We start from the raw sequence: 54,366 nt of genomic DNA, 5'->3' as shown, positions 1-54,366 counted from the left end.
GTGGTGTGGATCCACGGGGGCGCCTGGATCTCGGGCGAGAAGGAGAACGTCGACCCGTACCTCCGGATCCTCGCGGCCGAGGGCTACACGACCGTCGGGGTGAACTACACGATCGGGCCCGAGGGCGTGTACCCGCTCGCCGTGCGGCAGCTCGACCAGGCCCTCGCCTACATCGACGAGCACGCCGCGGAACTCGGCATCGACCCCGACCAGATCGTGCTCGCGGGCGACTCCGCCGGCAGCCAGCTCGCCAGCCAGATGGCCACGCTCATCACCAACCCCGACTACGCCGAGATCGTCGGCATCGACCCGTCGCTGAAGGCCGACCAGCTCGCCGCCACGATCCTCAACTGCGGCGTGTACGACCTCGCAGCCCTGGCCGAGCTCGACGGCATCGCCGGCTGGGGCCTCAAGACCGCGATGTGGGCGTACTCGGGCACCAAGACCTGGGCGGAGGACTCCACCGGGTCGACGATGTCGACGCTCGACTGGGTCACGGCGGACTTCCCCGCCACCTACATCTCCGGCGGCAACGGCGACGGTCTCACCTGGCTCCAGTCGATCCCGATGGCGAAGCGCCTCGAGTCCCTGGGTGTGGAGGTCACGACGCTGTTCTGGCCGATGGATCACGAGCCCGCCCTGCCGCACGAGTACCAGTTCCACCTCGACCTGCCGGATGCACGGACCGCTCTGGACGAGACGATCGCGTTCCTGGGGAAGCACACCACCCGCTGAGAACATTTCACTCCTGTGACGGTCGCCACAGAAGTGATATGTTTTCCGCATGCACCCGGAGAACCAGCGCGCCCTGGAAGACGGCATCGTCACCGACCTCACCGGACGGATGACCTACGGCTCGTACCTCGCCCTGGATCAGCTGCTCACCGCACAGCACCCCGTGAGCCAGCCGGAGCACCACGACGAGATGCTGTTCATCATCCAGCACCAGACCACCGAGCTGTGGCTCAAGCAGGTGCTGCACGAGCTGTCCTCCGCGCGCACGCTGCTGGCCGCCGACGACCTGCGTGAAGCCCTCAAGCGCATCGCCAGGGTCAAGAAGATCCAAGACGTGATGACGCAGCAGTGGTCCGTGCTCGCCACCCTCACCCCGACCGAATACGCGCAGTTCCGCGGCTCACTCGGCACCTCGTCCGGCTTCCAGTCGGTGCAGTACCGCGCCGTGGAGTTCGCGCTGGGCAACAAGAACGAGAAGATGCTCGGCGTCTTCCGCGACCATCCCGCGAACCTGGCGCTGCTCACCGCCGAGTGGGAGAAGCCCACGCTGTACGACGAGTTCCTGCGCTACGCCTCCCGCCGCGGACTGCCCGTTCCGGCCGAGATCCTCGACCGCGACGTGCGCGAGCCCTACCGCGAGACCCCGGCGCTGGTCCCCGCGATCCGCGCCATCTACCAGGACCCCGGCACGCACTGGGACCTGTACGAGGCGTGCGAAGACCTGGTCGACCTCGAGGACAACTTCCAGTTCTGGCGGTTCCGGCACCTCAAGACCGTGTCGCGCACGATCGGCATGAAGGTCGGCACGGGCGGCTCCAGCGGCGTCGGATTCCTGCAGCGCGCCCTCGACCTCACGTTCTTCCCCGAGCTCTACACCGTCCGCACCGAGATCGGCGGCTGAGATGCACGCCGCGACGTACTTCGACGGCACCCGGTGGCGCGACGGCGTCGTCGAGGCGACCGCGGAACACGTGCGGCTCCGCGCCGAGACTCCGGCCCCCGGCCTCCCCCGCGTCCCCGGCGGGGTCGTCGGCGGCTTCACCGACCACCACGTGCACCTGCAGCTCGTCGACCACGCCCTGCTGCGCACCTCGCGCCTCGCCCGGGTCGACGACCTGGGCGGGAACACCGCGGTGCTGCGTGAGCTCGCGGTGCACACCTCGGCCACCCCCGATCACGCCGTCGAGGTCCGGTACGCCGGAGCGTTCCTCACCCCGCCCGGCGGCTACCCGTCCGACCGCGACTGGGCCCCCGCGGGATCGGTGCGGGAGGTCGCGGACGAGGCTGCCGCGGTCGCCGCGGTCGATGAGCTCGCGGCCGCCGGGGTCGCCCTCCTCAAGGTCGCCGGCAACAGCACGGCCGGTCCGGTGTTCGCCGACGCGCTCGTCCACGCGATCGTCGAGCGCGCGGACGCGCACGGCCTGCCGGTGGTCGTGCACGCCGAGGGCCCCGGCGAGGCGCAGCGGGCCGCACGCCTCGGAGCCACCCGCCTCGCGCACGCGCCGTTCACCGAGCGCCTCGACGACGCCGAGGTCGCCCGCCACGCGGCCTCGGTGTCCTGGATCTCGACCCTCGCGATCCACGACCCCGCCGCCCTGCGCATCGCCGTCGACAACGTGCGACGGTTCCACGCCGCCGGGGGCACCGTGCTCTACGGCACCGACATGGGCAACGGCCCCACCCCGGTCGACCTCCACCCCGCCGAGCTCGACGCCCTCCGCCGCGCGGGGCTCGACGACGCCGCCCTGCTGCGCGCCCTCGCCCCCGTGGACCCGCGGCAGCCCGGCGCGCTGCTGCTCCTGCTCCCGGACGGCTCGACCGATCCGTTCGACGCCCGCCCGCTGACCGCCGCCGACCTGAAGGTGTGACATGACCGACCGTTCCTCCGACGCCGCCCTGCTCGACGCCGCCCGCGCCCTCGACGCGGCCGACCCGCTCGCCGCGCACCTCGACGCGTTCGCCGAGGCGCCGGGGGTCACGGCCTACCTCGACGGGAACTCCCTCGGCCGCCCCCTGCGGGACATGCCGGAGAAGCTCGCCGCGTTCGTGCGCGAGGACTGGGGCACCCGGCTCATCCGCTCGTGGGACGAGCAGTGGATGGAACTGCCGATGCGCCTGGGCGACCGCATCGGCGAGGTCGCGCTCGGAGCCGCCACCGGGCAGACCGTCGTGGCCGACTCGACCAGCGTGCTCATCTACAAGCTCATGCGCGCCGCGGCCGCCGCCGACCCCGCCCGCACGGAGCTCGTGATCGAGACGGGCAACTTCCCCACCGACCGGTTCCTCGCCGAGGGCGTCGCCGCCGAGACCGGGCTGACCATCCGCTGGCTGGAACCCGACCCGGTGCACGGCGTGACGGTGGACGACGTGACGGCCGCGGTGTCCGACCGCACCGCGCTCGTGTCGCTCAGCCACGTGGACTACCGCTCGGGCGCGCTGGCGGACATGCCGGGCATCACGGCGGCGGCGCACGAGGCGGGGGCGCTCATGATGTGGGACCTGTGCCACTCGGCCGGCGTCGTGCCGATGCAGCTGGACGCGTGGGGCGTCGACCTCGCGGTCGGCTGCACCTACAAGTACCTGAACGGCGGCCCGGGCTCCCCCGCGTTCGCCTACCTCCGCCACGGGCTGCAGGGCGTGCTCCGGCAGCCGATCCAGGGGTGGTGGAGCGCGGAGGACATCTTCGCGATGGGGCCGGAGTACGTGCCGAGCGGCGACATCCGGCAGCTGCTCAGCGGCACGCCGCCCGTCACCTCGATGCTCGCGATGCAGGGGATGCTCGACCTGATCGAGCAGTCGACGATCGCGGGGGTGCGGGCCAAGTCGCAGTCGCTGACCGATCTCGCGGTGCGCGCGTACGACGAGGTGCTCGCCCCGCTCGGCGTGCGGCTGCTGAGCCCCCGCGACTCCGCGCGACGCGGCGGGCATGTGACGATCGGCCACCCCGACTTCCGCGACGTCACCCGCCGGCTCTGGGCGGACGGCATCATCCCCGACTTCCGCTTCCCCGACGGCATCCGCCTCGGACTCTCCCCGCTCAGCACCTCGCACGTCGAGACGATCACGGGCGTGCTGGCCGTGCGCGACGCCCTGGAGTCCGATGACGACTGAAGCGGCGGCGACCGCCGTGCGCGACGACATCGATGCCCGCCCCGGCAGCACGGCGTCGCTGCTGCGGACGCTGATCGGGCTGTATCTGCGGCCCCTCGGCGGCTGGATCTCCGCCGCGCATCTCGTGCACCTCGCGGGCGAGCTGGGGATCCCGGCCGCCCAGGCCCGCACGGGCGTGACGCGCCTGAAGCAGAAGGGGCTGCTGCTGGCCGAGCGCGGCGAGACCGCGGGATACCGCCTGAACCCGGAGGCGCTGCCCATGCTGGAGCGCGGCGACCGGCGCATCTTCACCATGCGGCAGATGGGCGACACCGACCCGTGGTGCCTGGTGTCGTTCTCGATCCCGGAGAGCGCCCGCAGCGTGCGGCATCAGCTGCGTCGCCGGCTGCAGTGGATCGGCGCAGGCGTGGTGTCGCCCGCCCTGTGGATCTGCCCCGGTCACCTGCGCGAGGAGGCGACGCAGATCCTGGAAGAGCTCGGCGCGCGGCAGTGGGCGACGCTGTTCGACGCCGTGGCCCCCGCTCCCGCCGGCACCCTCGTGGAGGCGGCAGCGCAGTGGTGGGACCTGGGTGCGCTGCGGACGGAGCACCTCGCCTTCCAGGCGTCGCTCAGCACGCTGCCACCCGAGCCGTTCGCCGCGTATGTGCACCTGCTCGACCGGTGGCGCGTGCTGCCCTACACCGACCCCGGGCTGCCCGCGTCGATGCTGCCGGCGGACTGGCCCGGCGCCCGCAGCGTGGAGCGCTTCACGGCGCTGTCGGCCGAGCTGTCCGCGCCGGCGCTGGCGCACGTGCGCGCCGTCACGGCGGCCGGGGTGGATCGGGCGGACACCCCGGATCCGGCGGTGGCGGACCGGCGCTGAGGACGCACCGGCCCGCCGCCCACGGCCTCAGGCGGTCCCGGCCACCTCGGCCAGGAAGCCGGTGACGTGCTCCTGCAGCCGGACGATCCGCAGGTCGCGCGCGAGCTCCCGGTCGTAGCCCTGGTACGCGAGGGGCGGCAGCATCCGCACCGAGCGGTTGCACTCGAACCCGGCGCAGGCCAGCACGCCGACCGAGTCGCCCTTGCGTCCGGCCGGACCGGCCTTGCGGGCGACGAACAGCTGCACGTCGTTGCGGAGGGTCACGTCTTCGCACCACGAGCACTGGGCGCGGGCGAGCACCCGCTGTTCGGCGCGCTGCAGCAGCACGCCCACCGGGGCATCGTCGACCCAGGTCACGACGTAGGCGCGACGGGGCTGCTTGGGGTCGGTCCAGCCGAGGAAATCAAGCCGATCGAAGTCGATGTCGGCGAAACCGGCGGGCAGGGTGAGGTCGGAGACCTCCTTGCGGGAGGCGTTGAGGAAGGAGGCGCGGATGTCGCGCTCGTCGAGGGGACGCATGGGAGTGTGCTTTCGGACGGTCGCCGTGCGGCGAGTCGGGTCAGATGGAGGACCCCGGACAGGAGCCGGGTACGGTGCAGCACCGGGGACGGGGGTTCCGCCTCCGGCCGGTCCTCAGCCTCTGCCCGCGGCGCTGAACGCGCCTGCGGCTCCGCTCCGCGCCCCGAGGGCGCTCATCGACGACAGCACCCGGCGAGCCTACACCCGATTGTTTCGCCCGATGTCGCCCGCCCTCGCGTCCCGCCGCCCGCGCCGCCTACTGTGGCCGGAACGCCGAACCGAAGGAGACCACCGTGTCCACGTCGCCCCACCGCCTGTCACCCCTCGAGGTGAGCGAGCGTGCGACGTGCATGTGCCGCGCGGGTGGCCGCTGCTCCTCGATCGCACCGGGACACGCGCTGCACCTGATCCAGGCACGCCTGGCCGCCGCCACGCCCGCCGACTGGGCAGACGCGCTGGTCGAGTCCGCCGATCCGGTGACCGGCGACCTGGTCGTGCGCACCCTCGACGGCACCGCGCACGCGCTGTGGAACGGCTCCGGTGCCGCGCTCGAAGCGGCCGTCGGCACCCCCGTCGCCCTCCACCTCCCCTACGGCGTGCTGGCCGTGGGAGACGCGCGCTTCAACGTCGCCACCGTCTGACGGCGACCGTCCTGCCGGGTCAGGCGCTCGCCATCATCATGTCGCGCACGGCCATGCACGCGTTCATGCACGCCTGGCACGCCTGCGCGCAGAGGCGGCAGACGTCGCTGTGATCGGCGTGCTGCATGCACTCGTCCATGCACATCTGGCACATGGCGATGCACGCGTCGAGCATCGCCATCATCGTCGCGGGGGTCATGCCCTGCATCCGCAGCATCGACCGCATCATCGTGTGGCACATGTCGGCGCAGTTCATGCACGCGGGCGCGCAGTCCATCAGCTGCGTCGAGCACACGGTGCACGCCTGCTCGCACGCGGCGCACGCGTCCATGCAGGCCTGCAGCACCGCCAGGTCCATCATCGCCATGTCGGGCATCGACTCCATGCTCTTCGACATCGCGCCCATCATCGTCGCGTCCATCGGGCTCCGCTCCCTTCGTCGAGGACAGCGGGCAGGACCACCCGCCTGGCGCCAGGCTAGCCGCTGCGGGGGCTCGCGTCGATGGGGGCGGAACGCTGACACGGCAGGGAGCGATTGTCAATCCCGTGGACCCTCGTCACGGCCGATGCGAGGCTCGGAGAGCAATCGATCCGCCGAGGAGAGGAGCCCCACATGAGTGGCGCAGACGACATGAAGAACTCCGCCGAGAAGCTGGGCGGGAAGGTCAAGGAGGGCGTGGGCAAGCTCACCGACAACGAGAAGCTCGAGGCCGAGGGCCAGGCGGATCAGGTGAAGGCCGACGCCAAGCAGGCCGGCGAGAACGTGAAGGACGCCGCAGGCAAGGCCGGCGACAGCGTCCGGGACGCGTTCGACCGCTGATCCCGCCCCGCTGATCCCATGAAGAGGGGGAGGCTCGCCGGACCGGCGAGCCTCCCCCTCCGCACACGGGTCAGACCTTGCGGCTGCCGCTGATCGCTCGGATCAGCCAGGCGATCACGGCGATAGCCAGGAGCACCAGACCGACCCACAGCAGGAACTGGAGCGACTGCACCAGTCCTCCGGTGATCGCGAGGATCACGGCGATGACGATGACGATGATCAGGAGGATGTTCATCGGTCTTTCCCTTCTCTGGGGGCGCGGGCGCCCGACTGCGGTGCCCTCACGCTAGACCGCACGGACACCCTCGTTCGAGGGGGTTGACTTCCACCCTCCGAGTGCGCGAAGGAGCAGAGCAATGCCAGGAGCACGTAACAACTCCCTGAAGGACCCGGAGCTGTACGAAGAGCTCCGCGACGACGGAGCCTCGAAGGAGAAGGCCGCACGCATCTCCAACGCCGCTGCCAGGGACGGCCGCAGCACGGTCGGCCGCCGGGGCGGGAAGCACGGCGACTACGAGGACTGGACGGTCGCCGAACTGCGCAAGCGGGCCAAGGAGATCGGACTGACCGGCTACAGCGGGAAGCGCAAGGCGGAGCTCATCTCCGCTCTGCGCAACCACTGAGGCGGGATGGCGCGCTTCGGGATCGAGGAGGAGTTCCTCCTGCTCGATGAGAACTCGCTGCTGCCCGTCGGCCTCTCCGGCGACATCCTGGAGCGCATCGGCGACCGCCCGCTGACCGGGCGGGTGACCACGGAGTACCTGGCGTCGCAGCTCGAGTGCCTCACCGAGCCGGTGTCGACCCCGGAGGCGGCGCGACGCCAGTTGCGCGGCCTGCGCAGCCTGCTGGGCGAGCACGCACGCGCCCTCCACGCGGTGGCCGCCCCGACCGGGAGCCCGTTCACCACCGCGCGCTCACCCCGGCTCTCCCCGTCACCGCACTACGACGACGTGGCCCGGCGGCTCGCGCACCTGACCCGCGAGCACGAGGTGAACGGCCTGCACGTGCACGTCGAGGTGCTCGACGAGGAGGAACGGGTGCGCGCGCTCAACCGCCTGCGCGGCTGGCTCCCGCTGCTGCTCGCGCTGAGCGCCAACAGCCCGTTCGCCCACGGCCTCGACGCGGGCTTCGCGAGCTGGCGGAGCATGCTCATCCGGCGACTGCCCTCATCCTGGTGCCCGCCGCGGTTCCACGACCTCGACGACTACCGCGCCCGGGTCGGGCAACTGCTCGCCCTGGGCACGATCGGCGAGGCCAGCTCGTTGTCGTGGGCGGTGCGGCTGTCCGAGCGATACCCCACCGTCGAGGCACGGATCGCCGACGCGCAGCTCACCGCCGACGATGCCGTGCTGTCGGCGCTGCTGTGCCGGGCGATCGCGCTGAGCACCGAGCAGCGGCTGGCCGAGGAACGCATCGACGCCCTGGACGCGTCGGTGTGGACGGCGGCGCGGGCCGGGATGGGCGCGCGCATCGTCGACCCGCTGTCGGGCGAGGTCGCCGACGCGTGGGCGGTCGCGGAGGGCCTGCTCGCCGAGATCCGCCCGGTGCTGCAGCAGCTCGGTGACGAGGCCGCGGTCGACGAGGCCCTGGGACGCCTGCGCGCGGAGGGAACCGGCGCCGAGAGGCAGCGGACCGCCTACCGCGACGGCGGTCGCGAGGGGCTCACGGAACTGCTCCGCGCGGGGACGGAGACCGCGTCGGCCTGACCCGCCCCGGCGTCCGCGGCCGGGAGTAGGGTCGGCTCGTGGCCTCCTTCGCCCCCCTCCAGCGGCTCGTCATCGCGATCGCGGTGCTCGCGTCCTTCGTGACCTTCCTCGACGGCACGGTGGTGAACGTCGCGCTGCCCGCCATCAGCCGTGAGCTCGGCGGCGGCATCACCACGCAGCAGTGGGTGGTCGACGCCTACCTCATCACCCTGAGCGCGCTGATCCTGCTGGCGGGGTCGCTGTCCGACGCGTATGGCCGGGTGGTGGTCATGCGCATCGGCCTGATCGCGTTCGGCATCGCGTCGATCGCGGTCGCCGCGGCGGTCGACCCGCTCATGCTGATCGTCGCCCGCGCGGCCCAGGGCGCGGCGGGTGCCCTGCTCGTGCCGAGCTCCCTGGCGCTGATCACGGCCACGATGCGCGGCGACGTGCAGGCGAGGGCCATCGGCGTCTGGACGGCCTTCACGACCGCGGCACAGCTCGTCGGGCCGCTGCTGGGCGGCCTGTTCGTCGACTTCCTGTCGTGGCGGTTCGTGTTCCTCATCAACGTGCTGCCCATCGGCGTCACGCTGCTGCTGCTCGCTCGGCTCCAGCTGCCCGAGCGGCCCCGCGGCGTCGGGGTGGACTGGTGGAGCGGTGCGCTGTGCGCCGTGGGACTCGGCGCGGTCGTGTTCGCCCTGATCGAGCAGCCCAACCTCGGATGGGGCTCGCCCGCGATCTCGATCCCCGCGGTCGCGGGCGCCGCCCTGTTCGCCGCGTTCCTGCTGCGCCAGCGCCGCTCGGCCGCCCCGCTCATGCCGCTGTGGCTGTTCCGCGTGCGCGACTTCGGCTGGGGCAACCTCGCGACGCTGTTCGTGTACGCCGCGCTCTCGCTCAACGGCTTCGTGGTCGGGGTGTACCTGCAGCAGGGCGCCGGGCTCAGTGCCACCGCCGCGGGTCTCGCGAGCCTGCCGATGACGATCCTCATGATCCTGGTGAGCTCGCGCGCGGGAGGGTGGGCGGGGCGCTGGGGTCCGCGCATCTTCATGACGATCGGTCCGCTGATCATGGCGGCCGGTGCGCTGATGCTGCTGACCGTGTCCGCCGAGTTCGACTACTGGTGGCAGGTGCTTCCCGCCATGGTCGTGATGGGGCTGGGCCTCTCGCTCACGGTCGCTCCGCTGACGGCCGCGATCCTCGGCGCGATCGACGAGAACCACTCGGGCATCGCCTCGGCCGTGAACAACGCGGTCTCGCGCGTGGCCGGGCTCCTGGTGGTGGCGATGCTGTCGACGATCGTCGGCGGCGCCCTCGACCTCGACGGTTTCCACAGCGCCGCCTGGGTCACGGCCGCGCTCCTGGTGCTGGGCGGCGTGGTGTCGTGGATCGGCATCCGTCGCAACCCGTCCGAAGACCCGACGGCCTCCGCGGAGGGCGCCCCGGCTCCGGCCCCGCCCGTGCCCGGTCGCGGCTGAGGCGCGACGCGTCCGCGCACGGGAGCGCGGACGCGGCTTGCCTGCCCGACGGCTCGGCGTCAAGTCCCTGGCTCCGTTCGCGCGCTCGCGCGATGATGCCGGTGATCGATCCGATGGGAGCCCCTCCACATGACCGTCTCCACCCTCGACACCGACACCGCCGTCGCATTCTCCCCGCGCGGCCCGCTGTCGGCCGCCGTGCTGTCCTGCCTCGTCCACGGCGACGACAGCGTCGACCTGCCGGAGCTCGCGGCGACCGCCGTGTCCGAGACCACCGACATCGTGCGCGACGACGACATCCAGCTCGCGCTGTTCGTGCTGTATGCGTCGTCGTACGGCTCGCTTCCCGCGCTCGACGCGTCGCGGGAGTGGGATGCGGGCGTCGTCACCGCCCGGCGCCTCCTGGAGGACGCGTTCGAGGCGGCCCTCCGGGAGACCGTGCCGGTGCCGGAGCTGCCGGAGCCGACCGTCGACGCGGTGGGCCGGGCCCTGTTCGCGCTCGCCGCCGCCGACGCCGGACCGAGCGTGGCGCGCTACATCGCCAAGAAGGCCACGCGGGAGCAGGCGGAGGAGTCGCTGATCCTCCGCTCGATCTACACGCTGCGCGAAGCCGACCCGCACTCGTGGGCGATCCCGCGTCTGACCGGCCGGGCGAAGGCGGCCCTCGTCGAGATCCAGTCGGACGAGTACGGCGGCGGCCGGCCGCAGCGCGTGCACGCGGAGCTGTACGCCAGGGCCATGCGGGCCGCCGACCTCGACGACACGTACGGCGCCTACGTCGACGACGCCCCCGCGATCACGCTCGCCTCGCACAATCTGATGACCCTGTTCGGGCTCAACCGCCGGCTGGTCGGCGCCATCGTCGGGCACCTCGCCGCGTACGAGATGACGTCGTCGATCCCGTGCCGCTTCTACGCGGACGGGCTGCGGCGCCTCGGCTTCACCGACGAGGTGGCCGCCTACTTCGACGAGCACGTGGAGGCCGACGCGGTGCACGAGCAGATCGCCGCGCGCGACCTCGCCGGCAGCCTGGCGGAGGATCGCCCCGAGGTGCTCGGCGACATCGTGTTCGGGGCCGCCGCGTGCCTCACCGTGGACGGCTGGGCGGGACAGCACATGCTCGACGCCTGGGCGGCCGGCGCCTCGGCGCTGCGCGGACGGGAGTCGTCATGAGCGGTCGCGACGAGCCGGTCACCGTCACGCCCTACCCGGACGGGCCCCTGCTCGTCCGCGGCGACATCGAGCTGCGGTCCGCGGACGGCGCGCTGATCGACCCCGGCCGCCGCACGGTCGCGCTGTGCCGCTGCGGCCTGTCCGCCGTGAAGCCGTTCTGCGACGGCACTCACAAGGCGGCCGGCTTCCGGACCGACGACGAGGGGCCGCGTCAGCCCTCCGGCCAGTAGTAGCTGTCGGGCAGGGCGCGCGCGCCGAAGATCGCCTGCCCGACCCGCACGCACGTCGCCCCCTCCTCGACCGCGATCTCGTAGTCGCCCGACATCCCCATCGACAGCTCCCCGTCGCCGATCAGGTCGGGATCGTCCGCCCTGGCGCGGTCGCGGAGCTCGCGCAGCACGCGGAAGCACGCGCGCACCCTGGTCTCGTCCGGGGTGAGGATCGCGAGCGTCATGAGCCCGCGCACCCGCAGCGACGAGTACACCGGCAGTGCCTTCAGGAACCCGGACAGCTCCGCGGGCGGCATGCCGAACTTCGAGTCCTCCGCGGAGGTGTTCACCTGCACGAACACGTCGAGACCGCGACCGGCCGCCTGCAGCCTTCGGTCCAGCGCCTCGGCGACCCGGAGCCGGTCGAGTGCCTGGAACTCGTGCGCGAACGCGGCGACATCGCGCGCCTTGTTGGTCTGCAGGTGTCCGATGATCGCCCACGAGACGTCGAGGTCTTCCGTCTCACGGTGCTTGCGCACGGCCTCCTGCACCTTGTTCTCGCCGAGGAGCCGCAGCCCGGAGTCGATCGCGATGCGCACCCGCTCGGTCGGCACGGTCTTGCTGACCGGCAGCAGCCGCACGCTCGCGGCATCGCGCCCGGCGCGGTCGGCGGCGGCGTCGATGCGCGCGCGGACGGCGGCGACGTTGGCTCGGAAGTCGGCGACGGTGGTGGCCGTGGGGTAGCGGGCGGAGGCGTTCTCCTCGTCGACTGACTTTGACATAGGCCAAAATCTAACATAGCTTCGAGTCACGCCGCGCGCCCGCCGGCCGTCGCCCTCTCTCCGAAGGAGTCCGCCCATGACCGTGCCCGGCCTGTTCTCCGACACCGCCCTGATCACCCCGCGCCTGCGCACCGAGGTGCCCGGCCCCCGCAGTCGCGCGCTGCACGAGAGGCGCCTGCGCGTCGTGCCCCGCGGCGTCGGCAGCGTGCTGCCGGTCTACATCGAGCACGCCGACGGCCCCTGGGTCACCGACGTCGACGGCAACCGCTTCCTCGACCTGGGCAGCGGCATCGGCGTGACCACGATCGGGCACACCAACCGCGCGGCGGTCACCGCGGCGGCGGATCAGCTCGACCGCGTCACCCACACCCTCTTCACGGTCACCCCCTACGAGGGCTACGTGCACCTCGCGGAGCTGCTCGCCGCGCACACCCCCGGCGACCACGAGAAGCGCACGATGCTCGCGAACTCCGGCGCCGAGGCCGTCGAGAACGCCGTGAAGATCGCCCGCAGGCACACCGGCCGCCGCGCCGTCGCCGCCCTCGATCACGCGTTCCACGGCCGCACGAACCTGGCGCTCGCGATGAACCACCGGGCCGTGCCGTACGGGGCGGGCTTCGGCCCGTTCGCGCCCGACGTGCACCGCGTCCCCAACTCCTACCCGTACCGCGACGGCCTGAGCGGCGCCGAGGCGGCGGCCCGCACGATCGGCTACCTCGAGCAGCGGATCGGCGCGGGCGACCTCGCCGCCGTCATCGCCGAACCCATCCAGGGCGAGGGCGGCTTCGTCGTGCCCGCCGACGGCTACCTGCCCGCGCTGCAGGAGTGGTGCACGCGCCACGGCGTGGTCTTCATCGCCGACGAGATCCAGACCGGCCTGGGCCGCACGGGCACCTGGTTCGCGAGCGAGCACTTCGGCCTCGTGCCCGACCTCGTGCTCACCGCGAAGGGCATCGCGGCCGGACTGCCGCTCGCGGGAGTGACCGGCCGCGCCGAGATCATGGACGCACCGGACCCCGGCGGACTCGGCGGCACGTTCGGCGGCAACCCCGTGTCGATCGCCGCGGCCGTCGCGGTGTTCGACGAGCTCGCGGAGGGCGAGTTCTTCGACGACGCGGCCCGCATCGGCGCGCACCTGCGGGCACGGCTGACCGAGCTGGCGTCGCGCCACCGGATCATCGGCGACGTCCGCGGGATCGGGGCGATGCAGGCGTTCGAGCTGAGCGAGCCCGGCACCACGCGGCCCCTCGCGGGTGCCGCGACGGCCATCGCGGAGTTCGCCGCGCAGCGAGGCATCCTGCTCCTCACCGCGGGCAGCGACGGCAACGTCATCCGTTTCCTCCCCACGCTCACCACGACCGACGCGCAGCTCGACACGGCGGTGAGCGTGATCGACGACGCCCTCGCCGCACTCGGCTGACCGCGACTCCCACCCGACCAGGAGACCCATGAGCGCATCGACCCCCACGCGCACCGCCCTCGCTCTGCGCCATGTCGCGTTCGAAGACCTCGGCATCCTCGCGCCGCTGCTGGAGGAGCGCGGCTACCGCGTCCGGTATCACGACGCCGGCGTCGACGAACTCGACCGGGCCGAGGTCGCCTCGGCTGATCTGGTGGTGGTGCTCGGCGGCCCCATCGGCGTGTACGACGACGACCGCTACCCGTTCCTCGCCCCCACGAAGGACGCCCTGTCGGCACGACTCGCGGCGGACCGTCCCACGCTCGGGATCTGCCTCGGCGCCCAGATGCTCGCCGAGGCGCTGGGGGCTCGGGTCGCCCCGACGGGCGGCGTCGAGATCGGGTACGCGCCGGTGGACCTCACGCCGGACGGGCGCACCTCACCGCTGTCGGCGCTGGACGGCGAGCCCGTGCTGCACTGGCACGGCGACGCCTTCGAGATCCCCCCGGGCGCGCGCCACCTCGCCCGCACGCCCGGCTTCCCGCACCAGGCGTTCTCGCGGGGTCGTGCACTCGGGCTGCAGTTCCACGTCGAGGCCGACCACCGCACGATCGAGCGCTGGCTGATCGGCCATGCGCACGAGCTGCACCACCGCGGCATCGACCCCCGCTCGATCCGGAGACAGGCGGCCGCGCACGGCCCCCGACTCGAGCACCGCGCGCGTACGGCGATCGCAACCTGGCTCGACGAGGTCGAGCCCGCGCACTGAGAAGGGGCCGGATCCCCCGCGGATCCGGCCCCTTCCCGTGTCGTCACGCGGCGCGACGCAGCGGCACCGTCGGGAAGTCGATCGGCACGTCGAGCGCGAGGTTCACGTAGTTCGTGAACAGGTTGAGCGCCACCTGGCCGATCGTCTCGACGATCTCCTCGTCGCTCCAGCCCTGGGCGCGCACGGCGTCGACCTCGGCGGAGCTCACCTGCCCGCGCTGCTCGACCACCGCGAGCGCGAAGGTCAGCAGGGCCGCGGTGCGCGGGTCCTCCGAGGTGCCCTCCTGCGCCGCGGCGAGCGCGTCGGCGGAGAGCCCGGCCTTCTTGCCCAGCGCGGTGTGCGCCGCGAGGCAGTAGCCGCAGGAGTTGCGGTTGGCGACGGCCACCGCGATCTGCTCGCTGAGCGCGGCTCCGAGCGAACCGCCCCCGTAGGCGCCGAACGCGCTCCACATGCTGGTCAGCGCGGCCGGGGAGTTCGCCACGGCCCGGAACATGGCGGGGACGGCGCCGAACGCGGCACCGATCTGGTCAAGCTGGTCCTTGACGGGTCCGGTGGCGGCGTCACGGTCGATGAGAGGGACGTTGGGCACGGGATGCTCCTTTGTTCGATCGGGCCGGGTGTCGACCCGCCCTCAGTCTTCTCGAATCCCCCGGACGATACGCATCATCCGGTCTTGCATTCACCGCAGATCGTCCAGAGAATGGAGAGGTGCCACCCCTCGACCGCCTCACACCCCTGCTCGATCGGTTCCGCGTGCGCACGCGGCTCTTCCACACCGGGCCCCTGTGCGGCACCACGGAGTTCGCGGCGAGCCGAGGACAGGGGTTCCTGCACGTGCTGCGCCGCGGCGAACTGGAGCTGACGTATCCGCGCGTCGACGGCGGCCGTGCGCGCGAGCGCATCACCCGCCCGAGCCTGCTGTTCTTCCCCCGCCCGCTCGACCACACGTTCCTCAACGCCCCGACCGCGGAATCCGACTTCGCGTGCGCCACGATCGACGTCGACGGCGGTGCCACCCACCCCCTCGTCCGCACGCTGCCGCCCGTGATCGTGCTGCCCCTCGACGAGGTCGCCACCCTCTCCCCCGCGCTCGACCTGCTGTTCGCCGAGGTCGACAACGTCCGCTGCGGTCGCCCGCTGCTCGCCGACCGCCTCTTCGAGGTCGTGCTGATCCAACTGCTGCGGTGGATGCTCGACCACCCCGACGGCCTCGCCCTGCCGCCCGGGCTGCTGCCGGGCCTCGCCGACGAGCGGCTCGCCCCCGCCCTGGTCGCGATGCACGAGGCCCCCGGAGAGGCCTGGACGCTGGAGGCCCTCGCCCGCCGCGCCGCCCTGTCGCGCAGCGCCTTCGCGGCCCGCTTCAAAGAGGTCGTCGGCCGGGCGCCGGGCGACTACCTCACCGAGTGGCGGCTCACGATCGCGCAGGAACAGCTCCGCGCGGGCATGACGGTCAGCGCGGTCGCCGCGGAGCTCGGCTACGCGAGCGCCTCCGCGTTCTCCCGGGTGTTCACGCAGCGTCTCGGCCACTCGCCGCGTGCGTGGCTGGGTCTCGCCGCGTAGCCTCAGCCGCCCGCCGACATCGTGGCGGTGAGCCCGGAGACGACGCGGTCGAGCTCGCCCTCCGTGAGCGAGGGATGCACGGGGATCGACAGCACCTCGGCCGCGGCCCGCTCGGTCTCCGGCAGCTCCACGCCCTGCGCGTAGCGCGTGAGAGACGGCAGTCGGTGGTTCGGGATCGGGTAGTACACGCCCGTGCCCACGCCGTGCTCCTCGCGCAGCGCCTCCCGCACGCGGTCGCGCTCCCCGTCCGCGATGCGCACGGTGTACTGGTGGTACACGTGCTCCGCCCCCTCCGCGACCCGCGGCACGGTGAGCCCGTCGATGCCGTCGAGCGCGGCATCGAGCACGGCCGCGTTGCGCTGCCGCTGCGCCGTCCACGCCGCGACATTGCGCAGCTGCACCCGGCCCACCGCCGCGTGCACCTCGCTCATGCGGTTGTTGTAGCCGACGATCTCGTTGGCGTACTGCGTCTCCATGCCCTGATTGCGCAAAAGCCGCACACGGCGGGCGATGCCCTCGTCCGCACAGGCGACCATGCCGCCCTCGATCGCCGTCATGTTCTTCGTGGGGTACAGGCTGAACATCGCGAACGACCCGATCGTGCCGGCAGGGCGACCCCGCCACGACGCGCCGTGCGCCTGCGCGGCGTCTTCGAAGATCGCGAGGCCGTGCGCCGCGGCGACCTCTTCGATCCCATCGACCAGGAACGGGTGGCCGTACAGATGCACCGGCATGACGCCCTTCGTGCGCGGAGTGACGAGTGCGCGCACGTGCTCCGGGTCGAGGGTGAAGTGCACGGGCTCGATGTCGGCGAACACCGGGGTGGCGCCGGCGAGCACGACCGAGTTCGCGACGGCGGCGAACGTGAACGACGGCACGATCACCTCATCCCCCGGCCCGACGCCCGCCGCGATCAGTCCCAGCAGCTGCCCGCTCGTCCCGGAGTTCACGGCCACGGTCGTGCGCCCGCGGAGGAAGTGGGCGGCGAACTCCTCCTCGAACGCTGCGACCTCGGCGCCCTGCGCGAGCATGCCGCTGCGCAGCACCCGCTCGACCGCAGCCACCTCCTCATCGCCGATCAGGGGTTTCGCGGCGGGGATGAGCTGGTCGTGCATGGCGGTGTCCTTCGTCGTCTGGGTCGGCTCGGGCGAGCCGGTCTGGAGGTGGAGGCAGGAATCGAACCTGCGTACACGGTCTTGCGGACCGCAACCTGGCCACTCGGTCACTCCACCGGGTCTCTACGGCGTCAGCTCCCCGGCGGAGAGTAGCCCTGGAGGAACCCGCCGAAGCGCCGCAGTGCAGCCACCAGCACCGGCGCCTCCGGCAGGAACGCGATCCGCAGGTGGTCGGGCCGCGGCCAGTGGAACCCGCGGCCGTGCGCCAGGAGGATCCCTTCCGCGTCGAGCAGGTCGAGCACCAGACGCTCGTCGTCGAGCACCGGGTAGCGCGCGGGGTCCAGCCGCGGGAAGAGGTAGAGCCCGCCGCCCGCCTCCGTCACCTCGACACCGGGGATCGCCCGCAACGCGGCGGTGGCGGCGTCGCGCTGCACCGTGAGCCTGCCGTCGGCGGCGACCAGGGCGTCGAGCGAGGTGTCGTGCTCCAGCGCCGCGGTGATCGCGTGCTGCGCCGGCACGGAGGCGCACATGCGCAGCGAGGCCAGCAGCCGCAGTCCGGACAGGAACGGGTCGTCGGGCGCGAAGCCGCAGGTCACCGCCCACGCTGCGCGGTACCCGGCGACGCGATGGGTCTTGGACAGTCCCGCGAACGTCACGCACGGCTGATCCGACGCGACCGCCGCCATGGACAGGTGCGCGTGCCCGGGATAGACGACCCGGTCGTAGATCTCGTCGGACAGCAGCAGGAGCCCGTGCCGTCGCGCCAGCTCGGCGATGCCCTCCAGCGTGCGCCGGTCGTACACCGCGCCCGTGGGGTTGTTCGGGGTGATGACCACGATGGCCACCGTGCGCGGGCCGATCAGCGCGGCCATCGCGTCGAGGTCGGGCAGCCAGCCCTCCTCCTCGACGCAGGGGTAGTGCACCGCGGTGCCACCGGCGAGCACCGTGGACGCCGTCCACAGCGGGTAGTCCGGACTCGGCACGAGCACCTCGTCACCGGGTTCGAGCAGCGCCTGCAGCACGAGGCCGACCAGCTCGGAGACGCCGTTGCCCACCGTGACGTCGTCGAGGTCCACCCGCGGGAAGCCCGTGCGCCGGGCGTAGTGCGCCGCGATCGCCTCCCTGGTCTCGACCAGGCCGAGCGACTCGGAGTATCCGTGCGCGTGCGGCAGGGCGGCCTGCAGCGCCTCCACGATCACCGTCGGCACCTCAAACCCGAAGGGCGCGGGGTTGCCGATGTTGAGCCGCAGGATCTCCTCGCCGCGGGCCTCGAGCTCCGCGGCCCGCGCGGCCACCGTGCCGCGCAGGTCGTACTGCACGCCGTCGAGCCGCGACGAGCGCCCGACGCGCAGCACCCCGGTCATCCCGCGGACTCCCGCCCCGCGACCGTGACGACCGCCGCGACATCGTCGGCCAGGCGCTGCAGGTCGTCGTCGTCGAGGTCGTGCACCGTGAGGCGGAGGTGGCGGGCGCCCGGCCCCCCGTGCTCGAGCGCGAAGTCTGCTCCCGAGCGCACGAGCCAGCCGCGCGCGGCGAGACGTTCGGCCGCGCGCGCGGCATCGTCGTGCGCGTCGAGCCACACGTTGAGCCCGGCCCCGTCGTCGGCCGCGATCCCGCGCTCGCGCAGCAGTGCGACGAAGTCGGCGTGGCGGGCGGCGTAGTGCGCGCCGGCCCTGGCGATCTGCTCCCGCACATCGGCATCGCGCAGCATGCCGGCGGCGAGACGCTGCATCACGTGACTGACCCACATCGTGCCGGGACTCAGTCGCAGGGCCAGGCGTCCGGCCGTGACCGGGTCGGACGCCGTGACAGCGAGACGCAGGTCGGGCCCGAGGAACTTCGACACCGAACGGACCAGGGCCCAGCGCTCATGGGTGGGGGCGATGATGCTGGCGTAGGGCGTGGGGGCGAGCAGCGAGAAGTGGTCGTCCTCGATCAGCAGCACGTGCGGGTAGGGGGCGAGCACGGCGCGCAGTTCGGCCGCGCGCGCGGGGGTGATGCTCGCGCCCGTCGGGTTGTGGGCGCGGGGCGTGCAGACGATCGCGCGCACCCCGCTGTCGAGGGCCGCGCGCACGCCGTCGACCGTCATCCCCTCGGCATCGACCGGGATGGCGACGGGGGCGTACCCCGCGAGCCGCGCGGTCTGGATGCTGGAGAGGAAGCACGGGTCCTCCAGCCCGACGCGGTCACCCTGCACGAGAGTCTGGGCGAGGAGCCGCTCGACCGCGTCGACCGCCCCCGCCGTGACCGAGAGCCGGAACGGGCGCGGGTGGTCTTCGGCGATCCACGTGGTCGCCCATTCGGCGAGCTCGGGGTCGATGACGGACTCGCCGTACAGCACGTGCTCCGGGCGCACGGTCGCGAACGCCGCGGCGAGGTCGGGCAGCAGCGCCGCCTGCGGGTTGCCGCTGCCGATGTCGCGCAGCACGGTGCCCGGCGTGAAACCCTCGTCGGGACCGGTCCCCGGGCCGAGCACGGTGGTGCCGGTGCGCCCGCCGGTGGCCGCGATGCGCGCGACGACGAGGGCCCGGTAGGCCGCCAGCACCGTGTTGCGGTTGACGCCGAGGCGCTCGGCGAGGGTGCGCACGGGAGGCAGCTGGTCGCCGGCGGCGAGGGCGCCGCGCTCGACGAGGTCGCGGATGCTGTCGGAGATCTCAGCGGCGGTCGACCCGGCGATCCGGTCGTGGAGGGGATCGCGCGAGTCTTCCGAGGCCATGCCTCGACCGTAGGCCAGATATTGACCTATGTCAAAGTCGGGCTAAGGGCGGTCGTCCACCTCCACGCCGTCCTCCCGCTCCTCCTCACCGAGGTCGGTGATGTCGACCTCCGGGGCGTCGCCCTCGCCGTTGTTCGCCGTCGGCGGTTCACCGTGGAACCCGGTCGTCTCGTCGCGTCGCTGATCGGACATGTCTCCTCCTCGGGGTCGCATGTCCCAGCATCGGCCGACCGGACCTGCGCGCACCAGCACCTTGACAGGAGGCGCGAGCGTGCGGCACCCGCGCAGGTGGAGTCCAGGGAGGGGCGATACCGTGCAGGGGACCCCCGCACGATCACCGCGATCCCCCGACAGAGGACACGATGACCCACGGCACCCTCGCCCTCGCCGCCCCCCAGTCCGGATACGAGGGCTTCATCGGCTGGGTCCTCAGCCTGATCGAGTCGCTCGGCGAGATCGGCGTCGGGCTGGCCGTGCTCATCGAGACCTTCGTGCCGCCGATCCCCTCGGAGGCGATCCTCCCCGCCGCCGGCTTCCTCGCGTACGACGGACGCATGAGCGCGTGGGGCGCCTGGGCGGCCGCCACGATCGGCGGTCTCGTCGGGGCCTGGATCTGGTACGCGATCGGTGCCGCGATCGGCCGGGACCGCACACGACGTCTCGTCGGTCGCATCCCCCTGCTCGACCACGACGACTTCGACAAGGCGGAGGCGTTCTTCCAGCGGTGGGGTGGCCGCGCGGTGCTGCTCGGCCGGTGCGTGCCGCTGGTGCGCTCCTTCATCTCCATCCCGGCCGGCATCGAGCGCATGGCCCTGTGGCGCTTCACGCTCTACACCATGGTCGGGTCGGCGGTGTGGAACGGCATCTGGATCGGCCTGGGCTTCGCGTTCGGCCCCGCGATCCGCCCGATCCTGGAGCAGTGGAGCGGCCTGCTCTCCGACATCGCGGTCGGCGCCATCGTTCTGCTGCTCGTGGTCTTCATCGCGCTGCGCATCCGGCGGCGGATGCGCGAGGCGGCCGCGCGGCGCGAGCAGGAGGAGGGGCCGGCCTGACGCCGACCCCTCCCGCCATCAGTTCCCGGAGCGCACGCCCTCGAGCGACGGGTAGTCCACGTACCCCTCGGCCGTGGAGCCGTAGAAGAGCTCGGGACGCGGCTCGTTCAGCTCCGCGCGGGTGCGCCAGCGCTCCACCAGGTCGGGGTTCGCGATCACCGGGCGGCCCGCCGCGACCGCGTCGGCCCACCCCTCCGCCACCAGCTCCTCCGCGGACTCCCGCGTGGTGGGCACGCCGAAGCCCGTGTTGACGATCAGCGGCGCGCCCGCCACCCGGCGGAGGTGCTGCACGAGGTCGCCCGACGGCTCGGCGTGGAGCACGTCGAGGAACGCGAGGCCGAGCGGCGCGAGCCCCTCGGCGACCGCGGTGTAGGTGGCCCGCACGTCATCCGCGTCGTCTTCCAGAACACCCTGGATGCCGTGCTGCGGCGACAGGCGGATACCCGTGCGGTCCGCGCCGACCGCGGCCGCGACGGCCGCCGTGACCTCGATCGCGAAGCGCGCGCGGTTCTCGGGCGACCCGCCGTAGCGGTCGTCGCGCACGTTCGACACCGGCGACAGGAACTCGTGCACCAGGTAGCCGTTCGCGCCGTGCACCTCGACCCCGTCGAAGCCCGCGGCGATCGCGTTGCGCGCGGCCTGTGCGAACTGCTCCACGACCACAGGGATCTCGTCGAGCGTGAGCGCGTGCGCGACGGGAAGGTCGCGCTTCCCCTCCGGCGTCCGGGTCTGGCCGGGGGCGGCAAGGGCGCTCGGCCCCATGACGCGCGGCTCACCCGAGATGGCGGGGTGCCCGACGCGTCCGCCGTGCATGAGCTGCATCACGATCGTGCCGCCGGCCGCGTGGACGGCGTCGGTGATGCGACGCCACCCCTCGATCTGGGCGGGGGTGACGATGCCCGGCTGACCCGGGTAGGACATGCCCTCACGGGCGGGCCAGGTGCCCTCGGAGACGATGAGGCCCTGCCCGGCCCGCTGGCGGTAGTACTCCTCCATGACCGGCGTCGGCACGCCGTCGGCGCCGGCGCGGGTGCGCGTGAGGGGCGCCATGACGACGCGGTTGGACAGCGGCAGGGCGCCGAGGACGGCGGGGTCGTAAAGAGTCACAGTGGGGACCAATCCCCGCAGCGCCCGCGGTATTCCCGCTCAGCCGCCGCCGAGGTCGGCCAGCAGGGTCGCGAAGTGGTCGAGGTCGGCGGTCGACCACTTCCGCAGTCGTTCGCCGATCCGCCCCTCGTAGCGGGAACGCGCGAGTGCCACCCGCTCCTGCGCGAGGGGCGTCGCCACGAGCCGACGCGCACGACCGTCCTCCGGGTCGGGGATGCTCTCGACGAGTCCGAGCTGTTCGAGCTGCCGCACCTGCCGGCTGACGGCGGACTTGTCGGTCTGGAGCCGCTCGATGAGGGCACCGGCCGTCGCCGCCTTGCCCGACAGGATCGAGGTGAGCACCTGATAGCCGAGCGGCTGCAGCTCGGGGTGCACCGTCACCGCGGCCTCGCGCCAGGCGACGCGGATGCGGGCGATCAGTCGCCCGAGCTCGTGCTCGACGCGCACCACGGCGGCGTGATCGACGTCGATCTCCGACGACGCGGAGGTGTCGACGGCGCCCTCGCCGGGGGCGGGGTCGGACGGGGCACTCATGCCGCCAGTGTACGGCGAAGCCCCGCCACCTCCGGGGTGGCGGGGCTTCGGGCGGGCGGCGTCACACCTCCGACAGCAGCCGGAAGGCCTTGGACGCGGCCTCGATCTCGCGCGGCGTGAGCTGGTCGATCACGGCCCGCAGCCGGGTGCCGTACTCGCGACGGACCTCGGCGAGCGCGGTGCACGCCCCCGGGGTCGCGGTGAGCACCCGCAGCCGGCCGTCACGCTCGTCGGGGTGGGAGTCCAGCAGCCCCAGCTCCTCGAGCATCCGCACCTGGCGGCTGACGACCGACTTGTCCATGTCGAAGCGCTCGGCGAGCTCGTGCGCATTGGCCGACCCGGCCCTGTCGATGAACGTGAGCAGCTTGTACCCCGCCACCGGGAGCTCCGGGTGGACCCGGGCTGCGGATTCCTTCCACAGCGACCGGGTCCGCGCGAAGATCAGGTTGAGGTGCGCCTGCAGGTCGCTGAGCGCCGTGTCGACGTCGGCAGTGCCGACCGCGTCGGGGGCGATCATCTCAGCGCTCCCGCGTCCGATCCTCGCGCTCGAGCACGCCCACCGTTCCCGTGGTGGTCGCCGGCTCGGCCCGCGTGGTACGGATCGTGCCCGTGGAGAGCGAGGCGCCCACCTCGGCCTCCGACACCTCGATGACCGACTCCTCGGCCTGCTCGCGCAGCTGCTCCGCGGCGTTCTTGGTGGACAGCGGCTTGTTCTTGATGAACGCGATCGCGATGATCGAGATCACGGCGAGCGGGATGGCGATGATGAACGCGTCGGCGATGCCGTGGCCGTAGGCGCTCTCGACGATGGAGCGGATGGCGTCGGGCAGCTGGCCCACCTTCGGCACGTCGCCCGAGGCGAGGTGCTTCAGCGCGTCGACCTCCGCCTGACTCGACGGGGTGAAGCCCTCGAGCCCGTCCTTGACGTACGTCGCGACGCTCGAGGAGAGCAGCGATCCCATCACGGTCACGCCGATGGTGCCGGCGATCGTGCGGAAGAAGTTGACGTTCGACGACGCGGCGCCGAGCTGACGCGGATCGGTGTCGTTCTGCACGATGAGGGTGAGGTTCTGCATGACCATGCCGAGGCCGGCCCCGAGCACGAACATGTAGACGGCGACCAGGATGAACGGGGTGTCGTAGCGCAGCGTGGACATGAGGCTCACGCCGACCGTGGCGAGCACGGAGCCCGTGAGCATCCAGCCCTTCCACTTGCCGAAGCGGCTGACCAGCTGGCCGATGATGATCGACGCACCCATCTGCCCGATGATCATCGGGATGGTCATGAGGCCGGACTCGGTGGGCGTGGCGCCGCGGGCGAGCTGGAAGTACTGCGCGAGGAACACCGAGGTGGCGAACATCGAGACGCCGATCGCGATGGAGGCGATGACCGACAGCGTGAACGTGCGGTTGCGGAACAGCGACATCGGCACGATCGGCTCCTTCACGAAGAACTCGACCGCCACGAACCCGGCGATGGCGACGCCGGCAATCACGGCGAGCACGATGCTCGTCGAGGAGTCCCAGTCGAACTGGTTGCCACCCATCGACACCCAGATGAGGAGGCTGGACACGCCCACGGCCAGGAGCACGATGCCGAAGTAGTCGATCGACACCTTCGTGTCGCGCTGCGGCTTGGGCAGGTGCAGCGTGAACTGCAGCAGCACGAGCGCGACGATCGCGAACGGGACGCCGACGAAGAAGTTGGCGCGCCAGCCCCACGCGTCGGTGATGACGCCGCCGAGCAGCGGGCCGCCGATGGTGCCGAGGGCCATGATCCCGCCGACGACACCCATGTACTTGCCGCGCTCGCGCGGCGAGATGATGAGGGCGACCGCGATCATGACCAGCGACATGAGCCCGCCGACGCCGATGCCCTGGATCACCCGCACGGCGATGAGCATGTTCGTGTCGGTGGAGAACCCGGCGATCACGGTGCCGACCGTGAAGAGGATCAGCGAGATCTGGATGAGCACCTTGCGGTCGACGAGGTCGGCGAGCTTGCCCCAGATCGGGGTGGAGACGGCGGTGGCCAGCAGGCTCGCGGTGATGACCCAGGTGTACTGGGACTGCGTGCCGCCGAGGTCGGCGATGATGACCGGCATCGAGGTCGACACCACGGTGCCCGAGAGCACGGCGACGAACATGCCGACGATGAGGCCGGAGATCGCGGTGAAGACCTCGCGGGCCGAGCGCGTGGCGTCGGCCGGAGAAGAAGAGGTGTGTGACAAGGGGGAACGCTCCTGCGTAGAAAGTTGATCGAGATCAACCATACGCCGATGGTTGCGAAAACGCAACTATCCCGGGAGCCCCGTCCGCGTCAGCCGCAGAACGCCCCCAGCGACTCGTGCAACTGCTCCACGGCCTGGATCGTCTCCGGAGACTGGAGGTCTCCCAGTCCATCGATCTGATCGGCACCCGAGGCGATCACGTCCCCCAGGTGGCCGTCGATCCCGGCCGCCAGATCGTCGAGCGTCGCCACCAGCCGATCGCGCGCGGCATCCGCCTGTTCCGCGGTCGCCCCACCCTGGTCGAGCAGACCCTGGTACTGCGCGTAGGCGTCGTCGATCGTGGCGCACGCGCCCTGAACATCGACCCCGAGGGCGTCGCCGGCGGCCTGGGTGACCTGCGAGCAGCCCGCGAGGAGCCCGGCGGCGAGGAGGAGGGGGACGACGGCGAATCGGCGCATGACCCGAGGGTAACCCGGGCCACCTGGACCGATCCTGACCCGCCGCCCCCGCGGGGTCAGCCGCCCGACGGGTTGTCGAGCGGGCGCCCCTGGTCGTCGGTGGTCTCGCGCTCCAGCACCTCGTCCGTCGTGTCGCCGCCCTCGTCGGGAGCGCCACCCGAGGCGGTGTCGGCCTCTTCGTCGGCCCCCGGCGTGCCCTGCGTGTTCTGCGGATCACTCATGTCGTGCCTCCTCTGTCTGGTGCCCCGACGCTACGCGCGCGACCACGGCCGAGCGCAGGGGCTTGACCGCCGTCACGCCAGGCCCCACACTCCCGCGAGCACGATCCCGCCCGTCGAGCACCCAGGGGTCAGTCGGCCCAGAGCCGCTCGATCGGGACGGCCGCGCCCAGGATGCGCTCGGCGGCGCGGTGACCGGACAGCATCGCGGCCGGCACGGTCGCGGGGTCATCGGTCCAGGTGGCCTCCCCGGCGAGGTGCAGCACGCCCCCGATCGGCGTCGCGAGGTCGTCGTGGTCGGCGGTCGTGGAGCCGAGCGTCATGTACGCGTACGAGCCGTGCGCGAACGGGTCGTCCTGCCACGCGGTGCGGTGCACGGCCACGGGCTCCACGGCCCGGTCGCCGTACAGCCGCCGCAGCTGCGCCATGACCGAGGCCACGACCTGCTCGTCTGCCCAGTCCCTCGTCGCGGTCGCCGCCGGCCCCGCCGCGAAGGTCAGCAGCGTCGGACGCCCGTGCGCCGCGGTGAGGTCGTACCAGGAATGCCACCAGCGGCCCTCCGGGCCCTGCTGCCGGATGGCGTAGACGCCCTCGTCCCAGAACCGCTCGGGAAAGCGCAGGAACACCTTCTCGAACGCGTTCATGCGCAGCCGTCCGAGCGCGTCGGCGTTGGCCGAAGGCAGCGGGGGCACGATGTCGACCGCCCCGGAGTGGAGCACCCCGACCGGCAGCGTCACCACGGCGGTGTCGCCCGCGAACACGCCGCGCCCCGTGTGCACCAGCACCCCGTCGGTCCAGTCGACGGCCGTCACCACGTGGCCGAGCCGCACGTCGAGACCCTGCGCCAGCCGTTCGGGCAGCGCGCCGTACCCGTCGGGGAACACGACCTCGTCGCCGTCGATCTGGTCGTCGTCGAGCCCGTGCGCCGCGAGGCCCTCGATCCACGCGCCGTACTGCTCCTCCGCGCGGTGCTCCAGATACTCGCGCACGCGCTGGGTGCGATCCGCATCCCACCCCTGCCGCGCCAGGGCCTCCTCCGTGGCCTCGCGGTACGAGGCCTCGGGCGCCGACGCCGCGATGACCTCGGGCAGGACGGCATCGACCGCGTGCACGTCGGCCGCGAAGGCACGGGCGGCCTCATCGGGCAGCCGCCGCCCGTCCACGCCGTAGTTCGCGATCGGACGACCGTCGACCTGGTAGCCGCCCACCGTGAACTCGACCGTGCGCATGCCGAAGGCCGCGGCCGCCGCCGCCACCGGGCTCCCGTCGACGCCGTGGATCCACGAGGCGCCGAGGTCGGTGGCGCCGTCCGTCCGATCCGTGTGCACGCGACCGCCGACGCGGTCCCGAGCCTCCAGCACGACCACCGTGCGCCCGGCGTCCTGCAGCAGCCGTGCCGCGGTCAGTCCCGCGACCCCGGCTCCGACCACGACCGTGTCGACCCGTTCCATGATTCCTCCCGCGGCGGGACATCGGCGTCCTCGCCTCGACGATACCCATCGCCGCCCGCCGCCACCCCTACTGTTGACGTCAGCCGGCAGCGCCTCGCCGCGCGGACCGGTTTGGAACCGGATGCGGCCGGGATGCGGATACCTCTTGTGACCAACGACAACGACATCATCCGTGACTCGCTCACGTCGGCGGAGCGCTTCGCCGAGATCTTCGAGCGACATATCACCGCCGTCACCGCCTACGTCGCGCGGCGGGTCGGCCCCCACGCCAGCGACGACATCGTCAGCGAGACCTTCCTCGCCGCGTTCCGTCGGCGCAAGCGCTACGACATGACCAGGACCTCCGCGCTCCCCTGGCTCATGGGGATCGCGACCAAGGTGCTCGCGCAGCACCGGCGGGCGCAGGCCACGCACTGGCGCGCACTGCACGCCGCGTTCGGCGCCGGCGACGAGGACACGGTCGACGACCTCGACCGCTCGATCTCCCGGCTGGACGCCTCGGCCCAGCTGGAGGATCTGTTCCCCCGGATCGCCGCACTGTCGGCCAGGGACCGCGAGGTGCTGTTCCTGCACGCCTGGGGCGATCTGACCTACCCGGAGATCGCCGCGGCGCTCGGCATCCCCATCGGCACGGTGCGCTCCCGGCTGAGCCGCATCCGCGCGAAACTCTCCGCGCCCCCACCGCCGGCACCCGCGCGCCTCGCGCACGCCCCCCGCTCGGCCACCACACACATCCGCTACGCAGAGACGGAGTCCGCTCATGGACATCTTTGACCAGGTCAGGGAGATCCGGCCCACCTATCCCACCTCCCCCCAGGCGCCCCGCCGGGCGCTGCACCAGGAGATCGCCCGCTCCCGGCGCTCGCGCCCCCTCCGCCGCATCGCGGTGGTCTCGCTCGGCGGTGCCGCCGTCGCCGCCGCCGTCGTGACCGCCATCGCCGTGGCGCCGCCCGGGGTCGTCAGCCAGCCACAGGCCGCGTCGGCCGCCGAGTACCTCACCGAGACCGCCGCGTCCATCAGGGCCGCCGCGGCTGCGGCCCCCGCCTCGGAGATGACCGCGGTCACCATCACCACCAGGCACCTCGGGATGGTCGGCGGCCCGAACACCGTGTTCGCACCCTTCGGCGACATCCGCGCCGGAGCCACCGGCGCCGTCGTGTCGCAGTGGAGCGGCACGTACCGGCTCGACGCCGACGGCACCCTGCACGTCACCGACCAGATCCGCTTCCACTCCACCGACGTCTACGGAGACGAGGCCGCCGTGGCGGCCGCGTGGAACGACTACTACGGCAGCACGGAGATCGGCCCCCTCGGCACGCCACCCGTGGCCGAGGACCCGCACTCGGCGGACTCGCCGCCGGAGACGCTCCCTGTGTCGCCCGCGGACTTCCCGCACGATCCCGCCGCCTTCCTCGAGGCCTGGACCCAGGGCATGAGGGATCTGATGGACGCGGAGATCGCCGAGTCCGCGGAACTCGTCGACGGCGACCTGGAGGCGAGCGGGATCCTCGACCGGACGTACGAGCGGTACGACGTGCCGGCCGCCGAGCACATGCTCTCCACGCTCTCCACCTCGACCCTGCTGCACACGGGATCGCCGGAGTACCGCGCGACCTTCCTCGAAGCCCTCGCCCTCGCTCCGGGCATCACGGTCGAGGAGGACTCCACGGCGGTCAAGGTGCTCGCCTACGCCTCCGACGAGCAGCGCTATCGGCTGTCGATCGACCCGGCGGCCGGTGCCGTCGTCCAGATCGACGAGTTCCTGCTGGCCGTGCCGGGACAGCTGTGGAACCGCCACACGAAGGACGACCCGCCCGTCGAGGTCGGCTCGGCCCCGTTCCTGCCCGACGGCATCCCCTCCCGGTCGAGCACGTTCCGCTCCGCTCCTGCGAGCTGAGCCGCCCTCGCCCCACGGCGCCCCTCCCCGGTCCACCGGTGGAGGGGCGCCGTCGTCGCCCCTCCACCGCGCAGACCTCATCTATTGTTGAGGTCGAGCGAAGGGAGCGCACGATGGAACCCGAAGACCTGCTTCCGATCGGCGAGGTCACCCGGCGCACCGGCGTCGCCCCCTCCGCGCTGCACTTCTACGAGCAGCTCGGCCTCATCTCGTCGACGCGCACCGCGGGGAACCAGCGCCGCTACCGCCGGCACATGCTCCGCCGCGTCTCGCTGATCGTCGTCGCCAAGCGCATCGGCATCCCGCTCAGCGAGGTGCAGGAGCTGTTCCAGACGCTGCCCATCGACACGCCGCCCTCGCACGCCGACTGGCGCCGGGTCGCGAAGCTGTGGCGCACACAGCTCGAGGAGCGTCGCACCCAGCTGGAACACCTGCAGCGCGAGCTCACGGGGTGCATCGGCTGCGGCTGCCTGTCGCTCAAGGCGTGCCGCCTGCTCAATCCCGACGACACCCTCGGCGACGACGGTCCGGGCCCCCGCCGCATCTGACCGGGCACGTCGCGCTCGACGTTCGTCCAGCGCGGAGCCGACGATCGGCCAGACCTCTGCGCCGGGCCGCCAGGCCGTCCGAACGGCGTTGTGCCGGTAACGAGTAACCCTTTACCTTCTAGACGGCACACGGCCATCCGTGTGCCGTCCTCACGGTCGCGGGCTGTCCCGACAGCCAGGCGCGGGTGCGCGTCCGCGAGGGAATCGATCATCACGTCGTCGCACGGTGTCGTCGCGCCGGCGTGATCGACCAATCATTGAAGGGATACCCGTGGATTCCACAGCAGCAGTACTCTCGCGACCACCCGGTCGCGTGCGCCGATTCACGAGCATGCTCCTGGCATCGCTCTTCGTCACCTCGGCACTGGTCGGGGTGAGCACGCTCGGAGGCCCCGCTCCGAGCGCCGAGGCCACCCAGAGCTGGGGCACGACGACGCTTCGTCAGACCAACCAGTTCTTCGCCTATGTCAACGCCGGCGAACAGCTCACCGGCGACATCTCGAAGCTCGTGCGAGGGGTCGGATCCCAGTCGGCCACGCTCCGGGCCACATCGCCGTCCGGTGAGACGTTCGAGTGCACCGTGGCCGCCGACGCGGTCGTCGGCACCGCCTGCACGTTCGGCACCCAGACGGCGGCGGTCAGCGGCATCTGGACGATCGACTTCGTCCGTCCCGTCGCCGACTCGCAGGCCGCCGCCGGCACCTTCCAGTGGAACATCACCGTCAGCTCGGGCGGCACGCCGATCCCCGGCCGCGTGTGGTCCGACGACTTCATCATGGAAGACACGGAACCGGCGACCTTCGACCTCTGGTACGTCGACTCGACGGGCTACCAGTACCGGTCGACGTACTCGGACTTCCGCGGCATCTCGAGCCGGTTCCAGGTGAACCAGTTCGGCAACGTGCTGCCAGGGACGTGCACGCCGTACTACGGCAGCGCGGCCATGGGAGCGCCCACCGGCTCGGAGATCCCCGGCATCGAGCCGAGCGACTCGTGCGGTGTGCCGTACCACATCTTCTTCGAGACGCCCGCGGCCGACCTCCCCGCGTCGGCTTCTGCCGTGGACGGCAGCCACTTCGTGCTGCCCGCGCCGGAAACACCGGACATCTCCGGCTTCGCGTTCGCGCCCGCCGGCAACGACACGCGCGCCGGCACGTTCACCTTCACCACGAGCGGTCACGTCGGCTCGGTCGACCTCTGGGTCGACGCGGACGCCGACGGCTTCTACGGAACCGCGGGCGATCGCCTGATCGCCGTGGCGGTCAACGGGGACGGCGTGCAGACGGTGTCCTTCGACGGACTCGACGCCTTCGGAGCACCGATTCCCGCGACGACGCAGTTCGCCGCGCGCGCCGGTATCTCCAAGGCGGGTGAGATCCACTTCGTCAACTCCGACATCGAGAGCCGCGGCGGCATCTCCGTGACCGCGATCAACGGCCCGGCGGCCGGGTCGTCCACCCTGTACTGGAACGACACGACCCTGGAGCTCGCGAATCACCGCACGGACTGCCTTCCGCCCGTGATGGACGGACGGGCGGGGACCGCGAGCGCTGTCCCCGGCGGCGTGCACGGCTGGCCCTGCGACTTGAGCATCCAGCCCAACAACGCGAACAACGGCGTCGACGGCCCCTGGGGCGACGTGCGCCACATCGACGACTGGACCTTCACGCCGGTCGACGAGCAGGAGCAGATCATCGTCGCACCCGCGGCGAACTACACCGTGGTGAAGTCGTCCGACCCGGCCGACGGCGAGTCGGTCCAGTCGGGTGACGTGGTGACCTACACGATCGACGTGGCACAGGCGGGCAACGTCCCCGCGGACGCCACGCTCACCGACGACCTCGCGAACGTGCTCGACGACGCCGCGTACAACGGCGACGTCACCGCCAGCACGGGAACGGTCGACGTGACCGGAACCACCCTGTCGTGGAACGGCACCCTCCCCGTGGGCGGGACCGCGACGATCACCTACTCCGTGACCGTCGACGACATGTCCGACCTGCCCGCGGGCGACTACAGTCTCGGCAACGTGGTCACCAGCCCCGGCTGTGCGACCGCGGACGACTGCTCGACGGTGCACCCGATCGGCGCGTACTCCGTGGTGAAGACCTCGGACCCCGCGTCCGGTACGACCGTGTCCGACGATCAGAAGCTGACGTTCACCGTCACCGTCACCGAGACCGGTCAGGGTTCCGTGGACGGCGCGACGCTGACCGACGACCTCTCCGACGTGCTCGACGACGCCACCTGGAACGACGACCTCGTCGCCTCCGCCGGCACGGTGTCCTTCGACCAGGACAGCGAGCAGCTGGACTGGTCGGGCGACCTGGCCCCCGGCGCCGTCGTGACGATCACCTACTCGGTGACCGTCACCGGAGACGGCGACCAGTCGCTGATCAACCAGGTCACCAGCCCCGGGTGCGCCTCGCCCGAGACGTGCGGCACGACGCACCTGTACGGCACCTACTCGGTGGTCAAGGAGTCCGACCCCGCGTCGGGCACCGACGTGGCTCCCGGTGACACCATCACCTACACGGTGACCGTCACCCAGGCGGGTACGGGCGCGGTCGACGCCGTGCTCACGGACGACCTGACCGGGGTGCTCGACGACGCCGTGTGGAACGGCGACCTGGCGGCCGACCTCGGCACCGCGTCGTTCGATCCCGCGACGAACGCCTTCACGTGGAACGGCACGCTCCAGCCGGGCGAGGTGGCCACGATCACCTACTCGGTCGGGGTCAGCGGCGCCGGAGACACCGACCTGCTCAACGTCGTCACCAGCCCGGGCTGTGCCACCGCCGACGTCTGCTCCACGGAGCACTTCGTCGGGGCGTACTCCGTGGTCAAGACGTCCGACCCCGCACCGGGGACGGCCGTCCAGCCGGGGGACGTCATCACCTACACGGTGACGGTGACGCAGACCGGCAGCGGGGCGGTGCAGGACGCCGTCCTCACCGACGAGCTGCCCGAGGTGCTCGACGACGCCACGTGGAACGACGACGCGGAGGTCTCCGCCGGCGACCTCGACTACGACGAGGACACGCAGGAGCTGAGCTGGACCGGCGACCTGGCCGTGGGCGACGTCGTCACGATCACCTACTCGGTGACCGTGACCGCCGCGGGCGACACCAGCCTGACCAACACGGTCACCAGCCCGGGCTGCCTCACGCCGGAGGACTGCACGACGAACCACCTCGCGGGTTCCTACTCCGTCGTGAAGGACTCCGATCCCGCCCCGGGCACCGACGTCGCCACGGGTGACACGATCACCTACACCGTGACCGTCACCCAGTCGGGCCTCGCCGCCGTGACGGGCGCGACGCTCACGGACGACCTGTCCGAGGTGCTGGACGACGCCACGTGGGACGACACGATCACCGCCACCAGCGGTGCCGCGACGTTCGACCCGGCGACGGCACAGCTCGCCTGGACGGGCGACCTGGTTCCCGGCGCCGTGGTGACGATCACCTACTCGGTCACCGTCGTCGAGGGTGGCGACACGACGCTCACCAACGTCGTGACCAGCCCCGGCTGCGAATCCGAGTCGGTGTGCACCACCGAGCACTACACCGGCACCTACGCCGTCGTGAAGAGCTCGGACCCGGTGTCGGGCACGACGGTCGCGGCCGGCCAGGTGATCGACTACACGATCACGGTCACGCAGGACGGTGCCGGATCGGTGGCCGCACTGCTGTCGGACGACCTGACCGGTGTCTTCGACGACGCGTCGTACAACGGCGACGTGGCGGCGAGCCTCGGCACGGTGGCGATGGACGGCGCGAACCTCACCTGGAACGCGACGCTCGCGCCCGGCGAGATCGCGACGATCACGTACTCCGTGACCGTCGGGGCGATCGGATCGGGTGACGGGCAGCTGCCCAACGTGGTCACGAGCCCGGGCTGCCAGAGCGAGACCGACTGCGCCACGGTGCACCAGGTCGGCGCGTACACCTTCGAGAAGACATCGGACCCCGCACCGGGACGGGTCGACCGCGGCGACGTGATCGACTACACCCTGACGGTGCGCCACACCGGCGTCGGACCGATCCCCGGTGCGCGGATCCTCGACGATCTGACCGCGGTGCTCGACGACGCCACGTACAACGACGATGCGGTCGCGTCCGCGGGGACCGTGACCCGTGACGGCGTGGACCTCACCTGGACCGGCGACCTCGTCGCGGGTGACGTGGTGACGATCACCTACTCGGTGACCGTCACGGGCAACGGTGATGGCGACATCGACAACGTCGTCACCACCGACGACCCGCGCGGCGGCTGCGCGGCCAACGAGCCGTGCCGCACCGAGCACGACGTGCCGCCGACGCCGGGCCTGGCCACCACCGGTGGCGAGCTGCCGGTGTGGTCGGTGCCGATCGCGCTCCTGCTCCTGCTGGTCGGCAGCGGCGTGTACGTCGTCGCCCGCCGTCGTCGGAGCGACATGAACGCCGAGTAGTCGACGGTGCTCGACGGGAGCGGGGTGGCCATCCGGCCACCCCGCTCTCGTCGTCTGCGGAGCCGCTTCGACGCATGCCGTGCGGCGTATGCGGGCCGGGTTAGCCTGAGGACAGCGATCGGCATCCGCCCTTGGCTTCCACAGCTCAAGGGCTCCCGATCGACAGGAGAGCATCATCTCTCTCACCCGAACCGCCTCCCCCGCCTCCACCCTCGGCCCCGTCCGCCAGACCTACGCGGGCACCGCCGAATTCCCCCCGATGACACGGGCGTACCGCGACGTGCAGCAGGTGGTGAAGGAGACCGGGCTGCTGCAGCGCACCCCCGTGTTCTACTCGCTCGTCGGCGGCGCCCTGCTGCTGGCCCTCGCCGGCTGCGTCACCGGCTTCCTGCTGCTCGGCGACAGCTGGTTCCAGCTGCTCATCGCGGCGGCGCTCGGCATCGTCTTCACGCAGATCGCGTTCCTCGCGCACGAGGCAGCGCACCGGCAGATCCTGTCGTCCGGTCCCGCGAACTTCCGCCTCGCGCGCATCCTCGCCGGGATCGTCGGCATGAGCTACCACTGGTGGGACTCGAAGCACACCCGCCACCACGGCAACCCGAACCAGGTCGGCCGCGACCCCGACATCGAGGTCGACACGATCTCCTTCCTCGAGACCGATGCCGCGCAGTCCCGCGGCCTCGTGCGGCTGATCACCCGCAAGCAGGGCTGGCTGTTCTTCCCGCTGCTCACGCTCGAGGGCCTCAACCTGCACTACATCGGCCTCAAGCACCTGCTCACCCGCAAGAACGTGAAGGGCCGCTGGATCGAGCTGTCGCTCATCGTCGCCCGGTTCGCGATCATCCTGATCCCGGTGTTCCTCATGCTGCCGCTCGGGATGGCGTTCGCGTTCCTCGGGGTGCAGCTCGCGGTGTTCGGCGTGTACATGGGCGCGTCGTTCGCCCCGAACCACAAGGGCATGCCGATCATCGCGCCCGACGCCAAGCTCGACTTCTTCTCCAAGCAGGTGCGCACCTCGCGCAACATCCACGGCGGCCGCTGGGTCACCTGGCTCATGGGCGGCCTGAACCACCAGGTCGAGCACCACCTGTTCCCCAACATGTCGCGCCTGCACCTGGCGAAGGCGCGGGAGATCGTGCGCGACTACTGCGCCGCCAACGGCATCGCGTACACCGAGACGAGCCTCGTGCGCTCCTACGCGATCGTGATCGACTACCTCAACCGGGTGGGGCTCGCCGCGCGCGACCCGTTCGACTGCCCCGCCGCCGCCCAGCTGCGCCGCGCCTGACCGCCGCCCGCCGATCGGGGGCGCCCTCGCGGCGCGGGAGAATGGACTCCATGTCCGCGCGTTCTCCCCAGCGACTGCTCTCCTCGGTCCGCCGGCTGCTGCACACCGACCCGTCGAGCGTCGCGCACACCGAGGCCCTGCCCGTCATCGACGAGCGCACCGTGCCGCGCGTGCTCGACCTCGCGACCCGCATCGGCGAGTCGATGTTCGCGGTGGGGGCGTCCGCGCACGAGGTGACCCTCGCGATCACCCGCGTGTGCGAGGCGTACGGGCTCAAGGGCGTGCAGGTCGATGTCACCTACAACTCGATCACGGTGTCGTTCCACCTCAGCGGAGAGGTGTGGCCGGAGACCCTGGTGCGCGTGGTGCGGGTCGCCGCCCCCGACCACGCCAAGCTGCAGCGCGTGCAGGCCCTGGTCGCCGACATCGACGCCGGGCTCGACCTGGAGTCGGCCCGCACCGCCTTCCGCGTGATCCGGCGGATGCCGTTCCGCTACCAGCAGCCGGTCGTGATCGTGGCCCGTGCGCTGCTCGCGGTGGGCGTGAGCATCATGCTGGGCGCCTCCCCGATCATCGTCGGGCTCACGTTCGTCGCGGCCCTGTGCGCCGCGCTCACCCAGGCCGGGCTCGCGCGGCTGCGGGTGCCCCTGTTCTTCAGCCAGATCGCGGGCGGGTTCGTGACGACGGTCGTCGCGGTCGCGGTGTCCGCGCTGGGCAGCGCCGGCGTCGAGCCCTTCGTGGGCATCCGGCCGTCGATCATCGTCGCGTCCGGCATCGTGCTCATGCTCGCCGGACTCACCGTGGTCGGTGCCGCGCAGGACGCGATCGACGGTTTCGCGCTCACCGCGGGCGGTCGCATCCTCGACCTCACGATGCAGACCCTCGGTGTCGTGATCGGCATCCTCGTCGGACTGGAGCTGGGCGGCGTGCTCGGCTTCACGATGGGGCTGCCCGACGACCCCGCCCCGTTCGGGCCGCTGCTGAACCAGTTCGCCGGTGCCGTCATCATCGCGGTCGCCGTGGCGGTGTTCAACGGCGCGGGACTGCGGATCATCCTGGTGAGCGCGCTGCTGAGCGCCCTGACGATCGCCGGGTACGCGGGCACCGTGGCGCTGCACCTCCACCCCGCGGCGGCGAGCGCGGTCGGCGCGCTGCTGGCGAGCTTCGTCGGCATGCTGATCGCGCACAACCTGCACGTGCCGTCGGTCGCGGTGACGACGGCCGCGATCGTGCCGCTCGTGCCCGGGGTCGCGGTGTTCCAGGGGCTGCTGGAGATGGTGCACGCGGCGGGCACCTCCGCCGGGATGCTCGCCACGGGCGGCTCGCTCATCGACGCCGCGGTGATCGGCATCGCGCTCGCCTCCGGCGCCTCCCTCGGCCTCTACCTCGGCACCCCCGTGCGGGCGACCCTCGCGGGCGTCGCGAAGACCAGGGCGCGCGTGCGGCGCTGACGCGGGCGCGGCGGCTCAGGTCGCGCGAGGGGTCGCGGTGAGGTCGAGCGCCCACTCGTTCACGGTGAGGTCGGCCCCGCGGAACCGCTCGGTCGCCACGCCCACGAGCTCGAACCCGCCGCGGCGGCACACCGCGTTGGAGGCCGGGTTGTCGACCGCGGGGAACGCGAGCAGCAGCCTCCGGCCCTCGTGGTGCTCGCGCGCCTCCGCGACGAGGAGGGACAGCGCCCGCGCGGCGACCCTCCGCCCCTGCGCCGCGGGCAGCACGAACCACCCGGTCTCCCACGAGGGGCCCGCGCTCCCCTCGACCTTCCACCGCCCGATCGAGCCGAGCGGCGTACCGCTCTCGTCGGCGATCGCGAACATCCGCGCCTCGCCGTCGCGCTGCAGCCGGAGGTACCGCTCGTGACGCGCCAGGATCTCCTCCTCGCTCTCCGGTCCGTTGAGATGCGCGGTCATCTCCGGGGTGTTGGCGGCGTGCAGCAGCGGCAGGTCGGCGGGCGACCACGGCCGCAGGGCGAGGGTGTCCATGCGGGGAGTCTGCCGTCGACCTCCGACATCCGCGACCGATGTCGGAGGCCGCGCCTACCGTCTCCCGCATGCCAGATCCCGTGCCGACGTGGTGGGCGAGACGCCAGTTCTCGCGCGGTGCCGCCGTGCCCTACGCGGTGGGCACCTACCGGTCGGCGTGGTCGGCGTATCCCGAGCTCGTCCGCCAGTACCACCCGGAGCTGAACCACGGCATCGCGCTGTCGCAGGTGCCGCTGGCCGCCGACGTGCTGCTGTGCTGGGAGTGTCCGCTCGGGCACCGGTTCGCGGCCACCCCGACCGAGCAGCGCGAACGACCGGGGCGCGTGCGGCGGCGTTCGTCGTGGTGTCCGGAGTGCTCCGCGCTCGCCCGCCCGCAGCCGGTGGTGCTGGGCGAGGCTCGCGCGCTGCCCGCCCGCCCGAAGAAGCCCGCCCCCGCGCTGTGTACAAAGACCCCCGACCTGCCGAAGGGCACCCCGTTCCTCAGCGCGTGCGCGCCGAAGCCCGCGTCGGCGGCCGAGGCGAAGCTGCGCGCGATGCTGCGCGACCGGCTGGAGTTCACCGATGGCCTCAACGCGATCAAGGTCGTGCGGCCGTTCTTCCGGCACACCGAGGTGTGGCCCGACATCCTGCTGCCCGAGCTGCGGGTCGCGATCGAGTACGACTCCGTCGGCCGTCACGGGCTCGAGCACGTCGGCAAGCGCGAGGAGGCCGACCGCCGCAAGGACCGCGCGGTGCGGGGCGCCGGCTGGGAGGTCGTGCGGCTGCGCACCGGTCCGCTCGAACCCCTCGGCCCGTACGATGTGCAGCTCACGGGGCTCGGCCGGGCGGCGATCGATCGGCTCGTCGAGCGGCTCCGCGAGATCCGGGGCCCGCTCCTCGTCGACCCGTATCTGCGCGCGTGAGCGCCGCGCTCCCCCGGCGACGTCCCGCGCTTGGTAGCCTGACGACCACCCCGCCCCCACCCCGAAAGGCCGCCCCGATGCTCGGCGAGACCGTCACCCTGAACGCCGAGCGCGGCGTCACGCTCACCTGCTACGTGCAGCCCGTCGACGGCGAGTTCGCCGGGGTCACGGCGCGCCCGGCCGTGCTGATCCTCCCCGGCGGCGGCTACCAGTACTGCAGCGACCGGGAGGCGGATCCCGTCGCCTACCCGTTCCTCGCGGCGGGGTATCAGGCGTTCGTGCTGCGCTATTCGGTCGGCGATCAGGGAGCCTGGCCGCGCCCGCTCGACGACTACGAGCAGGCGATGGCACAGCTCACGGCGAACGCCGAGGCGTGGCACCTCGACCCGACGAAGATCGCCGTCATCGGGTTCTCCGCCGGCGGGCACCTCGCGGCGGTCGCGGCGACCATGGCCGAGCACCGGCCCGCCGCCGCGATCCTCGGCTACCCGGTGATCCTGCCGGAGATCGCCGACCGCTGCCGACCGGGCATGCCCTACCCGGCGGAGCACGTCACGGCCGACACCGCCCCCACCTTCCTCTTCCACACGCGCGACGACGACGTGACGGTCGTGGAGAACACGCTCGCCTTCGCCTCCGCGCTGGCCGGAGCCGGAGTGCCCTTCGAGGCCCACGTCTACTCGTACGGTGCCCACGGTTTCTCGACCGGGGCGGCGCACCTGAACCCGCGCCCCCTCTCGCCGCGCGCCCGGAGCTGGGTTCCCGAGAGCATCGCGTGGCTCGACGAGACCCTCGGTGCCCTCACCGCCTCCGGCATCGGCGAGCCGCGGCTGTCGTCCGATGGAGCGACGGGCGGGCGCACACCCGCGTGATTCCGGGACTGGCCGAACGGTCGAGTCCGCACTTCCCCCGGGATGTTGAACCGCACGCCGCCCGCGCGCTTGACTCGGCAACATGACACACAGCGCCAAACAGGACTTCGGTGACTTCGTCGCCGAGCACCGCCGCGGGACGGGGCGCACGCAGCGGGAGCTCGCGTCGATGCTGCACGTGACCGAGTCCGCGGTGTCGAAGTGGGAACGCGGACTCTCCTACCCCGACATCAGCCTCCTCCCGGCCCTCGCCCGCGAGTTGGACGTCGGCGTGCAGGAGCTCGTCCGCGCGAGCGAGGATCATGAGGGCCGCGCCGACCGCCGAGACGCCGAGAGCTACCGCGAGTGGCGGTCGGCGGTGCTGTGGACGACGCTCATCGCCTACGCCATCGCGATCGTGACGTGCTTCATCGTGAACCTCTCGGTCGCCCACGCGCTCACCTGGTTCTGGGTGGTGCTGCCGGCGGTCGCCCTCGCCTTCAGCCTCACCACGCTCCCCCTCCTGCGCATCCCGCATCCCGGTTGGAGCTCACTCGGCGCGTCGACCGTGAGCCTGCTCGCGCTCCTGCTGGTCGTGTGGCTGGGATCGGGGCAGGGCTCGTGGCTGCTCATCGCCGTCTCGGGGGTGCTGCTGGCGATCGTCCTGGTGTTCACGCCGATCTGGCTCTCGCTGCCCGCTGTTCCGGCGGCGGTCCGGCAGCTGAACGTGCTGCTCACGCTGGTCGTGGGCACCGTCGCGATCCTCCTGTTCCTGCTCATCCTGCTCGCGGCGCTCGGTCGGGCCGACCGCTGGGCGACCGTCGCCGTCCCGATCGCCGCGATCGCGCTGATCCCGGTCTGGATCGCGGCGCTGGTCATCCGCTACCTCCCGCTGAACGGACTCGGGATCGCCGCGATCGTCACGGCGATCGGCGCGGTCGCGACGCTCGTGCTCGATCCGGCGATCACGTCGATCCTCGGCGAGCCCGCCCCCCTCCCGGCCGATCTGTCGCGCTGGCAGTCCGACACGATCGACGCGAACGTGCTGTTCCTCGTGGTCGCGGGGCTGGTGGTGGTGAGCGCCGCGCTGGGCGTCGCCTCCGTGGTCCAGGCGCGCATCACGCGGGCCGAGGCCAGGGCGCTGCGCACGCCATCGGGTCGGGTCTGACGCGGAACTACTCGGACGCGGACCCCCGGGCGGAGGGTGCCGTCCGTCCGCCCGCGGACTCGTCCGGCGGTGTCGCCCCGACCGCAGCGTCCGCGGCGTCGGCGGGGATCTCCCGCACCCGGCGCAGCGCCGAGAGCAGGACGTAGCCGAGCTGCGCGGCGAACACCCCGGTGCACAGCACGATGCACGCCTCGACTCCTACCCCGGCGGCGACCACGGCCCCGAGCGCCGCGCCGACCGGGCGGGCCCCGTACGTGGCGACGACCAGCACCGACGACACCCGGCCGATCATCGACACCGGGGTCACCGCCTGACGCAGCGACGTCGTGCCGATGGTCCACAGCACCGGCCCGAGCCCGAACAGCAGATACGCCGCGAACGCGAACGCCGGCGCCGGCACCCACAGCGTCGCAGCCATCAGGAGCGCGGCGGCGAACCCGCCGAGCGGCCCCAGCATCGTCAGAGCGCCGAGCGCGAACCGTCGCGACAGCACCGGGGCGAGCAGTGCGCCGATCACCATGCCGCCGCCGTACACGGCCATCGCGGCGCCGACCGTCGCGGGGGTCATGCCGAGGCGGTCGAGCGCGTAGACCACGAACACCGACTGCAGCAGAAACCACCCCACGTTGAACACGAAGGAGGTCACGATCATCGGCCGCAGCAGCGCATGGAAGAACGCGAAGCGCAGTCCCTCGCCGATGTCGCGCCAGGGTGTCGTGCGGGGTGCGGCCACGCGGGCGGGGATGTCGGTGCGCGCGAGCACGGCCAGCGCGGCCAGGCAGGCGACGGTCGCCACGACGAACGCGGTGTCGGCGCCGCCCAGCGACACGATCGCCCCGGCGACGGCCGGCCCCCCGATGAACGCCGCACTGCGCCCGAGCTCCAGCCACCGGTTCGCGTCGACCAGGCGATCGCGCGAGACGGTGCGCGGAACGGCGGCGGGCACGGCGACGCTGATGCCCATGGTGCCCACGGCTCCCGCGAAACCGAGGGCCAGCAACGACTCGAAGCGCAGGGCGTCGAGGGCGAGGAGGACGATCACCGCCACGAGCGTGCTCGCGCGCAGCGCCTCGGACAGCAGGAGGAGCCGGCGCGGAGACGAACGGTCGACGAGGAGCCCGAACGGGATGGCGAGCAGCAGGAACGGGAGGGTCTGCGCGACCTGGAGCAGCGCCGTGCCCGCGGCGTCGGCGCCCAGCAGCAGCACGGCTGCGAGCGGGACGGCCACCAGGGCGATCTGCTCGGCGAACTGCGTGAGGACGCTCGACCAGGACAGTCGCGTGAACGCCGGAGGCAGCGGAGGGCGGGGGGCTCGCGGGTGCATCCCCTCAGCCCAGCAGTCCGCCGCCCGAGGTTCTGGCGGGTATCGGACGCGGCATTCCCCACGGCGGCCGCGGATAGGTTGGGAGTCCCACCCGGAAGGACACCCATGACCCCCGTCGTCACCGCCCTCGACCATGTCCAGCTGCCCGCGAAGAACCTGGACGAGGCCATCGGCTGGTACTCGGACGTGCTCGGTTTCCGCGTGCTCACGCACTACGGGACCTACGCCATGCTGCGCCTGGACCCCGGCCTCGACCTCATGCTCTGGGAGGCGGCGGAGTACACGCCGATGCGGGTCACCGTGGACGGCGACACGAAGCCGGCCCTCTTCCTCAAGACGGAGCGCTTCGACGACCTGGCCGCGCGGCTGCGGGCGTCCGACACGCAGATCGCCAGCATCGAGGACCTGGGCTTCGCGCGGTTCCTGAAGTTCTGCGACCCGAGCGACAACTTCCTGGGCGCGATCGCGTTCGCGGGGGACCCCGCCGTCGCGGGTTAGAGCAGCGTGGACGACTACTGGAATCACAACACCGCCTACCACCGGGAACTCGTCGCCGCCGTGCGCCAGGGGGCCCGAGTGCTCGACGTCGGCTGCGGCGACGGGCTCCTCCTTCAGAAGCTCGCGGGAAGGGCGAGCCAGGTCACGGGCATCGACCCCGACGCCGCGGCGCTCTCCCGAGCGAGGGAGCGGTTCCCGCAGTCCTCGCCCGTGCGCCTTATCCACGGTGACCTGTTGACCTCACCCGACCTGGAGGGGCAGCGGTTCGATCTCGTCACCTGCGTGGCCACGCTGCATCACCTGCCGCTGATCCCGGCACTCGAACGCCTGCGCGACCTGCTCGCTCCGGGAGGACAGCTCCGCATCGTCGGCCTGTCGGCAAACGCGAGCGTCCTCGACTGGGCGATCTCCGGGGCGTTGCTGCTCCCGATCCGGGTCATGAGCGGGGTGCACCGTGAGTCCGGCTATCCGGACATGACGACCGCACGACCGTCCGAATCCCTCACGCACATCCGCACCGCCGCTGCCACGATCCTCCCGGGCAGCCGGGTGCGACGACGGTTCTACTACCGCTACAGCCTCACGTGGACGAAGCCGGAGTGAGTTCGAGCCCCGGCGAGTGAGCGCAACCCGCTTGCGCGATCTTGCAAGGACTTGCGTACACTGAGCGCATGTCGATGCGTCTGGCAGAGGTGGCCCGCAAGGTCGGCGTGAGCGAGGCGACGGTCAGCCGCGTGCTCAACGACAAGCCCGGCGTCTCGGACGCCACCCGGCAGGCCGTGCTCACGGCGCTGGACGTGCTGGGCTACGAGCGGCCCACGAAGCTGCGCGGCGAGCGGGCGCGCCTGGTCGGTCTCGTGCTGCCGGAGCTGCAGAACCCGATCTTCCCCGCGTTCGCCGAGATCGTCGGCGGCGCGCTCACCCAGAACGGCTACACGCCCCTGCTCTGCACGCAGAACGCCGGCGGGGTCACCGAGTCCGACTACGTGGACCTGCTGCTCGCCCAGCAGGTCTCGGGCGTGGTGTTCCTCGGCGGCAACTACACCCAGGCCGACGCCGCACACCAGCACTACGAGCGCCTGCGGGCGGTGAACCTGCCGACCGTGCTCGTGAACGCGCGCGTGCCGGAGCTGCCGTTCCCCACCGTCTCCACCGATGACGTCGCGGCCGCGGAGCAGGCCGTGCTCCACGTGCATCAGCTCGGGCACCGGCGCATCGGTCTGCTGCTCGGGCCGGACGATCACATCCCCTCGCGCCGCAAGCTCGACGCCGCCCGCCGGCTGCTCGACCAGCTCGGCTCTCCGCTCAGCGACGAGCTCGTGGCGCGCGGCCTCTACTCGCTCGAGTCGGGCCAGGCGGGGGCCGCGCGACTGTTCGCCGCCGGAGCCACGGCCCTGGTGTGCGCGAGCGACCCGATGGCGCTCGGGGCCGTGCGCGCCGCCCGCCGCGCCGGGCTGTCCGTGCCGGGCGACGTGAGCGTGGTCGGCTTCGACGACTCGGCGCTGATGAGCTGCACCGAGCCGCCGCTGACCACCGTGCGCCAGCCGATCGAGTCGATGGGCCGGGCCGTGATCGAGCTGCTGCTCGCGCAGATCGCGGGCACGCCGCAGGCCGCCGACGAGCTGCTGTTCGAGCCCGAGCTCGTGCTGCGCGCCTCCACCGGTCCGCTGCACTGAATCGGCGGCGTTCCGCCGCTCCTCCCCCGCGGGCTCCCCCGGGGGCTTTCGCACGGGCTTGAGTCCTTTCTGTTTTTCATTCTTTTGTTCGGTTCTTGCGTCAATGCCTTCGGAAAGCTACATTCAACTCATCACCGTCGATGAGGAGACCCGTGGACACCGACGTTCTGCGCAGCACCGCCCCCGCTTCCCGGCCCGTCCCCCCGACGGACGAGGGCTGGTGGCGCACCGCGGTGATCTACCAGATCTACGTGCGCAGCTTCGCCGACGGGAACGGCGACGGCATCGGCGACCTCGCCGGCGTCCGCTCCCGCCTCGGGTATCTGAAGAGCCTCGGCGTTGACGCCCTCTGGTTCACCCCCTGGTACCGCAGCCCCCTCGCCGACGGCGGCTACGACGTGCAGGACTACCGCGCCATCGACCCACGCTTCGGCACCCTGGAGGAGGCCGAGCTGCTGATCGCCGAGGCACTCGAGCTCGGCATCCGCACCATCGTCGACATCGTGCCCAACCACATCTCCGACCGCCACGAGTGGTTCCGGCAGGCACTGGCCGCCGGCCCCGGCAGCCCGGAGCGGGAACGGTTCTGGTTCCACCCCGGCCGCGGCGCCGACGGCTCCGGCATCCCCACCAACTGGGTGTCGAGCTTCCAGGGCGAGACCTGGACGCGCACGCGCAACGCCGACGGCACACCGGGCGAGTGGTACCTGCACCTGTTCACGCCGCAGCAGCCCGACCTCAACTGGAACCACCCCGACGTGCGCCGCGAGCACGAGGAGGTGCTGCGCTTCTGGTTCGACCGCGGCGTCGCCGGTGTGCGCATCGACTCCGCCGCCCTGCCGGTGAAGGACCCCGCGCTGCCCGACCTGCCCGCAGGCTCCGCCCCCGCGGAGGGCCACCCGCACATCGACCGCGACGAGCTGCACGACATCTACCGCGAGTGGCGGGCCGTGGCCGACGACTACGCCGGAGAGCGCGTGCTCGTCGGCGAGGTGTGGCTCGACGACGCCGAGCGCTTCGCGCGGTACCTGCGACCCGGCGAGATGCACACGGCGTTCAACTTCGGGTTCATGACCCAGCCGTGGGACGCCGCGGCCATGCGCGCCTCCATCACCCGCACCCTCGCCGAGCACGCACCGGTCGGCGCCCCCGCCACCTGGGTGCTGTCGAACCACGACGTCACGCGTCCCGTCACCCGCTACGGGCAGGCCGACTCGTCGTTCGCATTCGAGCGCAAGCGCTTCGGCACCGCGACCGACACCGCGCGCGGGCTCCGGCGAGCGCGCGCCGCAGCCCTCCTCGTGGCGGCGCTGCCCGGCAGCCTGTACGTGTACCAGGGCGACGAGCTGGGGCTGCCCGAGGTGGAGCTGCCGCTCGACGCGATCGAAGACCCGATGCACTTCCGGTCGCACGGCGTCGACCCCGGCCGCGACGGGTGCCGGGTGCCGCTGCCGTGGGCGGGCGACGCGAGCCCGTACGGGTTCGGCGGCGCCCCGTGGCTGCCGCAGCCCGCCGACTGGGCCGGGCTCACGGTCGACGCGCAGGAGCTCGACCCCGCGTCCACCCTGCACCTCTACCGCGCGGCCATCCGGCTGCGCCGCGAGGTGCGCGACCTGGCGAACGGCGAGCTGTCGTGGCTCGAGCTCGGATCCGACGTGCTCGCGTTCCGCCGCGGCGACGACACCGTCAGCATCACCAACCTCAGCGCGACGCCGATCCCGCTCCCCGCCCACCACGCGGTGCTGCTGTCCAGCACGCCGCTCGACGGCACCCTCCCGGCGGACGCCACCGCGTGGCTCACGCTGCGCCCCGCGCGCACCGGTCGCGCGCCCCACTGACCCGCACCACCCGATCCGCATCACATGGAAGGACAGACGATGAAGTCACCGAAGAAGGCCCTGATCGCCGGGGTCGCCGTGCTCGCCACGGCGGGCGCACTGGCCGGATGCTCCGCGAACGACACCGGTTCCGGCTCCGACGGCAGGCTCGAGCTGCGCGTCGCGACGTTCCCGCCCGGCGCCGACGCCGCCGCGTACGACGCGTTCGCGGCCCAGGAGAAGCAGTTCGAGAAGGAGCACCCCGACATCGACATCATCGGTGTCGAGTACGAGTGGGAGGGCCCGACGTTCGCCGTGCAGCTCGCGGGCGGCAGCCTCCCCGACGTGTTCACCGTGCCGTTCACCGACTCCAAGACCCTGTTGGAGAACGGACAGCTCATGGACGTGACCGACGCGATCGACGAGCTCGGCTACACCGACAAGTTCAACCCGATCATCCTCGAGGGCGTCACGGGCGACGACGGCAAGATCTACGGCTTCCCCCGTCAGGCCTACGCCGCCGCGCTGCACTACAACCGCGACCTGTTCGAGCAGGCCGGACTCGACCCCGACGACCCGCCGCAGACGTGGGACGAGATCCGCGAGGCTGCCAAGGCCATCACCGACGCCACCGGAAAGGCCGGTTACGCGCAGATGGCGATCAACAACACCGGCGGCTGGCAGCTCACCTCGCAGACCGTCGCGCGCGGCGGACGCACGCAGACCGACAACGGCGACGGCACCGCGGAGGCCACGATCGACAACGACGCCACCAAGGCCGCCCTCCAGTTCCTCCACGACGTGAAGTGGGAGGACGGGTCGTTCGGCTCCAAGGTCGACCTCGACTGGGGCACCATCAACCAGGAGTTCGCCGCGGGCAACATCGGCATGTACACCTCGGGCTCCGACATCTACACGGCCCTCGTGCGCGACTTCGGCATGGACTCGGAGATCTACGGCATGACGGTCGTGCCGATGGAGGGCGACGACGCCGGCACGCTCGGCGGCGGCGACATCGCGGTGATCAGCCCCACGGTCGACGACGCCACCAAGGACGCCGCTGTCACCTGGATCGACTGGTACTACATGCAGAAGCTGATGGACGAGGACGCGGCCGTGCAGGACGCGAAGACCCTCGACGAGTCGGGGCAGGCCGTTGGTACCCCGCTGCTGCCGGTGCTCAGCCGTCAGCTGTACGACGAGTCGCAGGTGTGGATCGCGGACTACATCAACGTTCCGGTCGACCAGATGAAGCCGTTCAGCGACCGCATCTGGGACCAGACGCCCGTGGGCGAGCCGAAGGTGAAGACCCAGGAGGTCTACGCCCTGCTCGACGCGGTGGTGCAGACCGTGCTCACCCAGCAGGACGCCGACATCGAGGCCCTGCTCGCCCAGGCGCAGACCGACGCCCAGGCGAAGCTCGACGAGTAGCGCTCCATGACGATGACGCTCCCCGAGCAGCGGGCGGCGGCGGGCACCCCTCCGCCGCCCGCTGTGCGCAAGACCCGTCGCCGCTCGCCGCTCACGTGGCTGCGCGGCGGCGGGCTCGCGAACCTCGTGTTCGTGCTGCCGATGCTGTTCGTGTTCGTGTTCTTCTCGTGGTCGCCGATCGTGCAGTCGGTGATCATGAGCCTGCAGAAGACGAACCTGATCGTCTCCGAGTGGGTCGGGTTCGACAACTACCTCGCGGTGATCGGCGACCCGGAGCTCGGCCGTGCCGTGCTCAACACGCTGTGGTTCGCGGTGCTCGCGCTGCTGTTCGGCTTCCCGCTGCCGCTGCTGATGGCGGTGCTGATGAGCGAGGTGCGCCGCGGCAAGGGCATCTACTCCGCGCTCGCCTACCTCCCGGTCGTGATCCCGCCCGTCGTCGCGGTGCTGCTGTGGAAGTTCTTCTACAGCGCCGACCCGTCCGGCGTGTTCAACACCGTGCTCGGGTGGGTGGGCATCCCGCCGCAGCCGTGGATCCAGGACGCGGTGCAGGCGATGCCGTCACTCGTGCTGGAGGCCACGTGGGCCGGGGCCGGCGGATCGATCATCATCTACCTGGCCGCGCTGCTCGGCGTGCCGCCCGAGCTGTACGACGCGGCGGAGGTCGACGGCGCCGGCATCTGGAAGAAGGTGTGGCACGTCACGCTGCCGCAGCTGCGCGGCATCCTCTTCATCATGCTGATCCTGCAGGTGATCGCCACCGCGCAGGTGTTCCTCGAGCCGTTCCTGTTCACGGGCGGCGGACCGGCGGGCGCGACCAAGACCGTGCTCCTCTACATCTACGACAAGGCGTTCCGGAACAGCCTCGGCGGCGACTACGGCGAGGCCACGGCGGTCTCGGTGCTGCTGGCGATCGTGCTGGCCGTCCTGTCCTGGGCGTACTTCCGACTGACCGACCGCTGGAGCACGACGTGAGCCTCACCACCCGCCTGTCCTCCCGCCTGTCCTCCCGCGCCGCGGAACGAGCGGCCGCCCGGGCCGCCGACGCCGTGGGCGACCGGACCGTGATCTCCGCCTCCGAGCGCCGGCGCCCCGGCATCCGCGTCGGCCTCACCCTCACGCACGTGTTCCTCGCGGTGGGTCTCGTGGTGGCCGGTCTCGGGCCGATCCTGTGGCTCGCGAAGTCCGCCGTGACCCCCACCCAGGACACCCTCCAGCAGCCGTTCGCGCTGTGGCCGAACGGCATCGACTGGGCGAACCTGGAGACGGCGTGGAACGACATCCACATCGACCAGTACTTCCTGAACACGGTCGTGATCGCGCTCGGCGCCTGGTTCGTGCAGCTGTTCGTCGCGACCACGGCCGGGTACGCGCTGTCGGTGCTGCGACCCCGCTACGCGCCGATCCTGAACGCGCTCGTGCTGGCGACGCTGTTCATCCCCGGGATCGTGCTGCTGGTGCCGCTGTACCTGACGATCGTGAACCCGCCGCTGCCCGGCGACGTGAACCTGCTCAACAACTACCTCGCGGTGTGGCTGCCGATGGGGGCGAACGCGTTCAACATCCTGCTGGTGAAGCGCTTCTTCGACTCGCTGCCGCGCGAGGTGTTCGAGGCGGCACGCACCGACGGCGCCGGGCCGTTCTGGCTGTTCTGGTCGATCGTGCTGCCGATGTCGAAGCCCATCCTCGGCGTGGTGTCGGTGTTCGCGATCATCGCGGCGTGGAAGGACTACCTGTGGCCGATGCTGGTGCTGCCCGACCCCGCGGTGCAGCCGCTGTCGGTGCGGCTCCCGGCGGTGCAGTCGCAGACCGAGCTCGACGTGTTCCTCGCGGCCCTCGCGATCGCGACGCTCATCCCGATCGCGATGTTCCTGCTGTTCCAGTCGGTGTTCTTGCGCTCGGCGGGACTGGGCGGGGCGGTCAAGGGCTGATCGCGCCCCCGACGGGGCCGACGCCGCGACCGTCGCTCAGTGGCCGTGTGCGAGCTGCTGCACGACCACGACGAGAGCGCCGAGCCCCACGAGGATCCCCATCGCGATCAGCTGCTTCCACCCGCTCAGGCCCGTGCGGCGGACCGCGACGTAGCCGATGACTCCCAGGATCGCCAGGTACACCACCGACGCGATGGTGAGCGCGGTCTGCAGCTCGATCCAGTCGAGCACCGCGGCCAGCAGGACGAGCAGAGGGATCGCGGCAGAGCCGATGGCGGTGCCGGTGAGCCGGAGCAGCTCCGTCAGCTCAGCCCCGCGCGGGAAGCGGCCGTGGGTCGCGAGGTGCGCGATCAGGTCGGCCGCGAACCCGGCGAGGGCGATCGCCACGATGCCGACAAGCAGGGTGACCGTGGCCCGCGCGGCGCTGGTGTGCTCCGCGTTCGCGTTCTGCACGAGCACGATGGCGAGCCCGGTGAAGGTGGCGTACACGCGCTCCTTGAGCGCGGCCCGCTCGACGGCCTCGTCGCGCGGCGGCCGAGAGGGGGCGGGTTCCGGCGAGCTCATGTGCGGGATGCTACCAACACGGGGCGGCGTTCAGGCGGCCTGGGTGGCCTCGGGCTCAGGCGAGGAAGGAGCCGAGCGCGTCGAGGAGCCCGCGCGTCCCGGCCTCGCGCCCTGGTCCGTCGTCCCAGAACCGGTCGAGGAAGACACCGTGCTCGGTGTGGGTGAAGCGCGTGCCGAGGTCGACCGCCTCGAACTCCAGGGATGCGACCGAGGTCGACATGTGCTCCCCGTCCAGCCACATGTCGTACGCGGTGACGATCCGCACCCGGTCGACGATGTCGGTGTAGGTGGCCACGTACCGCGACACGGGTCCGTCGTGGAACCGCCCCTCGTGGACGTCGCGCCCGCCGACGCGGAAGTCGAACGCCCACTCCCGCTCCTCGATGGCGTCCGCGTCGCCCCACCATCCGCGTTTCTGGTCCTCGTCCGCGAAGGCAGCCCACACCCGGTCGAGCGGAGCGGGGTAGTCGCGGGTGAGGGTGAATCCGGAGTGTGCGAGCCGGTGCTCCGTCGTCATCGCGGTGTCCTATCGCGTCAGGGTGACGTGGACGACGCCGCTCTCGGCCGCTTCCGTCGTCACGGTGTAGGTGTTCTCGAAGCCGGTCAGGTCGTCCCACAGGCGGTATCCGCGGCCGAGGAAGAGCGGCGCGACCAGGAGGTGCAGGTCGTCGACGAGTCCCGCGCGCAGGAACGCCTGCGCCGTGCGGTAGCCGCCACCGATGCGCACGTCGAGGTCGCCCGCGGCGTCGGACGCCTCGGCGAGCACGTCCTCGATCGCGGCATCGCGGAAGTGGAACGTGGTGCCGCCGTCCATCGGGATCGATGGGCGGGGGGCGGTGTGGGTGAGCACGTAGACGGGCGTGCCGAACGGCGGGGTGTCGCCCCACCACCCCTTCCAGTCGGGGTCGTCGGGGTGGGAGTGGAGGCCGAACATCCCGGCGCCCATGATCTCGGCCCCGACGCCCTGGAAGAACGCGCGGGCGTAGCGGTCGTCGACACTGGTGGTTCCGGCGCCGCTGGTGTCGCCGAAGATCTTCTCGCGGAACGTGCGGGTGCCCGCGTAGGCCGCGGTGAGGCGCCCCCAGTCCTCCCCCATGGGGCTGTCGGGCGTGAGGTCGGAGGGCGTGTAGCCGTCCAGGGAGGCGAACAGGTCCATGCGGACGCGGGTCATGTCAGTGCTCCTTCGGGGCGGTGCGGGCGAGGTGGATGCCCAGCCGGTCGGCGCTGTGCTCGGCCGGTGTGCGCTGCTGGCCGAGCCAGAGGTGGAGCACGTCGAGGCCGCCGGGGCGCAGGGTGACCGTGCGGACCCTGCCCTGCTTCTCCGACGTGATCACCCCCGCGGCCTCCAGGACTCCGAGGTGCTGCAGCAGCGAGGGCAGCGTCATCGTGAACGGCGCCGCGAGCTCCGAGACGATGGCGGGCGATGAGGCGAGCCTCTCGACGATCGCCCGGCGCGTGGGGTCCGCGAGGGCGCGGAGCACGGCGTCGAGGTCGTCGGGATACTTAGGCATGTACCTAAGTATTGGGCGGGGTGCCTCTCCCGTCAAGACCCTCCGCCGACGCCGACGGAGGCGAGCGCCTCGTCCACGACCTTCGCCGGGACACCGACGGCGGTGTGACCGTCTTCGATGTCCCACAGCGTGTTCTGCAGCAGCCGCGCGCGCGTCCACGCGGCGGCGCGGCGGCGATCCAGGTCGAGCATCTCGGTCAGGATGTCGAAGCGGCGTCGCACGAGGCGCCCGGCATCGGCCGCCCCGCCGGCACTCCACCGGCTGTCCAGGGCGGGCCAGAGGTCGAATCCGGGATCGCCCACGAGCGGCTCGGGGTCGATCGCCAGCCACGGCGCACGGTCGGCGGCGAGCACGTTGCCGTCGTGCAGGTCCCAGTGCAGGAGGCGATCTCCGGGCTCGGGCTGCACCTCCGCGACGGTGCGCACCCACCGGTCGAGTCGCGTGCGGTCGTCGCCGTCGAGCACCCGCGCCGCGGCCGGCGCCGCCTCGATCATCTCCGCCGCGACCACCCCGAGGCGCGGAAGACCCTCGGGGGCGGGTGCGCGATGCAGCTGCCGCAGCAGGTCGCCGATGACCCGGACGACCTCGTCGTCGTCGTCGATCGCGGCGAGAGGCCGCTCGGCATCCAGGCGCTCGAGCAGCATGGCACCCCGGGTTTCGTCGCTGTCCAGAAGGCGGACGGCACCCCGTCCGTCCCAGCCGGTGAGACCGAGGATCGCCGCCGTGGTCTCGGCGCGCGGCACCTGCAGCTTGAGCGCGGCCGGGGCGCCCTCCTCGTCGCGCACCGGCACGACGAGGCCCGCCTCCCCCGCCCGCACCTCGCCGTCGGGTCGCAGCGCCCACCGCTGGAAGAGCTCGTGCGCGACCGCGGGGACGGCGCTCACCCACTCCCTGGTCGCGGCGTCGCCGGCCTCGAACCGCTCGCGGATCGGACGCGGAAGAGCGAGTCGGTCCTCGTTGGTCATGCTCGCCAGTCCATCACAGCGCGGTCGGCACGTCGCGTCGATCCCGGTCCGCGGACCCCCGGGCCTCCTCCGGGATCCGTCGCCGCAGCACGACCCCCGCGACGACGAGCGCGACGCCGAGGACGCCCGCGATCGCGAGGGCTCCGACCGCGAGCCCGTCGCGGAGTGCGACCCGCTCGTCGGCGCCGGCAGCGACGAGTGTCGACGTGACCACCCCGCTGAGAGACGCGACGACCGCCGTCCAGACCGCACCGCCGATCATCCCGGTCGAGTTGGCGAGCCCCGACACCACGCCGACCTGGTCCGGCGCGGCGCCGGACATCGCGAGGCCCATGATCGGCGGGAGCACGGTGCCGATGCCGAGGCCCAGCAGGAGCAGCGGAACGAGCACGTCCGCGAGGTAGCCCCCGTCGACGGGCACGTGCGAGAGCAGCAGCGCACCCGCCAGGAAGACCAGGAGTCCCAGGACGAGCGCGATCCGCTCGCCGAAGCGCGCCGTGACGAACGGGGCGAGGAGGATCGAGGCGATCGCGGTGACGACCGTCAGCGGAACGAACGACAGCGCCATCTGCATCGGGGCGTATCCGAGCACCTGCTGCAGAAGCAGGGTCGCGAGGAAGAAGGAGCCGTAGAGGGCGCCGGTGACCAGGAACTGCACGACGTTCGCTCCCGCGACGTCGCGATCCTTCAGGATGCGCAGGGCGAGCAGTGGCACCCGCGCGGTGCGCTGCCGCACGACGAACGCGATCAGCAGGACGACGGCGACGCCGAGGGCAACGAGGGTCTGGCCGCCCCAGCCGAGGTGCTCGGCCGTGATGACGCCGTAGACCAGCAGCGACACCGCCGACACGAGCAGACCGGCGCCGAGGATGTCGAGTCCGGCGGTCAGACCGGGGCCGCGACCGCGGGGCAGCAGACGCCAACCGACGACGAGGCTGAGCAGTCCGATCGGGAGGTTGATGAAGAACAGCCACTGCCAGCTGGTCAGCTGCATCAGCACCCCGCCCACGAGGAGCCCGAGCGCACCGCCCCCGGCGAACGTGAAGCTGTAGAACCCGATGGCCCGCGTCTGTTCCCGCTGGTCGGTGAACATGGTCACGATCAGGGCCAGGGTGACCGCGGTGATCATCGCAGCGCCGCCGCCCTGGGCGAAGCGCGAGATCACGAGCATCGTGGCGTTCGACGACAGCCCCGCCGACACCGAGGCGACGGTGAAGACGGACACGCCGATCAGCAGCACGCGCCGATGCCCGATCAGGTCGCCGAGGCGTCCGGCGAAGATCAGCAGACCGCCGTACGCGAGGAGGTAGGCGTTGATCACCCAGGACACCCCGGCCTGGGTGAACCCGAGCTCGCGCTGCATCACCGGCAGCGCGACGTTGACGATGGTCTCGTCGAGGACCGTCATCAGGGTGCCGATGCAGAGGACGCTGAGCGCCGTCCAGCGGGCGCGGGCGGAATTCATGGTGGTGGCCCTTCGATAGGAAAGTGAGGTGGTCAGACAGTAGCAGATGATCTATTTTTAGACGATATAAGTGCGATGCTATTCTGTTGACATGATCGCGCGCACGGTGAGCGACCTCGTGGTGCAGCTGCAGCTGCTGACCCGGTCGATCGAACAGCAGGCCACCGCGCAGTTGGAGACGCAGGACACCACGCTGCGCACGGTGAGCGTCCTCCTCTGCGCCGCAGCCGGCGAGAAGACGCAGAAGGAACTCGCGGAACTGGCCTGCCTCGACAAGTCGACGATGGTGAACACCCTCGATGCCCTCGAACGCGCGGGACTGGCCGAGCGGCGCGTCCTGGCGGAGGACCGCCGTGTGCGGATCGTGGAGGTCACCGACCGAGGGCACGCGATCGTGTCGTCCACCGCCGGCGCCCTCGACGACCTCTATTCGTCGCTGCTCGACCGCCTCCCGGAAGAGGACAGGGAGCCCTTCCTGCGCTCCCTGTCCCGGCTCACGCAGGCCCCGTCGCCTCAGCCGGCGGACGCCGTCGCAGGCTGACGGGCCGGTCGCGTGGCCCTGACCATCGCGTATCCCCACGTCGCGAGACCGAGCAGCGGACCCCAGAGCCAGAACGGGAACATGAGCAGCAGATAGCCGGTGTCACCGATCGATCCCGTCCCCTCGACCGCGAACTGCAGCCCGGCAGCCGTGAACAGGACGCTCACGACGCTCGCGGGGATGATGGCCAGCGCGGGCGGGACCCGTCGCCCTCCGAGGCCGGCGAGGCTGCGCGGGAACCGGAGTCCCCACGGACGGATGAGGCCCAGCGTGAGCACACCGCCCGCCAGCATCCCCGCACCGAGCACGAGACCCACCACCCGGACGGTGGGCTCTGCGGCGAAGAGTTCCGCGCTCCCCCCGAAGAGCGGCCACGGCGTCAGCCAGCTTGCCCGCGCGACGACATAGGGCAGCGCGCACGCCGCCGCGACGACCGTGAGCGACCGGCGGTGTCGGAGCACCGCGATGGCCAGCCGCCCGCGGGCACCAGCGGCCTCGCCGATGGTCCAGATCAAGAGACCGGCGGACGCGACGACGTGGGCAAGCGGGACGGCGGCGCCCGGGAGCATCGCACCGAGCGCCTCCGCGACCCGGGGCACGAGCTCGCCCGATCCGAACGCGAGCGCCGCCGCGGCGACACCGATCAGCACAGCCCCGAGCAGAAGCCCCCTCCAGGGACGGCGAAGCGCCACCAGCACCACCAGGGCGACGATTCCCCCGACCACGCTCACCGCGAAGGCGTACCCCGCAGCCGGGATGATGCCGCCGGGCGTCGTCAGTGCAAGCAGCAGCGCGGCGACCAGCGCCGCCGTGCGGACGAGCCACGGAGGAACACTGCGGAACACCGCCCTGGCGACCAGCGCACCGACCGAGAGGACGAGCGCGGCCAGCGCACCGATGAGCGAGAGGGCGCGTTCGACCCCGGCGCCGAGGTG

General features: G+C 71.9%; 58 protein-coding genes and 1 tRNA gene (2 of these 59 cut by a window edge). 33 read left to right on the top strand and 26 right to left on the bottom strand.

Annotated features, from left to right (window positions below; all coding sequences use genetic code 11):
* The 5 genes in view from DW297_RS17625 to DW297_RS17605 are tightly spaced (at most 49 nt apart) and all read left to right on the top strand, a layout consistent with a single transcriptional unit that may run on beyond the window.
* On the top strand, positions 1-735 hold the 3' portion of the coding sequence (locus DW297_RS17625) for an alpha/beta hydrolase (RefSeq protein WP_136034847.1). Its footprint begins 321 nt before the window's first position; only the last 735 of its 1,056 coding nucleotides appear in the window; its start codon lies beyond the left edge, outside the window; the stop codon is at positions 733-735.
* A gap of 49 nt (positions 736-784) precedes the next feature.
* Positions 785-1,636, top strand: a complete 852-nt coding sequence (locus DW297_RS17620) for a tryptophan 2,3-dioxygenase (protein WP_136034845.1) — start codon at positions 785-787, stop codon at positions 1,634-1,636.
* A 1-nt stretch (position 1,637) separates the two neighbouring features.
* Complete coding sequence (locus DW297_RS17615; protein ID WP_136034843.1) at positions 1,638-2,603, top strand: amidohydrolase; 966 nt, start codon at positions 1,638-1,640, stop codon at positions 2,601-2,603.
* A 1-nt stretch (position 2,604) separates the two neighbouring features.
* Positions 2,605-3,846, top strand: a complete 1,242-nt coding sequence (locus DW297_RS17610) for a kynureninase (RefSeq protein WP_136034841.1) — start codon at positions 2,605-2,607, stop codon at positions 3,844-3,846.
* Entirely contained in the window at positions 3,836-4,708 is an 873-nt protein-coding gene (locus tag DW297_RS17605) for a PaaX family transcriptional regulator (protein WP_136034838.1), read from the top strand. The genes DW297_RS17610 and DW297_RS17605 overlap by 11 nt, the downstream gene beginning before the upstream one ends.
* Positions 4,709-4,735: 27 nt before the next feature.
* On the opposite strand, the gene DW297_RS17600 is transcribed toward DW297_RS17605, so the two are convergent.
* Entirely contained in the window at positions 4,736-5,227 is a 492-nt protein-coding gene (locus DW297_RS17600) for an FBP domain-containing protein (RefSeq protein ID WP_136034836.1), read from the bottom strand.
* Positions 5,228-5,520: 293 nt separating this feature from the next.
* On the opposite strand from DW297_RS17600, the gene DW297_RS17595 reads away from it, so the two are divergent.
* Positions 5,521-5,868, top strand: a complete 348-nt coding sequence (locus DW297_RS17595; RefSeq protein ID WP_136034834.1) for a hypothetical protein — start codon at positions 5,521-5,523, stop codon at positions 5,866-5,868.
* 19 nt (positions 5,869-5,887) lie between these two features.
* On the opposite strand, the gene DW297_RS17590 is transcribed toward DW297_RS17595, so the two are convergent.
* Complete coding sequence (locus DW297_RS17590) at positions 5,888-6,289, bottom strand: hypothetical protein (RefSeq protein WP_136034832.1); 402 nt, start codon at positions 6,287-6,289, stop codon at positions 5,888-5,890.
* A gap of 192 nt (positions 6,290-6,481) precedes the next feature.
* On the opposite strand from DW297_RS17590, the gene DW297_RS17585 reads away from it, so the two are divergent.
* Positions 6,482-6,688 (top strand): CsbD family protein, encoded by a 207-nt coding sequence (locus DW297_RS17585; protein ID WP_136034830.1) that lies wholly within the window; start codon positions 6,482-6,484, stop codon positions 6,686-6,688.
* Positions 6,689-6,758: 70 nt separating this feature from the next.
* Here DW297_RS17585 and DW297_RS19040 read toward each other — a convergent pair whose 3' ends face one another.
* Positions 6,759-6,923 (bottom strand): hypothetical protein, encoded by a 165-nt coding sequence (locus DW297_RS19040; RefSeq protein WP_017829325.1) that lies wholly within the window; start codon positions 6,921-6,923, stop codon positions 6,759-6,761.
* A 121-nt stretch (positions 6,924-7,044) separates the two neighbouring features.
* Here DW297_RS19040 and DW297_RS17580 point away from each other — a divergent pair, with 121 nt between their 5' ends.
* The 5 genes from DW297_RS17580 (at position 7,045) to DW297_RS17560 (ending at position 11,251) form a co-directional block, all read left to right on the top strand.
* Positions 7,045-7,311, top strand: coding sequence for a DUF7218 family protein (locus tag DW297_RS17580; protein WP_136034827.1), 267 nt, complete (start codon positions 7,045-7,047; stop codon positions 7,309-7,311).
* Positions 7,312-7,317: 6 nt separating this feature from the next.
* A complete protein-coding gene (locus DW297_RS17575; RefSeq protein WP_136034825.1) occupies positions 7,318-8,394 on the top strand; it encodes a carboxylate-amine ligase in 1,077 nt (358 codons plus the stop codon).
* Between the two features lie 38 nt (positions 8,395-8,432).
* Positions 8,433-9,848 (top strand): MFS transporter, encoded by a 1,416-nt coding sequence (locus DW297_RS17570; RefSeq protein WP_136034822.1) that lies wholly within the window; start codon positions 8,433-8,435, stop codon positions 9,846-9,848.
* 129 nt (positions 9,849-9,977) lie between these two features.
* On the top strand, positions 9,978-11,021 hold the full coding sequence (locus DW297_RS17565) for an iron-containing redox enzyme family protein (RefSeq protein ID WP_136034820.1): 1,044 nt from the start codon (positions 9,978-9,980) through the stop codon (positions 11,019-11,021).
* Positions 11,018-11,251, top strand: coding sequence for a CDGSH iron-sulfur domain-containing protein (locus tag DW297_RS17560; RefSeq protein WP_136034818.1), 234 nt, complete (start codon positions 11,018-11,020; stop codon positions 11,249-11,251). The genes DW297_RS17565 and DW297_RS17560 overlap by 4 nt, the downstream gene beginning before the upstream one ends.
* Here DW297_RS17560 and DW297_RS17555 read toward each other — a convergent pair.
* The gene (locus tag DW297_RS17555; protein ID WP_136034815.1) at positions 11,233-12,012 is read right to left on the bottom strand and encodes a YggS family pyridoxal phosphate-dependent enzyme; all 780 of its coding nucleotides are present in this window, start codon (positions 12,010-12,012) and stop codon (positions 11,233-11,235) included. The genes DW297_RS17560 and DW297_RS17555 overlap by 19 nt on opposite strands.
* Positions 12,013-12,088: 76 nt before the next feature.
* Here DW297_RS17555 and gabT point away from each other — a divergent pair, with 76 nt between their 5' ends.
* Both gabT and DW297_RS17545 read left to right on the top strand, forming a co-directional pair.
* On the top strand, positions 12,089-13,432 hold the full coding sequence (gene gabT / locus DW297_RS17550) for a 4-aminobutyrate--2-oxoglutarate transaminase (protein WP_136034813.1): 1,344 nt from the start codon (positions 12,089-12,091) through the stop codon (positions 13,430-13,432).
* Positions 13,433-13,460: 28 nt separating this feature from the next.
* Complete coding sequence (locus DW297_RS17545; RefSeq protein WP_136034812.1) at positions 13,461-14,180, top strand: glutamine amidotransferase; 720 nt, start codon at positions 13,461-13,463, stop codon at positions 14,178-14,180.
* Positions 14,181-14,223: 43 nt separating this feature from the next.
* Here DW297_RS17545 and DW297_RS17540 read toward each other — a convergent pair whose 3' ends face one another.
* Complete coding sequence (locus tag DW297_RS17540) at positions 14,224-14,769, bottom strand: carboxymuconolactone decarboxylase family protein (protein ID WP_136034809.1); 546 nt, start codon at positions 14,767-14,769, stop codon at positions 14,224-14,226.
* 119 nt (positions 14,770-14,888) lie between these two features.
* Here DW297_RS17540 and DW297_RS17535 point away from each other — a divergent pair, with 119 nt between their 5' ends.
* Positions 14,889-15,740, top strand: coding sequence for an AraC family transcriptional regulator (locus DW297_RS17535; RefSeq protein WP_136034807.1), 852 nt, complete (start codon positions 14,889-14,891; stop codon positions 15,738-15,740).
* Between the two features lie 2 nt (positions 15,741-15,742).
* Here DW297_RS17535 and DW297_RS17530 read toward each other — a convergent pair whose 3' ends face one another.
* The 5 genes from DW297_RS17530 to DW297_RS19035 form a co-directional block, all read right to left on the bottom strand.
* On the bottom strand, positions 15,743-16,855 hold the full coding sequence (locus tag DW297_RS17530; RefSeq protein WP_136034805.1) for a DegT/DnrJ/EryC1/StrS family aminotransferase: 1,113 nt from the start codon (positions 16,853-16,855) through the stop codon (positions 15,743-15,745).
* Positions 16,856-16,898: 43 nt separating this feature from the next.
* Positions 16,899-16,972: transfer RNA gene (locus DW297_RS17525), tRNA-Cys, on the bottom strand.
* A gap of 14 nt (positions 16,973-16,986) precedes the next feature.
* The gene (locus DW297_RS17520) at positions 16,987-18,219 is read right to left on the bottom strand and encodes an aminotransferase class I/II-fold pyridoxal phosphate-dependent enzyme (RefSeq protein WP_136034804.1); all 1,233 of its coding nucleotides are present in this window, start codon (positions 18,217-18,219) and stop codon (positions 16,987-16,989) included.
* Complete coding sequence (locus tag DW297_RS17515; protein WP_136034802.1) at positions 18,216-19,571, bottom strand: aminotransferase class I/II-fold pyridoxal phosphate-dependent enzyme; 1,356 nt, start codon at positions 19,569-19,571, stop codon at positions 18,216-18,218. The genes DW297_RS17520 and DW297_RS17515 overlap by 4 nt, the downstream gene beginning before the upstream one ends.
* 42 nt (positions 19,572-19,613) lie before the next feature.
* Positions 19,614-19,763: a hypothetical protein gene (locus DW297_RS19035; RefSeq protein WP_168442899.1), complete on the bottom strand. Its 150-nt coding sequence runs from the start codon at positions 19,761-19,763 to the stop codon at positions 19,614-19,616.
* 170 nt (positions 19,764-19,933) lie between these two features.
* On the opposite strand from DW297_RS19035, the gene DW297_RS17510 reads away from it, so the two are divergent.
* Complete coding sequence (locus DW297_RS17510; RefSeq protein WP_136034800.1) at positions 19,934-20,623, top strand: DedA family protein; 690 nt, start codon at positions 19,934-19,936, stop codon at positions 20,621-20,623.
* 18 nt (positions 20,624-20,641) lie between these two features.
* Here DW297_RS17510 and DW297_RS17505 read toward each other — a convergent pair whose 3' ends face one another.
* The 7 genes from DW297_RS17505 to DW297_RS17480 all read right to left on the bottom strand — a co-directional run bounded on the left by DW297_RS17505 (position 20,642) and on the right by DW297_RS17480 (position 26,622).
* On the bottom strand, positions 20,642-21,730 hold the full coding sequence (locus tag DW297_RS17505; RefSeq protein ID WP_136034798.1) for an alkene reductase: 1,089 nt from the start codon (positions 21,728-21,730) through the stop codon (positions 20,642-20,644).
* A gap of 39 nt (positions 21,731-21,769) precedes the next feature.
* Positions 21,770-22,264 carry a MarR family winged helix-turn-helix transcriptional regulator gene (locus DW297_RS17500; protein ID WP_136034796.1) on the bottom strand — a complete coding sequence of 165 codons (495 nt, stop codon included), beginning with the start codon at positions 22,262-22,264 and terminating at the stop codon, positions 21,770-21,772.
* 61 nt (positions 22,265-22,325) lie between these two features.
* Positions 22,326-22,781 carry a MarR family winged helix-turn-helix transcriptional regulator gene (locus DW297_RS17495; RefSeq protein ID WP_136034793.1) on the bottom strand — a complete coding sequence of 152 codons (456 nt, stop codon included), beginning with the start codon at positions 22,779-22,781 and terminating at the stop codon, positions 22,326-22,328.
* A 1-nt stretch (position 22,782) separates the two neighbouring features.
* Positions 22,783-24,411, bottom strand: a complete 1,629-nt coding sequence (locus tag DW297_RS17490; RefSeq protein ID WP_372490598.1) for an MFS transporter — start codon at positions 24,409-24,411, stop codon at positions 22,783-22,785.
* Between the two features lie 173 nt (positions 24,412-24,584).
* On the bottom strand, positions 24,585-24,953 hold the full coding sequence (locus DW297_RS17485) for a hypothetical protein (protein ID WP_136034789.1): 369 nt from the start codon (positions 24,951-24,953) through the stop codon (positions 24,585-24,587).
* Between the two features lie 56 nt (positions 24,954-25,009).
* The gene (locus DW297_RS19030; protein ID WP_168442898.1) at positions 25,010-25,174 is read right to left on the bottom strand and encodes a hypothetical protein; all 165 of its coding nucleotides are present in this window, start codon (positions 25,172-25,174) and stop codon (positions 25,010-25,012) included.
* A gap of 128 nt (positions 25,175-25,302) precedes the next feature.
* Complete coding sequence (locus DW297_RS17480; RefSeq protein ID WP_136034786.1) at positions 25,303-26,622, bottom strand: flavin monoamine oxidase family protein; 1,320 nt, start codon at positions 26,620-26,622, stop codon at positions 25,303-25,305.
* A 147-nt stretch (positions 26,623-26,769) separates the two neighbouring features.
* Here DW297_RS17480 and DW297_RS17475 point away from each other — a divergent pair, with 147 nt between their 5' ends.
* From DW297_RS17475 to DW297_RS17450, 6 genes are all read left to right on the top strand, one after another.
* The gene (locus DW297_RS17475; RefSeq protein ID WP_205814380.1) at positions 26,770-27,396 is read left to right on the top strand and encodes an RNA polymerase sigma factor; all 627 of its coding nucleotides are present in this window, start codon (positions 26,770-26,772) and stop codon (positions 27,394-27,396) included.
* On the top strand, positions 27,383-28,519 hold the full coding sequence (locus DW297_RS17470; RefSeq protein ID WP_136034781.1) for a hypothetical protein: 1,137 nt from the start codon (positions 27,383-27,385) through the stop codon (positions 28,517-28,519). The genes DW297_RS17475 and DW297_RS17470 overlap by 14 nt, the downstream gene beginning before the upstream one ends.
* Before the next feature lie 113 nt (positions 28,520-28,632).
* Entirely contained in the window at positions 28,633-29,067 is a 435-nt protein-coding gene (gene soxR, locus DW297_RS17465) for a redox-sensitive transcriptional activator SoxR (protein ID WP_136034779.1), read from the top strand.
* 331 nt (positions 29,068-29,398) lie between these two features.
* Positions 29,399-33,520: a DUF7927 domain-containing protein gene (locus DW297_RS17460; RefSeq protein ID WP_136034777.1), complete on the top strand. Its 4,122-nt coding sequence runs from the start codon at positions 29,399-29,401 to the stop codon at positions 33,518-33,520.
* 259 nt (positions 33,521-33,779) lie between these two features.
* On the top strand, positions 33,780-34,808 hold the full coding sequence (locus DW297_RS17455; RefSeq protein WP_136034775.1) for a fatty acid desaturase family protein: 1,029 nt from the start codon (positions 33,780-33,782) through the stop codon (positions 34,806-34,808).
* Between the two features lie 50 nt (positions 34,809-34,858).
* Positions 34,859-36,259 carry a threonine/serine ThrE exporter family protein gene (locus tag DW297_RS17450; RefSeq protein ID WP_136034773.1) on the top strand — a complete coding sequence of 467 codons (1,401 nt, stop codon included), beginning with the start codon at positions 34,859-34,861 and terminating at the stop codon, positions 36,257-36,259.
* 15 nt (positions 36,260-36,274) lie between these two features.
* On the opposite strand, the gene DW297_RS17445 is transcribed toward DW297_RS17450, so the two are convergent.
* The gene (locus DW297_RS17445; RefSeq protein ID WP_136034771.1) at positions 36,275-36,790 is read right to left on the bottom strand and encodes a GNAT family N-acetyltransferase; all 516 of its coding nucleotides are present in this window, start codon (positions 36,788-36,790) and stop codon (positions 36,275-36,277) included.
* Positions 36,791-36,858: 68 nt separating this feature from the next.
* On the opposite strand from DW297_RS17445, the gene DW297_RS17440 reads away from it, so the two are divergent.
* The 3 genes from DW297_RS17440 to DW297_RS19130 all read left to right on the top strand — a co-directional run bounded on the left by DW297_RS17440 (position 36,859) and on the right by DW297_RS19130 (position 39,711).
* Positions 36,859-37,692 carry a zinc-ribbon domain-containing protein gene (locus tag DW297_RS17440; protein ID WP_136034769.1) on the top strand — a complete coding sequence of 278 codons (834 nt, stop codon included), beginning with the start codon at positions 36,859-36,861 and terminating at the stop codon, positions 37,690-37,692.
* Positions 37,693-37,769: 77 nt separating this feature from the next.
* A complete protein-coding gene (locus DW297_RS17435) occupies positions 37,770-38,564 on the top strand; it encodes an alpha/beta hydrolase (RefSeq protein WP_136034767.1) in 795 nt (264 codons plus the stop codon).
* Positions 38,565-38,646: 82 nt separating this feature from the next.
* A complete protein-coding gene (locus DW297_RS19130; RefSeq protein ID WP_205828326.1) occupies positions 38,647-39,711 on the top strand; it encodes a helix-turn-helix domain-containing protein in 1,065 nt (354 codons plus the stop codon).
* A gap of 7 nt (positions 39,712-39,718) precedes the next feature.
* On the opposite strand, the gene DW297_RS17425 is transcribed toward DW297_RS19130, so the two are convergent.
* Entirely contained in the window at positions 39,719-41,035 is a 1,317-nt protein-coding gene (locus DW297_RS17425) for an MFS transporter (RefSeq protein ID WP_136034765.1), read from the bottom strand.
* 105 nt (positions 41,036-41,140) lie between these two features.
* Here DW297_RS17425 and DW297_RS17420 point away from each other — a divergent pair, with 105 nt between their 5' ends.
* From DW297_RS17420 to DW297_RS17390, 7 genes are all read left to right on the top strand, one after another.
* On the top strand, positions 41,141-41,533 hold the full coding sequence (locus tag DW297_RS17420; protein ID WP_136034763.1) for a VOC family protein: 393 nt from the start codon (positions 41,141-41,143) through the stop codon (positions 41,531-41,533).
* Positions 41,534-41,539: 6 nt separating this feature from the next.
* Positions 41,540-42,136 carry a class I SAM-dependent methyltransferase gene (locus DW297_RS17415; RefSeq protein WP_136034761.1) on the top strand — a complete coding sequence of 199 codons (597 nt, stop codon included), beginning with the start codon at positions 41,540-41,542 and terminating at the stop codon, positions 42,134-42,136.
* A 68-nt stretch (positions 42,137-42,204) separates the two neighbouring features.
* Positions 42,205-43,209, top strand: a complete 1,005-nt coding sequence (locus DW297_RS17410; RefSeq protein ID WP_136034759.1) for a LacI family DNA-binding transcriptional regulator — start codon at positions 42,205-42,207, stop codon at positions 43,207-43,209.
* Between the two features lie 140 nt (positions 43,210-43,349).
* Positions 43,350-45,047, top strand: coding sequence for a glycoside hydrolase family 13 protein (locus DW297_RS17405; RefSeq protein WP_136034757.1), 1,698 nt, complete (start codon positions 43,350-43,352; stop codon positions 45,045-45,047).
* A gap of 39 nt (positions 45,048-45,086) precedes the next feature.
* The gene (locus tag DW297_RS17400; protein ID WP_136034755.1) at positions 45,087-46,457 is read left to right on the top strand and encodes an ABC transporter substrate-binding protein; all 1,371 of its coding nucleotides are present in this window, start codon (positions 45,087-45,089) and stop codon (positions 46,455-46,457) included.
* 6 nt (positions 46,458-46,463) lie between these two features.
* Entirely contained in the window at positions 46,464-47,429 is a 966-nt protein-coding gene (locus DW297_RS17395) for a carbohydrate ABC transporter permease (RefSeq protein ID WP_205828325.1), read from the top strand.
* On the top strand, positions 47,426-48,385 hold the full coding sequence (locus DW297_RS17390) for a carbohydrate ABC transporter permease (protein WP_136034753.1): 960 nt from the start codon (positions 47,426-47,428) through the stop codon (positions 48,383-48,385). The genes DW297_RS17395 and DW297_RS17390 overlap by 4 nt, the downstream gene beginning before the upstream one ends.
* Positions 48,386-48,421: 36 nt before the next feature.
* Here DW297_RS17390 and DW297_RS17385 read toward each other — a convergent pair whose 3' ends face one another.
* From DW297_RS17385 to DW297_RS17360, 6 genes are read right to left on the bottom strand one after another with little or no spacing between them, the layout of a single operon-like run.
* On the bottom strand, positions 48,422-48,949 hold the full coding sequence (locus DW297_RS17385) for a hypothetical protein (protein ID WP_136034750.1): 528 nt from the start codon (positions 48,947-48,949) through the stop codon (positions 48,422-48,424).
* 55 nt (positions 48,950-49,004) lie between these two features.
* Complete coding sequence (locus DW297_RS17380; protein ID WP_136034748.1) at positions 49,005-49,466, bottom strand: SRPBCC domain-containing protein; 462 nt, start codon at positions 49,464-49,466, stop codon at positions 49,005-49,007.
* Positions 49,467-49,475: 9 nt separating this feature from the next.
* Positions 49,476-50,120 (bottom strand): dihydrofolate reductase family protein, encoded by a 645-nt coding sequence (locus DW297_RS17375; protein WP_136034746.1) that lies wholly within the window; start codon positions 50,118-50,120, stop codon positions 49,476-49,478.
* Between the two features lies 1 nt (position 50,121).
* Entirely contained in the window at positions 50,122-50,460 is a 339-nt protein-coding gene (locus DW297_RS17370; protein WP_136034744.1) for an ArsR/SmtB family transcription factor, read from the bottom strand.
* A gap of 32 nt (positions 50,461-50,492) precedes the next feature.
* Positions 50,493-51,425 (bottom strand): aminoglycoside phosphotransferase family protein, encoded by a 933-nt coding sequence (locus tag DW297_RS17365; protein ID WP_136034742.1) that lies wholly within the window; start codon positions 51,423-51,425, stop codon positions 50,493-50,495.
* A 13-nt stretch (positions 51,426-51,438) separates the two neighbouring features.
* Positions 51,439-52,890: a DHA2 family efflux MFS transporter permease subunit gene (locus tag DW297_RS17360; protein WP_136034740.1), complete on the bottom strand. Its 1,452-nt coding sequence runs from the start codon at positions 52,888-52,890 to the stop codon at positions 51,439-51,441.
* A 91-nt stretch (positions 52,891-52,981) separates the two neighbouring features.
* Between DW297_RS17360 and DW297_RS17355 the strand changes: the two genes are divergently transcribed.
* Positions 52,982-53,431: a MarR family winged helix-turn-helix transcriptional regulator gene (locus tag DW297_RS17355; RefSeq protein ID WP_136034738.1), complete on the top strand. Its 450-nt coding sequence runs from the start codon at positions 52,982-52,984 to the stop codon at positions 53,429-53,431.
* Here DW297_RS17355 and DW297_RS17350 read toward each other — a convergent pair.
* Positions 53,404-54,366 carry the 3' portion of a hypothetical protein gene (locus DW297_RS17350; RefSeq protein WP_136034736.1) on the bottom strand. Its footprint extends 135 nt past the window's final position, so the window shows 963 of its 1,098 coding nt (coding positions 136-1,098); the start codon falls outside the window, past its right edge; its stop codon occupies positions 53,404-53,406. The genes DW297_RS17355 and DW297_RS17350 overlap by 28 nt on opposite strands.

Source organism: Microbacterium sp. PF5, assembly GCF_004794315.1.
In the GTDB taxonomy this organism is placed as follows: Bacteria; Actinomycetota; Actinomycetes; order Actinomycetales; family Microbacteriaceae; genus Microbacterium; species Microbacterium sufflavum.
Note: the sequence above shows the minus strand (reverse complement) of the source record. Positions and strands in the feature narration are given on the sequence as shown.

What these genes read in the sequence shown, in the direction of transcription:
- DW297_RS17420 (WP_136034763.1), top strand. Translation starts at nt 41,141, where the DNA reads ATGACCCCCGTCGTCACCGCCCTCGACCATGTCCAGCTGCCCGCGAAG.
- DW297_RS17530 (WP_136034805.1), bottom strand. Translation starts at nt 16,855, where the DNA reads ATGCACGACCAGCTCATCCCCGCCGCGAAACCCCTGATCGGCGATGAG.
- DW297_RS17375 (WP_136034746.1), bottom strand. Translation starts at nt 50,120, where the DNA reads ATGACCCGCGTCCGCATGGACCTGTTCGCCTCCCTGGACGGCTACACG.
- DW297_RS17410 (WP_136034759.1), top strand. Translation starts at nt 42,205, where the DNA reads ATGTCGATGCGTCTGGCAGAGGTGGCCCGCAAGGTCGGCGTGAGCGAG.
- DW297_RS17560 (WP_136034818.1), top strand. Translation starts at nt 11,018, where the DNA reads ATGAGCGGTCGCGACGAGCCGGTCACCGTCACGCCCTACCCGGACGGG.
- DW297_RS19130 (WP_205828326.1), top strand. Translation starts at nt 38,647, where the DNA reads ATGACACACAGCGCCAAACAGGACTTCGGTGACTTCGTCGCCGAGCAC.
- DW297_RS17620 (WP_136034845.1), top strand. Translation starts at nt 785, where the DNA reads ATGCACCCGGAGAACCAGCGCGCCCTGGAAGACGGCATCGTCACCGAC.
- DW297_RS17355 (WP_136034738.1), top strand. Translation starts at nt 52,982, where the DNA reads ATGATCGCGCGCACGGTGAGCGACCTCGTGGTGCAGCTGCAGCTGCTG.
- DW297_RS17585 (WP_136034830.1), top strand. Translation starts at nt 6,482, where the DNA reads ATGAGTGGCGCAGACGACATGAAGAACTCCGCCGAGAAGCTGGGCGGG.
- DW297_RS17455 (WP_136034775.1), top strand. Translation starts at nt 33,780, where the DNA reads ATGACACGGGCGTACCGCGACGTGCAGCAGGTGGTGAAGGAGACCGGG.
- DW297_RS17580 (WP_136034827.1), top strand. Translation starts at nt 7,045, where the DNA reads ATGCCAGGAGCACGTAACAACTCCCTGAAGGACCCGGAGCTGTACGAA.
- DW297_RS17500 (WP_136034796.1), bottom strand. Translation starts at nt 22,264, where the DNA reads ATGAGTGCCCCGTCCGACCCCGCCCCCGGCGAGGGCGCCGTCGACACC.
- DW297_RS17510 (WP_136034800.1), top strand. Translation starts at nt 19,934, where the DNA reads ATGACCCACGGCACCCTCGCCCTCGCCGCCCCCCAGTCCGGATACGAG.
- DW297_RS17450 (WP_136034773.1), top strand. Translation starts at nt 34,859, where the DNA reads ATGTCCGCGCGTTCTCCCCAGCGACTGCTCTCCTCGGTCCGCCGGCTG.
- DW297_RS19035 (WP_168442899.1), bottom strand. Translation starts at nt 19,763, where the DNA reads ATGTCCGATCAGCGACGCGACGAGACGACCGGGTTCCACGGTGAACCG.
- DW297_RS17575 (WP_136034825.1), top strand. Translation starts at nt 7,318, where the DNA reads ATGGCGCGCTTCGGGATCGAGGAGGAGTTCCTCCTGCTCGATGAGAAC.
- DW297_RS17460 (WP_136034777.1), top strand. Translation starts at nt 29,399, where the DNA reads ATGCTCCTGGCATCGCTCTTCGTCACCTCGGCACTGGTCGGGGTGAGC.
- DW297_RS17470 (WP_136034781.1), top strand. Translation starts at nt 27,383, where the DNA reads ATGGACATCTTTGACCAGGTCAGGGAGATCCGGCCCACCTATCCCACC.
- DW297_RS17545 (WP_136034812.1), top strand. Translation starts at nt 13,461, where the DNA reads ATGAGCGCATCGACCCCCACGCGCACCGCCCTCGCTCTGCGCCATGTC.
- DW297_RS17380 (WP_136034748.1), bottom strand. Translation starts at nt 49,466, where the DNA reads ATGACGACGGAGCACCGGCTCGCACACTCCGGATTCACCCTCACCCGC.
- DW297_RS17610 (WP_136034841.1), top strand. Translation starts at nt 2,605, where the DNA reads ATGACCGACCGTTCCTCCGACGCCGCCCTGCTCGACGCCGCCCGCGCC.
- DW297_RS17440 (WP_136034769.1), top strand. Translation starts at nt 36,859, where the DNA reads ATGCCAGATCCCGTGCCGACGTGGTGGGCGAGACGCCAGTTCTCGCGC.
- DW297_RS17385 (WP_136034750.1), bottom strand. Translation starts at nt 48,949, where the DNA reads ATGAGCTCGCCGGAACCCGCCCCCTCTCGGCCGCCGCGCGACGAGGCC.
- DW297_RS17395 (WP_205828325.1), top strand. Translation starts at nt 46,464, where the DNA reads ATGACGATGACGCTCCCCGAGCAGCGGGCGGCGGCGGGCACCCCTCCG.
- DW297_RS17600 (WP_136034836.1), bottom strand. Translation starts at nt 5,227, where the DNA reads ATGCGTCCCCTCGACGAGCGCGACATCCGCGCCTCCTTCCTCAACGCC.
- DW297_RS17515 (WP_136034802.1), bottom strand. Translation starts at nt 19,571, where the DNA reads ATGGCCTCGGAAGACTCGCGCGATCCCCTCCACGACCGGATCGCCGGG.
- DW297_RS17425 (WP_136034765.1), bottom strand. Translation starts at nt 41,035, where the DNA reads ATGCACCCGCGAGCCCCCCGCCCTCCGCTGCCTCCGGCGTTCACGCGA.
- DW297_RS17555 (WP_136034815.1), bottom strand. Translation starts at nt 12,012, where the DNA reads ATGTCAAAGTCAGTCGACGAGGAGAACGCCTCCGCCCGCTACCCCACG.
- DW297_RS17360 (WP_136034740.1), bottom strand. Translation starts at nt 52,890, where the DNA reads ATGAATTCCGCCCGCGCCCGCTGGACGGCGCTCAGCGTCCTCTGCATC.
- DW297_RS17405 (WP_136034757.1), top strand. Translation starts at nt 43,350, where the DNA reads ATGAGGAGACCCGTGGACACCGACGTTCTGCGCAGCACCGCCCCCGCT.
- DW297_RS17605 (WP_136034838.1), top strand. Translation starts at nt 3,836, where the DNA reads ATGACGACTGAAGCGGCGGCGACCGCCGTGCGCGACGACATCGATGCC.
- DW297_RS17480 (WP_136034786.1), bottom strand. Translation starts at nt 26,622, where the DNA reads ATGGAACGGGTCGACACGGTCGTGGTCGGAGCCGGGGTCGCGGGACTG.
- soxR (WP_136034779.1), top strand. Translation starts at nt 28,633, where the DNA reads ATGGAACCCGAAGACCTGCTTCCGATCGGCGAGGTCACCCGGCGCACC.
- DW297_RS17400 (WP_136034755.1), top strand. Translation starts at nt 45,087, where the DNA reads ATGAAGTCACCGAAGAAGGCCCTGATCGCCGGGGTCGCCGTGCTCGCC.
- DW297_RS17495 (WP_136034793.1), bottom strand. Translation starts at nt 22,781, where the DNA reads ATGATCGCCCCCGACGCGGTCGGCACTGCCGACGTCGACACGGCGCTC.
- DW297_RS17435 (WP_136034767.1), top strand. Translation starts at nt 37,770, where the DNA reads ATGCTCGGCGAGACCGTCACCCTGAACGCCGAGCGCGGCGTCACGCTC.
- DW297_RS17490 (WP_372490598.1), bottom strand. Translation starts at nt 24,411, where the DNA reads ATGTTCGTCGCCGTGCTCTCGGGCACCGTGGTGTCGACCTCGATGCCG.
- gabT (WP_136034813.1), top strand. Translation starts at nt 12,089, where the DNA reads ATGACCGTGCCCGGCCTGTTCTCCGACACCGCCCTGATCACCCCGCGC.
- DW297_RS17485 (WP_136034789.1), bottom strand. Translation starts at nt 24,953, where the DNA reads ATGCGCCGATTCGCCGTCGTCCCCCTCCTCCTCGCCGCCGGGCTCCTC.
- DW297_RS17565 (WP_136034820.1), top strand. Translation starts at nt 9,978, where the DNA reads ATGACCGTCTCCACCCTCGACACCGACACCGCCGTCGCATTCTCCCCG.
- DW297_RS17445 (WP_136034771.1), bottom strand. Translation starts at nt 36,790, where the DNA reads ATGGACACCCTCGCCCTGCGGCCGTGGTCGCCCGCCGACCTGCCGCTG.
- DW297_RS17365 (WP_136034742.1), bottom strand. Translation starts at nt 51,425, where the DNA reads ATGACCAACGAGGACCGACTCGCTCTTCCGCGTCCGATCCGCGAGCGG.
- DW297_RS19040 (WP_017829325.1), bottom strand. Translation starts at nt 6,923, where the DNA reads ATGAACATCCTCCTGATCATCGTCATCGTCATCGCCGTGATCCTCGCG.
- DW297_RS17520 (WP_136034804.1), bottom strand. Translation starts at nt 18,219, where the DNA reads ATGACCGGGGTGCTGCGCGTCGGGCGCTCGTCGCGGCTCGACGGCGTG.
- DW297_RS17590 (WP_136034832.1), bottom strand. Translation starts at nt 6,289, where the DNA reads ATGGACGCGACGATGATGGGCGCGATGTCGAAGAGCATGGAGTCGATG.
- DW297_RS19030 (WP_168442898.1), bottom strand. Translation starts at nt 25,174, where the DNA reads ATGAGTGATCCGCAGAACACGCAGGGCACGCCGGGGGCCGACGAAGAG.
- DW297_RS17370 (WP_136034744.1), bottom strand. Translation starts at nt 50,460, where the DNA reads ATGCCTAAGTATCCCGACGACCTCGACGCCGTGCTCCGCGCCCTCGCG.
- DW297_RS17615 (WP_136034843.1), top strand. Translation starts at nt 1,638, where the DNA reads ATGCACGCCGCGACGTACTTCGACGGCACCCGGTGGCGCGACGGCGTC.